General features: G+C 50.2%; 61 protein-coding genes, 6 tRNA genes, 2 rRNA genes and 1 other annotated feature. Of the genes, 2 read left to right on the top strand and 67 right to left on the bottom strand.

Features of this window, described 5'->3' with window-relative positions; all coding sequences use genetic code 11:
* Positions 1-3 precede the first annotated feature (3 nt).
* The 36 genes from ACOBQJ_RS12870 to ACOBQJ_RS12695 all read right to left on the bottom strand — a co-directional run bounded on the left by ACOBQJ_RS12870 (position 4) and on the right by ACOBQJ_RS12695 (position 29,301).
* Positions 4-189, bottom strand: a complete 186-nt coding sequence (locus ACOBQJ_RS12870; RefSeq protein WP_214080838.1) for a type Z 30S ribosomal protein S14 — start codon at positions 187-189, stop codon at positions 4-6.
* A gap of 13 nt (positions 190-202) precedes the next feature.
* Positions 203-745, bottom strand: coding sequence for a 50S ribosomal protein L5 (gene rplE / locus ACOBQJ_RS12865; protein WP_421072159.1), 543 nt, complete (start codon positions 743-745; stop codon positions 203-205).
* A gap of 95 nt (positions 746-840) precedes the next feature.
* A complete protein-coding gene (gene rplX, locus ACOBQJ_RS12860; protein ID WP_421072158.1) occupies positions 841-1,176 on the bottom strand; it encodes a 50S ribosomal protein L24 in 336 nt (111 codons plus the stop codon).
* A 148-nt stretch (positions 1,177-1,324) separates the two neighbouring features.
* Positions 1,325-1,693 (bottom strand): 50S ribosomal protein L14, encoded by a 369-nt coding sequence (gene rplN, locus ACOBQJ_RS12855; protein WP_421072157.1) that lies wholly within the window; start codon positions 1,691-1,693, stop codon positions 1,325-1,327.
* Positions 1,694-1,940: 247 nt separating this feature from the next.
* Positions 1,941-2,204 (bottom strand): 30S ribosomal protein S17, encoded by a 264-nt coding sequence (gene rpsQ, locus ACOBQJ_RS12850; RefSeq protein ID WP_421072156.1) that lies wholly within the window; start codon positions 2,202-2,204, stop codon positions 1,941-1,943.
* Positions 2,205-2,218: 14 nt separating this feature from the next.
* Positions 2,219-2,422, bottom strand: coding sequence for a 50S ribosomal protein L29 (gene rpmC / locus ACOBQJ_RS12845; protein ID WP_421072155.1), 204 nt, complete (start codon positions 2,420-2,422; stop codon positions 2,219-2,221).
* Positions 2,412-2,843, bottom strand: coding sequence for a 50S ribosomal protein L16 (rplP, locus tag ACOBQJ_RS12840; RefSeq protein ID WP_421072154.1), 432 nt, complete (start codon positions 2,841-2,843; stop codon positions 2,412-2,414). Before rplP ends, rpmC begins: the two co-directional genes overlap by 11 nt.
* A gap of 6 nt (positions 2,844-2,849) precedes the next feature.
* Complete coding sequence (gene rpsC, locus ACOBQJ_RS12835) at positions 2,850-3,545, bottom strand: 30S ribosomal protein S3 (RefSeq protein WP_421072153.1); 696 nt, start codon at positions 3,543-3,545, stop codon at positions 2,850-2,852.
* 6 nt (positions 3,546-3,551) lie between these two features.
* On the bottom strand, positions 3,552-3,893 hold the full coding sequence (gene rplV / locus ACOBQJ_RS12830; protein ID WP_421072152.1) for a 50S ribosomal protein L22: 342 nt from the start codon (positions 3,891-3,893) through the stop codon (positions 3,552-3,554).
* Positions 3,894-4,055: 162 nt separating this feature from the next.
* On the bottom strand, positions 4,056-4,340 hold the full coding sequence (gene rpsS / locus ACOBQJ_RS12825; protein ID WP_421072151.1) for a 30S ribosomal protein S19: 285 nt from the start codon (positions 4,338-4,340) through the stop codon (positions 4,056-4,058).
* Between the two features lie 200 nt (positions 4,341-4,540).
* A complete protein-coding gene (gene rplB, locus ACOBQJ_RS12820; protein WP_421072150.1) occupies positions 4,541-5,365 on the bottom strand; it encodes a 50S ribosomal protein L2 in 825 nt (274 codons plus the stop codon).
* Between the two features lie 26 nt (positions 5,366-5,391).
* Entirely contained in the window at positions 5,392-5,679 is a 288-nt protein-coding gene (rplW, locus tag ACOBQJ_RS12815; RefSeq protein WP_421072149.1) for a 50S ribosomal protein L23, read from the bottom strand.
* Complete coding sequence (gene rplD, locus ACOBQJ_RS12810) at positions 5,676-6,299, bottom strand: 50S ribosomal protein L4 (RefSeq protein WP_421072148.1); 624 nt, start codon at positions 6,297-6,299, stop codon at positions 5,676-5,678. Before rplD ends, rplW begins: the two co-directional genes overlap by 4 nt.
* 217 nt (positions 6,300-6,516) lie before the next feature.
* Positions 6,517-7,143, bottom strand: coding sequence for a 50S ribosomal protein L3 (rplC, locus tag ACOBQJ_RS12805; protein ID WP_421072258.1), 627 nt, complete (start codon positions 7,141-7,143; stop codon positions 6,517-6,519).
* Positions 7,144-7,260: 117 nt separating this feature from the next.
* Positions 7,261-7,569, bottom strand: coding sequence for a 30S ribosomal protein S10 (rpsJ, locus tag ACOBQJ_RS12800; RefSeq protein ID WP_134213409.1), 309 nt, complete (start codon positions 7,567-7,569; stop codon positions 7,261-7,263).
* A 210-nt stretch (positions 7,570-7,779) separates the two neighbouring features.
* On the bottom strand, positions 7,780-8,982 hold the full coding sequence (tuf, locus tag ACOBQJ_RS12795) for an elongation factor Tu (RefSeq protein ID WP_421072135.1): 1,203 nt from the start codon (positions 8,980-8,982) through the stop codon (positions 7,780-7,782).
* Positions 8,983-9,058: 76 nt separating this feature from the next.
* On the bottom strand, positions 9,059-11,131 hold the full coding sequence (gene fusA, locus ACOBQJ_RS12790; protein ID WP_421072147.1) for an elongation factor G: 2,073 nt from the start codon (positions 11,129-11,131) through the stop codon (positions 9,059-9,061).
* A gap of 14 nt (positions 11,132-11,145) precedes the next feature.
* Positions 11,146-11,616: a 30S ribosomal protein S7 gene (rpsG, locus tag ACOBQJ_RS12785; RefSeq protein ID WP_421072146.1), complete on the bottom strand. Its 471-nt coding sequence runs from the start codon at positions 11,614-11,616 to the stop codon at positions 11,146-11,148.
* Between the two features lie 205 nt (positions 11,617-11,821).
* Positions 11,822-12,196: a 30S ribosomal protein S12 gene (rpsL, locus tag ACOBQJ_RS12780; protein ID WP_421072145.1), complete on the bottom strand. Its 375-nt coding sequence runs from the start codon at positions 12,194-12,196 to the stop codon at positions 11,822-11,824.
* A 47-nt stretch (positions 12,197-12,243) separates the two neighbouring features.
* A complete protein-coding gene (locus ACOBQJ_RS12775; protein ID WP_421072144.1) occupies positions 12,244-12,492 on the bottom strand; it encodes a ribosomal L7Ae/L30e/S12e/Gadd45 family protein in 249 nt (82 codons plus the stop codon).
* Positions 12,493-12,541: 49 nt separating this feature from the next.
* Entirely contained in the window at positions 12,542-16,060 is a 3,519-nt protein-coding gene (gene rpoC / locus ACOBQJ_RS12770; RefSeq protein ID WP_421072143.1) for a DNA-directed RNA polymerase subunit beta', read from the bottom strand.
* A 275-nt stretch (positions 16,061-16,335) separates the two neighbouring features.
* Positions 16,336-19,758 carry a DNA-directed RNA polymerase subunit beta gene (gene rpoB / locus ACOBQJ_RS12765; RefSeq protein WP_421072142.1) on the bottom strand — a complete coding sequence of 1,141 codons (3,423 nt, stop codon included), beginning with the start codon at positions 19,756-19,758 and terminating at the stop codon, positions 16,336-16,338.
* 527 nt (positions 19,759-20,285) lie between these two features.
* On the bottom strand, positions 20,286-20,666 hold the full coding sequence (gene rplL, locus ACOBQJ_RS12760) for a 50S ribosomal protein L7/L12 (protein WP_421072141.1): 381 nt from the start codon (positions 20,664-20,666) through the stop codon (positions 20,286-20,288).
* A gap of 154 nt (positions 20,667-20,820) precedes the next feature.
* Positions 20,821-21,348 carry a 50S ribosomal protein L10 gene (gene rplJ / locus ACOBQJ_RS12755; protein ID WP_421072140.1) on the bottom strand — a complete coding sequence of 176 codons (528 nt, stop codon included), beginning with the start codon at positions 21,346-21,348 and terminating at the stop codon, positions 20,821-20,823.
* Between the two features lie 256 nt (positions 21,349-21,604).
* Positions 21,605-21,746, bottom strand: a sequence feature (ribosomal protein L10 leader region).
* 105 nt (positions 21,747-21,851) lie between these two features.
* Positions 21,852-22,550, bottom strand: a complete 699-nt coding sequence (gene rplA, locus ACOBQJ_RS12750; RefSeq protein ID WP_421072139.1) for a 50S ribosomal protein L1 — start codon at positions 22,548-22,550, stop codon at positions 21,852-21,854.
* 45 nt (positions 22,551-22,595) lie between these two features.
* Entirely contained in the window at positions 22,596-23,024 is a 429-nt protein-coding gene (gene rplK, locus ACOBQJ_RS12745; RefSeq protein WP_421072138.1) for a 50S ribosomal protein L11, read from the bottom strand.
* A 43-nt stretch (positions 23,025-23,067) separates the two neighbouring features.
* Positions 23,068-23,595 carry a transcription termination/antitermination protein NusG gene (nusG, locus tag ACOBQJ_RS12740; protein ID WP_421072257.1) on the bottom strand — a complete coding sequence of 176 codons (528 nt, stop codon included), beginning with the start codon at positions 23,593-23,595 and terminating at the stop codon, positions 23,068-23,070.
* 51 nt (positions 23,596-23,646) lie between these two features.
* Entirely contained in the window at positions 23,647-24,087 is a 441-nt protein-coding gene (gene secE, locus ACOBQJ_RS12735; protein ID WP_421072137.1) for a preprotein translocase subunit SecE, read from the bottom strand.
* A gap of 112 nt (positions 24,088-24,199) precedes the next feature.
* Positions 24,200-24,349 carry a 50S ribosomal protein L33 gene (gene rpmG / locus ACOBQJ_RS12730; protein WP_421072136.1) on the bottom strand — a complete coding sequence of 50 codons (150 nt, stop codon included), beginning with the start codon at positions 24,347-24,349 and terminating at the stop codon, positions 24,200-24,202.
* 356 nt (positions 24,350-24,705) lie between these two features.
* Positions 24,706-25,908: an elongation factor Tu gene (gene tuf / locus ACOBQJ_RS12725; RefSeq protein ID WP_421072135.1), complete on the bottom strand. Its 1,203-nt coding sequence runs from the start codon at positions 25,906-25,908 to the stop codon at positions 24,706-24,708.
* A gap of 276 nt (positions 25,909-26,184) precedes the next feature.
* Positions 26,185-26,261: transfer RNA gene (locus ACOBQJ_RS12720), tRNA-Met, on the bottom strand.
* A 115-nt stretch (positions 26,262-26,376) separates the two neighbouring features.
* A tRNA-Thr gene (locus ACOBQJ_RS12715) sits at positions 26,377-26,452 on the bottom strand.
* 193 nt (positions 26,453-26,645) lie between these two features.
* Positions 26,646-27,191: a CDP-diacylglycerol--glycerol-3-phosphate 3-phosphatidyltransferase gene (gene pgsA, locus ACOBQJ_RS12710; protein WP_421072134.1), complete on the bottom strand. Its 546-nt coding sequence runs from the start codon at positions 27,189-27,191 to the stop codon at positions 26,646-26,648.
* A gap of 42 nt (positions 27,192-27,233) precedes the next feature.
* Positions 27,234-28,169, bottom strand: a complete 936-nt coding sequence (arsS, locus tag ACOBQJ_RS12705) for an arsenosugar biosynthesis radical SAM (seleno)protein ArsS (RefSeq protein WP_421072256.1) — start codon at positions 28,167-28,169, stop codon at positions 27,234-27,236.
* Between the two features lie 120 nt (positions 28,170-28,289).
* Entirely contained in the window at positions 28,290-28,622 is a 333-nt protein-coding gene (locus tag ACOBQJ_RS12700; protein WP_421072133.1) for an arsenosugar biosynthesis-associated peroxidase-like protein, read from the bottom strand.
* Between the two features lies 1 nt (position 28,623).
* On the bottom strand, positions 28,624-29,301 hold the full coding sequence (locus ACOBQJ_RS12695) for a TIGR04282 family arsenosugar biosynthesis glycosyltransferase (RefSeq protein WP_421072132.1): 678 nt from the start codon (positions 29,299-29,301) through the stop codon (positions 28,624-28,626).
* A 67-nt stretch (positions 29,302-29,368) separates the two neighbouring features.
* Between ACOBQJ_RS12695 and ACOBQJ_RS12690 the strand changes: the two genes are divergently transcribed.
* The gene (locus tag ACOBQJ_RS12690) at positions 29,369-30,064 is read left to right on the top strand and encodes a TIGR04283 family arsenosugar biosynthesis glycosyltransferase (RefSeq protein WP_421072131.1); all 696 of its coding nucleotides are present in this window, start codon (positions 29,369-29,371) and stop codon (positions 30,062-30,064) included.
* Here ACOBQJ_RS12690 and ACOBQJ_RS12685 read toward each other — a convergent pair.
* The 15 genes from ACOBQJ_RS12685 to gltX form a co-directional block, all read right to left on the bottom strand.
* Positions 30,050-30,496, bottom strand: coding sequence for a C-GCAxxG-C-C family protein (locus ACOBQJ_RS12685; protein ID WP_421072130.1), 447 nt, complete (start codon positions 30,494-30,496; stop codon positions 30,050-30,052). The genes ACOBQJ_RS12690 and ACOBQJ_RS12685 overlap by 15 nt on opposite strands.
* A 262-nt stretch (positions 30,497-30,758) precedes the next feature.
* Complete coding sequence (locus tag ACOBQJ_RS12680) at positions 30,759-30,878, bottom strand: TOBE domain-containing protein (RefSeq protein ID WP_421072129.1); 120 nt, start codon at positions 30,876-30,878, stop codon at positions 30,759-30,761.
* Between the two features lie 422 nt (positions 30,879-31,300).
* Positions 31,301-32,134 (bottom strand): sulfurtransferase, encoded by an 834-nt coding sequence (locus ACOBQJ_RS12675; RefSeq protein ID WP_421072128.1) that lies wholly within the window; start codon positions 32,132-32,134, stop codon positions 31,301-31,303.
* Complete coding sequence (locus ACOBQJ_RS12670; RefSeq protein WP_421072127.1) at positions 32,118-32,831, bottom strand: TVP38/TMEM64 family protein; 714 nt, start codon at positions 32,829-32,831, stop codon at positions 32,118-32,120. The genes ACOBQJ_RS12675 and ACOBQJ_RS12670 overlap by 17 nt, the downstream gene beginning before the upstream one ends.
* Before the next feature lie 115 nt (positions 32,832-32,946).
* Positions 32,947-33,906 carry a lysylphosphatidylglycerol synthase transmembrane domain-containing protein gene (locus tag ACOBQJ_RS12665; protein ID WP_421072126.1) on the bottom strand — a complete coding sequence of 320 codons (960 nt, stop codon included), beginning with the start codon at positions 33,904-33,906 and terminating at the stop codon, positions 32,947-32,949.
* Positions 33,907-34,129: 223 nt separating this feature from the next.
* Positions 34,130-34,205: transfer RNA gene (locus ACOBQJ_RS12660), tRNA-Met, on the bottom strand.
* Between the two features lie 70 nt (positions 34,206-34,275).
* A tRNA-Tyr gene (locus ACOBQJ_RS12655) sits at positions 34,276-34,360 on the bottom strand.
* Between the two features lie 82 nt (positions 34,361-34,442).
* Positions 34,443-34,518, bottom strand: a tRNA-Thr gene (locus ACOBQJ_RS12650).
* A gap of 147 nt (positions 34,519-34,665) precedes the next feature.
* Positions 34,666-35,310, bottom strand: coding sequence for an RNA polymerase sporulation sigma factor SigH (gene sigH, locus ACOBQJ_RS12645; protein ID WP_421072125.1), 645 nt, complete (start codon positions 35,308-35,310; stop codon positions 34,666-34,668).
* 202 nt (positions 35,311-35,512) lie between these two features.
* Positions 35,513-36,025: an NYN domain-containing protein gene (locus ACOBQJ_RS12640; RefSeq protein WP_421072124.1), complete on the bottom strand. Its 513-nt coding sequence runs from the start codon at positions 36,023-36,025 to the stop codon at positions 35,513-35,515.
* Positions 36,003-36,764, bottom strand: coding sequence for a 23S rRNA (guanosine(2251)-2'-O)-methyltransferase RlmB (rlmB, locus tag ACOBQJ_RS12635; protein ID WP_421072255.1), 762 nt, complete (start codon positions 36,762-36,764; stop codon positions 36,003-36,005). Before rlmB ends, ACOBQJ_RS12640 begins: the two co-directional genes overlap by 23 nt.
* A 249-nt stretch (positions 36,765-37,013) precedes the next feature.
* Positions 37,014-37,754, bottom strand: a complete 741-nt coding sequence (thyX, locus tag ACOBQJ_RS12630) for an FAD-dependent thymidylate synthase (protein ID WP_421072123.1) — start codon at positions 37,752-37,754, stop codon at positions 37,014-37,016.
* Positions 37,755-37,908: 154 nt separating this feature from the next.
* Positions 37,909-38,319, bottom strand: coding sequence for a Mini-ribonuclease 3 (locus tag ACOBQJ_RS12625; protein ID WP_421072122.1), 411 nt, complete (start codon positions 38,317-38,319; stop codon positions 37,909-37,911).
* 8 nt (positions 38,320-38,327) lie between these two features.
* The gene (gene cysS / locus ACOBQJ_RS12620) at positions 38,328-39,809 is read right to left on the bottom strand and encodes a cysteine--tRNA ligase (RefSeq protein WP_421072121.1); all 1,482 of its coding nucleotides are present in this window, start codon (positions 39,807-39,809) and stop codon (positions 38,328-38,330) included.
* Positions 39,810-40,069: 260 nt separating this feature from the next.
* Entirely contained in the window at positions 40,070-41,524 is a 1,455-nt protein-coding gene (gene gltX, locus ACOBQJ_RS12615) for a glutamate--tRNA ligase (RefSeq protein WP_421072120.1), read from the bottom strand.
* 357 nt (positions 41,525-41,881) lie between these two features.
* Here gltX and ACOBQJ_RS12610 point away from each other — a divergent pair, with 357 nt between their 5' ends.
* The gene (locus ACOBQJ_RS12610) at positions 41,882-42,151 is read left to right on the top strand and encodes a hypothetical protein (protein WP_421072119.1); all 270 of its coding nucleotides are present in this window, start codon (positions 41,882-41,884) and stop codon (positions 42,149-42,151) included.
* A gap of 12 nt (positions 42,152-42,163) precedes the next feature.
* Here ACOBQJ_RS12610 and ispF read toward each other — a convergent pair whose 3' ends face one another.
* The 16 genes from ispF to ACOBQJ_RS12530 form a co-directional block, all read right to left on the bottom strand.
* A complete protein-coding gene (gene ispF / locus ACOBQJ_RS12605; RefSeq protein WP_421072118.1) occupies positions 42,164-42,640 on the bottom strand; it encodes a 2-C-methyl-D-erythritol 2,4-cyclodiphosphate synthase in 477 nt (158 codons plus the stop codon).
* Positions 42,641-42,642: 2 nt separating this feature from the next.
* Entirely contained in the window at positions 42,643-43,350 is a 708-nt protein-coding gene (gene ispD, locus ACOBQJ_RS12600) for a 2-C-methyl-D-erythritol 4-phosphate cytidylyltransferase (protein WP_421072117.1), read from the bottom strand.
* Positions 43,343-44,482 carry a PIN/TRAM domain-containing protein gene (locus ACOBQJ_RS12595; RefSeq protein WP_421072116.1) on the bottom strand — a complete coding sequence of 380 codons (1,140 nt, stop codon included), beginning with the start codon at positions 44,480-44,482 and terminating at the stop codon, positions 43,343-43,345. The genes ispD and ACOBQJ_RS12595 overlap by 8 nt, the downstream gene beginning before the upstream one ends.
* 123 nt (positions 44,483-44,605) lie before the next feature.
* Entirely contained in the window at positions 44,606-45,082 is a 477-nt protein-coding gene (locus ACOBQJ_RS12590; protein ID WP_421072115.1) for a CarD family transcriptional regulator, read from the bottom strand.
* Positions 45,083-45,263: 181 nt separating this feature from the next.
* Positions 45,264-46,325, bottom strand: a complete 1,062-nt coding sequence (disA, locus tag ACOBQJ_RS12585) for a DNA integrity scanning diadenylate cyclase DisA (protein WP_421072254.1) — start codon at positions 46,323-46,325, stop codon at positions 45,264-45,266.
* A 25-nt stretch (positions 46,326-46,350) separates the two neighbouring features.
* Positions 46,351-47,703: a DNA repair protein RadA gene (radA, locus tag ACOBQJ_RS12580; RefSeq protein WP_421072114.1), complete on the bottom strand. Its 1,353-nt coding sequence runs from the start codon at positions 47,701-47,703 to the stop codon at positions 46,351-46,353.
* Positions 47,704-47,872: 169 nt separating this feature from the next.
* Positions 47,873-50,311 carry an ATP-dependent Clp protease ATP-binding subunit gene (locus ACOBQJ_RS12575; RefSeq protein WP_421072113.1) on the bottom strand — a complete coding sequence of 813 codons (2,439 nt, stop codon included), beginning with the start codon at positions 50,309-50,311 and terminating at the stop codon, positions 47,873-47,875.
* Positions 50,312-50,440: 129 nt separating this feature from the next.
* The gene (locus tag ACOBQJ_RS12570; protein WP_421072112.1) at positions 50,441-51,502 is read right to left on the bottom strand and encodes a protein arginine kinase; all 1,062 of its coding nucleotides are present in this window, start codon (positions 51,500-51,502) and stop codon (positions 50,441-50,443) included.
* Positions 51,503-52,027 (bottom strand): UvrB/UvrC motif-containing protein, encoded by a 525-nt coding sequence (locus ACOBQJ_RS12565; RefSeq protein WP_421072111.1) that lies wholly within the window; start codon positions 52,025-52,027, stop codon positions 51,503-51,505.
* A gap of 46 nt (positions 52,028-52,073) precedes the next feature.
* Positions 52,074-52,535 carry a CtsR family transcriptional regulator gene (locus tag ACOBQJ_RS12560; RefSeq protein WP_421072110.1) on the bottom strand — a complete coding sequence of 154 codons (462 nt, stop codon included), beginning with the start codon at positions 52,533-52,535 and terminating at the stop codon, positions 52,074-52,076.
* Between the two features lie 152 nt (positions 52,536-52,687).
* Positions 52,688-52,762, bottom strand: a tRNA-Asn gene (locus tag ACOBQJ_RS12555).
* Positions 52,763-52,920: 158 nt separating this feature from the next.
* Positions 52,921-53,907: a D-alanyl-D-alanine carboxypeptidase family protein gene (locus ACOBQJ_RS12550; protein WP_421072109.1), complete on the bottom strand. Its 987-nt coding sequence runs from the start codon at positions 53,905-53,907 to the stop codon at positions 52,921-52,923.
* Between the two features lie 97 nt (positions 53,908-54,004).
* Entirely contained in the window at positions 54,005-55,147 is a 1,143-nt protein-coding gene (gene vanS / locus ACOBQJ_RS12545; protein WP_421072253.1) for a vancomycin resistance histidine kinase VanS, read from the bottom strand.
* The gene (vanR, locus tag ACOBQJ_RS12540; RefSeq protein WP_421072108.1) at positions 55,125-55,823 is read right to left on the bottom strand and encodes a VanR-ABDEGLN family response regulator transcription factor; all 699 of its coding nucleotides are present in this window, start codon (positions 55,821-55,823) and stop codon (positions 55,125-55,127) included. Before vanR ends, vanS begins: the two co-directional genes overlap by 23 nt.
* Before the next feature lie 160 nt (positions 55,824-55,983).
* Positions 55,984-56,100, bottom strand: a 5S ribosomal RNA gene (rrf, locus tag ACOBQJ_RS12535).
* A 63-nt stretch (positions 56,101-56,163) separates the two neighbouring features.
* A 23S ribosomal RNA gene (locus ACOBQJ_RS12530) occupies positions 56,164-56,289 on the bottom strand; the annotation flags it as partial.

Here is a 56,289-nt window from a genome sequence, read left to right as displayed (position 1 = left end):
GCTTTACCAGCTGGCTTTGCGGATTCCCGGAAGTTCACCCTTATAAGACAGCTCCCGGAAGCAGATCCGGCAGATTCCAAATTTCCTCATATAGGCATGAGGCCTGCCGCAAAGTTTACACCTGTTATATGCCCGTACTTTAAATTTTGGAGGACGTGCCGCTTTTAAGACCAAAGATTTTTTTGCCACAATCTTCCCTCCTTTATGCTGCCTTGAATGGCATGCCCATTAGCCTCAGCAGTTCCCTGGCTTCTTCGTCTGTTTTTGCCGTGGTTACAAAAATTATATCCATACCACGGATTTTGTCGATTTTATCGTAATCTATCTCCGGAAAAATAAGCTGTTCACGGACACCCATGCTGAAATTGCCGCGACCGTCGAATGACTTTACCGAGATGCCGCGAAAGTCCCGCACCCTGGGCAGCGCTATGTTGAACAGCTTATCCACGAACTCGTACATTCTCTCCCCGCGCAGGGTTACCTTTGCGCCGACAGTCATTCCGGCACGCAGTTTGAACGCGGCAATTGATTTCTTCGCCTTGGTGGTAACCGGTTTTTGGCCGGTGATGATCATCAGGTCGTTTACCGCTGCGTCGATAATCTTGGAATTCTGGATGGCTTCACCCAAGCCCATGTTCACGATTACTTTTTCGATTTTAGGAGCCTGCATGATACTTTTATATCCAAACTTCTGCATCAGGGCTGGTAAAACATCGTTCTTGTATTTATCTTTAAGCCTGGACACTTTACTACCTCCCTTCCCGGAAGTTGTTTATCTGCAAGTCGGATTGTATGCTAAATTACGCACAGGCGATTTTCATCAATCTGACTGCTCACTGCTTATAAGGACTCGCCGCACTTCTTGCAAACGCGTGTCTTTTCACCGTTTTCAAGGATTTTCTTGCCGACCCTGGTCGGGCTGTTGCATTTGCTGCAGTAAAGCATAACATTTGAACTGTGAATAGGAGCTTCCTTTTGCATAATGCCTCCCTGCGGCAACTTTTGAGTAGGCCTGGTGTGGCGTTTCACAACGTTGACTCCTTCGACAACAACCTTGCTGCTGTCCGGGATCACCCTGAGCACTTTCCCTTTTTTACCGGCGTTTTTTCCGGCTATCACCAGTGCCGTGTCACCTTTGCGGACGTGGACCTTCTGTTTAGCTTTTTGTTCAGCCATGTGTTGTTCACCTCCATTGAGCCGTGAATCGTGGGACGTTGGGATTCATGTATTCCTTTGTAGGGCGGGATTTATCCCGCCAAAGATGTGCGGCTGAAGCCGCACCTACATTTCTCACGTCTCATTGCACGTCTCATTACTCACATCTTTAGAGTACTTCAGGCGCCAGAGAAACGATTTTCATAAAATCGCGATCTCTCAGCTCCCGCGCGACCGGCCCAAAGATACGGGTACCGCGCGGGCTCTGGTCATCCTTGATGACCACCGCGGCATTTTCATCAAACTTGATATAGGATCCGTCCGGGCGACGAACTTCTTTTTTGGTGCGGACCACCACAGCCCTTACAACGTCACCTTTCTTAACAACACCGCCAGGGTTGGCTTCCTTTACGGAACAAATGATAATATCACCCACACTGGCATAGCGGCGCAGTGCCCCGCCCAGAACACGTATGCATAAAAGCCTGCGTGCTCCGGTGTTATCCGCTACGGTAAGCATAGTTTGGACTTGGATCACAACTACTACCTCCTTACTGACAAAGTGGGAGGTGGAACATTTTGGTCGTGGGTAGTGGGTCGTGGGTCGTGAGATATTTGAGTCGTGGGTCGTGAGTCGCGGGATTCATGCATTCCTATCGGGGCCTTTTAAGACCCTTAAGGCTTGTCATTCATTCTCACGTCTCATTTCTCACGTCTAACGTCTCTTTTTCATTCTCACGTCTCACGTCTCATTCAGCACGTCTCATCTGTCGCACTTCTCACTCTTATATTTGTTCCGCTCTTTCCAGAATTTCGATAATACGCCACCGCTTTTCTTTGGAGAGGGGCCTGGTTTCCATCATCTTTACCTTGTCGCCGATACGGCAGGAATTTTCTTCATCGTGCGCTTTAAACTTCTTGGTGCGGCGAATGGTGCGCTGGTACAGGGGGTGCCTGACCAGGGATTCAACGGCCACAACCACGGTCTTGTCCATTTTGTCGCTTACTATTTTACCGGTAAGCACCTTGCGCATTCCACGCTTTTCCATTTCATTACCCCCCTTTACGCCCGCTGGATCCCCAACTCGCGCTCACGAATTATTGTTTTGACCCGCGCGATCTTGCGCCGGACTTCTTGCAACTTAATAGGATTATCCAGCTGTCCCGTAGCCATCTGGAATCTCAGCTTAAAGAGCTCGTCTTTGGAGTCGGTCAGCTTTTTGCCAAGCTCGGCATCGGTCAATTCCCTCAGCTCTTTAACCTTCATTGACCTCACCCACTTCCCCGCGTTTAACAAACTTGGTTTTGATCGGCAGCTTGTGAGAAGCCAACCGCATGGCTTCACGCGCTATATCTTCAGTAATGCCTGCCAGTTCAAACATAATGCGGCCCGGTTTCACCACGGCCACCCAGTATTCCGGGGTGCCTTTACCTGAACCCATGCGGGTTTCAGCCGGCTTAGCGGTTACCGGTTTGTCCGGGAAAATCCTGATCCAGACTTTACCGCCTCTCTTAATATAACGGGTCATGGCAATACGGGCCGCTTCAATCTGCCTGTTGGTGATCCAGGCCGGCTCGAGTGCCTGGAGCCCGTACTCGCCAAAACTGATTTCCCTGCCGCCCTTGGCCTTTCCTGTCATCCGGCCGCGGTGCTGTTTACGGTATTTTACCCTTTTCGGTATAAGCATGTTTGCTTATTCGCCTCCTTCACCGGGAGCTGGTTTCCCTCCCCTGACCGGGGTTTTTGCGGGAACCTTGGCTGCCGGCAAAACTTCTCCTTTATAAATCCATACTTTAATTCCTATTTTCCCGTAAGTCGTGTTTGCCTCAGCAACCCCATAATCAATATCTGCACGCAGGGTATGGAGGGGAACCTTGCCTTCGCTGTACCACTCACTGCGGGCAATTTCCGCCCCGGCCAGCCGGCCGCCGCAGGAGATCTTGATACCCTTGGCGCCCATTTTCATGGAACGCGATACAACCTGTTTCATGGCGCGCCTGAAAGCAATCCTCTTTTCCAGCTGGGCGGCCACGTTTTCGGCTACAAGTTGGGCGTCAAGTTCAGGAACCTTGATTTCAACAATGTTCACGTTGACCTGCTTGCCGGCAAGGCTTTCCAGCTGCTTGCGCAGGTTTTCCACTTCCGCTCCTCCCCGGCCGATTACTATGCCGGGCTTGGCGGTATGGATCGACACTTTCACACGGTTGGCCGCCCGCTCGATCTGAACCCGGGAAATACCCGCCGCGAAAAGCTTTTTCTTGATGTACCTGCGAATTTTTATATCCTCGTGCAAGAGGCCGGCGTAGTTCCTTTTCTCAGCAAACCACTTGCCTTCCCAATCCTTTATGATCCCGATCCGGAGGCCTATAGGATTAACTTTTTGCCCCACTTAGATTTATCCCTCCTTTTTATCGCCCACCATTACGGTTATATGACTGGTGCGCTTTCGCAGTATATCCGCCCTGCCCTGGGCCCGTGGCTGGTATCGTTTAAAAGTGGGGCCCTGGTCTACATAGCATGAGGTTACGAATAACTCGTCCCGGTCCATCTGCATATTGTTTTCAGCATTTGCCGCCGCAGATTTGACCACCTTGGTAACTACCTCCGAGGCCCTTTTGGGTGTAAATCTTAAAATAGCCAGGGCCTCATTTACTTTTTTACCCCGGATAAGGTCCACCACCTGGCGGACTTTACGCGGGGATATCCTTACATATTTGACTATGGCCTTAGCTTCCACCGGTATTACCTCCCAATTTAGTCGTGGGTCGTTTTAGTCGTGAGTCGTGGGATTCTAGCATTTCTCTCGGGTTTTTTAGACCCTTAAGGCCTGTCAATTATTCTCACGTCTCAAGTCTCATTTCTCACGTCTCATTGCACGTCTCACGTCTCATTACTAAGTCTATTTAAGCGCAGTAGATCTTTCAGTATGGTGTCCGTGACCCCTGAAAAGCCTGGTGGGCGCGAATTCACCCAGTTTATGTCCAACCATATCCTCGGTGACATAAACAGGAATATGCTTTCTGCCTTCATGCACCGCGATCGTATGGCCTACCATCTGTGGAAAGATTGTTGAAGCCCTAGACCAGGTCTTAATTACCCTCTTTTCTCCGGTTTCATTCATCTTTTCTATTTTTTCGAGAAGCCTTTGTTCACAGAACGGCCCCTTTTTTAATGAACGGCCCAAAACGGAACCTCCCCTCTGAGTCGTGAGTCGTGAGTCGTGGGACGTGGGATTTTATAATGTGCAGGTACTTATGTCCGATAAAAAGCACCTTCATTCCCTTAACCACTAACCTCTAGACCTACGAACTAAATTTTTTAATGTTTTATGGCCTTGAGAATTTCCTAATCACACGTCTCACGTCTCAAGTCTCAAGTCCCATTTTACTTGGTCCTTCTCTTAACGATCATCTTGTCGCTTGGCTTTTTCTTCCTGGTACGGGCGCCCAAAGCCGGTTTGCCCCATGGTGTCACAGGGTTGCGGCCGATTGGTGAACGGCCTTCGCCGCCGCCGTGCGGGTGATCAACCGGGTTCATCACTACGCCTCTGACAGTGGGGCGAATACCCATCCAGCGCTTGCGGCCGGCTTTACCTACGGTTATGTTTTCGTGCTCAACGTTCCCGACCTGGCCGATGGTGGCGCGGCAGTCCTGCAGCACCAGGCGCATTTCGCCTGACGGCATCCTGATATTCGCGTATTTTCCTTCCTTGGCCATTAACTGGGCCGAGCCGCCAGCCGAGCGGACCAATTTAGCGCCGCCCTTCGGATATAGCTCTATGTTATGGATCATTGTGCCCAGCGGAATATTTCTAAGCGGCAGGCAGTTGCCCACCTTAATGTCGGATCCGGGGCCGGATACCACCGTTTGGCCAACTGTCAGGCCAACCGGAGCTATGATGTACCGTTTTTCGCCGTCCGCGTAATTAAGCAGCGCGATGCGGGATGAGCGGTTGGGGTCGTACTCGATGCTGGCAACCTTTGCCTGTATGCCGTCTTTATCACGTTTAAAATCGATTACCCTGTACATCCTTTTGTGTCCGCCACCGCGGTGTCTTACCGTCAGCCTGCCCTGGGTGTTTCTGCCACCGGTCTTTTTCAAAGGCTCGACCAGTGATTTTTCAGGCTCTGTTTTGGTTATTTCTTCAAAATCCGAGACGGTCACAAAACGACGGCCAGGTGAAGTTGGCTTAAATTTTTTAATAGCCACTAAGGTGCACCTCCTTCATCTCCGGCTTATACTCCCTCAAAGATTTCTATCTTATCACCTTTTTTCAAAGTGACTATAGCTTTTTTAGTATCAGGTGTCCTGCCGGGAATATTGCGGACTCTTTTCATTCTGCCCTTCACATTCATGGTGTTGACCTTTTCCACTTTGACTTTGAATATGCTTTCCACGGCCTGCTTGATCTCAGTCTTGTTGGCCTTGGGATCCACCTGGAAGGTGTATTTGTTATCCTCTATCAGGGATGTGCTTTTTTCGGTTATTAGCGGTTTCCTCAGGACATCGCGCGGGTCTTTCACTGTGCAAACACCTCCTCGACCTTGGCAACAGCGTCCCTGGTCATAACCAGCTTGTCGTAAGCCAGTATGTCATAAACGTTAAGGCCGGTCGCTATCAATGGTTTGATATTGGGGATGTTCCGGGCGGATTTTTCCACGCTTTCATCCTTTTCCGCCGTCACCAGCAGGGCATCATCCACTTTAAGATTGTTCAGTATCCTGGCCATATCTTTGGTTTTGGGCTTTTCAAGCCTAAGCTCATCCAGAACAAGGATGTCACCCGCGTTAACTTTTGAAGAGAGGGCCGATTTCAGCGCCAGTCTCCTTACTTTCTTCGGCAGGCTGTATCCGTAGTCTCTGGGGTGAGGACCAAAAACAATCCCGCCGCCGCGCCAGATGGGTGAGCGAATGGTGCCGTGGCGGGCCCTGCCGGTTCCTTTTTGGCGCCAGGGCTTGCGGCCACCGCCGCTGACCTCAGACCTGGTTTTAGTATCATGTGTGCCTAGGCGGCGGCCGGCCAACTGCATCACAACAGCGTCGTGCAAAACCGACTCATGTACTTCGACGCCAAAAATCTCATCCTTCAGCGTCAATTCGCCGACCTGCTCGCCGCTGATATTGTACAACGCTACTGTTGGCATGCTATATCCTCCTTCGATGGGACGTGAGAGCTGGAACATGGGACCTGTCAGGTACCCTCCGGGTCATCTTAGACCCCGGAATTTTAATTTCAACGTCACACTGTCACATCACGTATTGATTTCTTAGTCTCCAGCAAATCGTGGCGTGAGGTTTCCAACTTCATAATTTACAGGTTTTTAGGGCTTTAGCTGTTCTCTTAGTCTCACGTCTCACGACTTAAGACTTGGTTGACGGTTTGACCATTACCAGGCCGCCTTTGGGGCCCGGTATCGCGCCTCTTACAGCAATCAGGTTCCGGGCGGCGTCAACCTTGACAACTTCCAGGTTCTGCACCGTAACCCTTTCAGTTCCCAGGTGGCCGGGCAGCTTCCTGCCTTTGAACACTCTGGCCGGACCTTTCGCTCCCAGCGAACCGGGGCGGCGGTGGTACTTGGAACCGTGAGCCATAGGGCCGCGGTGAAAACCGTGGCGCTTAATGCCGCCCGCGAAACCTTTACCTTTTGTTGTACCTACCACGTCGACCTTTTCGCCCTGGGCAAAGATGTCGGCCTTGATTTCCTGGCCAACCTGGTAAGCTTCCGGGTCTTCAACGGTTAGCTCCCGCAAAAAGCGAAGCGGCCGGACTCCGGCTTTAGAAAAATGCCCAGCCAGAGGCTTGGTGAAAAGGCGCTCTCTCTTTTCGCCAAAACCAATCTGGATGGCGCTGTAACCATCTTTTTGGGGAGTTTTTTTCTGCACAATTGTGCACGGGCCGGCTTCAATAATAGTGCACGGTATAGCCAAACCCTTTTCGGTAAAAATCTGAGTCATACCAATTTTTTTCCCAAGAATCCCTTTGGGCATGCTTTTCACCTCAATTTTCTGTGATAAGAGGTTGAAGAGTTACCCCTCCAACATTACCTCTACATCAGTCGCCTGACGTCAGACGCCAGATTTTAGTGTGATATTTCTTTTAATTCTTTAGAGCTTAATTTCGATATCCACGCCTGCCGGCAGATCCAGTCGCATCAGCGCGTCAACAGTTTTCGGGGTTGGTTCTAAAATATCGATCAGCCGCTTGTGCGTCCTCATTTCAAACTGTTCCCGCGAATCTTTATTCACGTGCGGGCTGCGCAGGATTGTATAAATATTTTTTTCCGTGGGCAGCGGTATCGGTCCGGCCACGGAAGCGCCGGTCCTTTTAGCCGTGTCCACAATTTTCTGGGCGGACTGATCAAGCATATGGTGATCGAAAGCCTTGAGCCTGATCCTGATTTTTTGGCTTTTCATACTTTTTAAGGTCCTCCTTAATCGCCCGATTAGCGGACTTACTCGGTGAAAATTCCCCATCTCGGTAGTCGGTCGTGTGTTGTCGGTAGTCGGATTGCTTGTTGGAATTCGCTTTAGCGAATTCCTTTTAAAAATCTGACTACTGACTACTCACTACTGACAACTGAACTGGCAACCTTTCACCTCATCGCATTATAAGTCTGTATCTGTTTATTCCTTGATCCCGGTTACAACGCCGGCGCCCACAGTGCGGCCGCCTTCACGAATGGCAAAGCGCAGGCCCTCTTCTATGGCGATCGGGGTAATCAGGGCGATATCAATCGCGACATGGTCCCCGGGCATTACCATCTCCACTCCCTCAGGCAGGGTGGTTACTCCGGTCACGTCGGTGGTCCGGAAATAAAACTGCGGACGGTATCCGTTGAAAAACGGGGTGTGCCTGCCGCCTTCTTCTTTGGTCAGCACGTACACGTTCGCTACGAAGTTCTTGAGCGGCTTGATGCTGCCGGGCTTGGCCAATACCTGGCCCCGCTCGACTTCTTTCCGGTCTACACCGCGCAGAAGACATCCCACGTTGTCTCCGGCCTGCCCGCTGTCGAGGATCTTCCTGAACATTTCTACCCCGGTTACCACGGTCTTGCGGGGCTTGTCGTTCAGTCCCACTATTTCTACTTCTTCCTGTACTTTGATCTGGCCCCGCTCTACCCGGCCGGTGGCTACGGTCCCGCGCCCGGTGATCGTGAATACGTCTTCTACCGGCATCAGGAACGGCTTGTCTATCGCCCGCTGCGGGGTCGGAATGTATTCGTCAACGGCGTCCATCAGATCCCAGATCGACTTGCACCATTCACAGTCCCGCTTGCCGCAGGCGCATTCCATTGCTTTTAATGCCGAACCGGTGATAATGGGAATGTCGTCTCCGGGAAATTCGTAAATGGACAACAGCTCGCGCACTTCCATGTCTACCAGCTCCAACAGCTCGGGGTCGTCTACCATGTCGGCCTTGTTCAGGTACACGACTATGTAGGGCACCCCTACCTGGCGGGCCAGCAGGATGTGTTCCCTGGTCTGCGGCATCGGCCCGTCCGCCGCTGACACTACCAGTATTGAACCGTCCATCTGGGCGGCCCCGGTAATCATGTTCTTGATATAGTCGGCGTGACCCGGGCAGTCCACGTGGGCATAGTGCCTCTTCCCGGTCTCGTACTCAACGTGTGCTGTGTTAATCGTGATGCCGCGCTCGCGTTCTTCCGGCGCGTTGTCAATTTCGTCGTACTTCTTTACGGTCGCCCCGCCTACTGTATTCAGGACCAGGGTGATCGCCGCCGTCAGTGTCGTCTTGCCGTGGTCTACGTGGCCGATGGTCCCAATGTTAACGTGTGGTTTGGTCCGCTCAAATTTCTGTTTTGCCATTTGGTTCTTCCTCCTTAGATTCTGATTAATGAGTGGTTTGCTTATTAATGCTTTTTAGGTTTTTACGTTCCATATTTTACCCGTGTCTTCTGGCTATAATTCCTTCCGCTATATTATCCGGGATCTGGGCATACTGGCCAAACTGCATCGTGTAAGTACCCCGCCCCTGTGTGCGGGAACGCAGGTCGGTGGCATAGCCGAACATCTCTGAAAGCGGAACGCTGGCGTTGATTACCTGGCTCCCGTAGCGCGGGCCCATTTCTTCAATCCGGCCGCGCTTGGCATTCAGGTCCCCGATCACATCGCCCATGTATTCATCATTTACGACCACTTCCACTTTCATGATCGGCTCCAGCAGCACCGGGCCAGCCTTTAAAGCAGCGTTCTTGAAGCCCATCGAACCGGCAATTTTAAAAGCCATTTCGGAAGAGTCCACCTCGTGGTAGGACCCGTCAATAAGGGTGACGGCTATATCGATAACGGGAAAACCAGCCAGGACGCCGTTATCCATGGCCTCTTTTACCCCTGCTTCAACAGCGGGTATATATTCTCTGGGGATCGTGCCGCCGATAATTTTATTGGCAAACTGCAAGCCGGCGCCAGGCTGGCCGGGTTCGATCTCCAGCACCACGTGGCCATATTGGCCCCGGCCGCCGGACTGGCGTATAAACTTGCCCTCAGCCTTGGTCTTTTTCCGGATGGTTTCCTTGTAAGCCACTTGCGGCCGCCCTACATTAGCTTCAACTTTGAACTCCCGCAACATCCTGTCGACGATGATTTCCAAATGCAGTTCACCCATACCGGAGATCAGGGTCTGGCCGGTTTCAGGGTCAGTGTTGATCCTGAAGGTGGGGTCCTCCTCGGCTAATTTCTGCAGGGCAACCCCCATTTTTTCCTGGTCAACCTTGGTTTTGGGCTCAATAGCCACCTGGATAACCGGCTCCGGAAATACCATCGACTCCAGTATTACCGGCGCGTTTTCATCGCAGAGCGTATCTCCGGTAGAAGTCATTTTCAAACCAACCGCGGCCACGATGTCTCCCGTGGAGACTTCCTGAATATCCTCCCGGTGGTTGGCATGCATCCGAAGTATCCGCCCGATCCTTTCCTTGCGCTTTTTGGCGGGGTTGAATATATAAGAACCGGATTTTAACTGCCCGGAGTAGACCCTGAAAAAAGTCAGCTTACCCACATAAGGGTCCGTCATAATTTTAAAGGCCAGGGCTGAAAACGGCTCTTTGTCCGTGGGCAGGCGCATTTCTTCCTCGCCGGTATCGGGACTTATCCCCTTTACCCCGGGCAGGTCTGTAGGAGCAGGCAGGTAATCCACTATGGCGTCAAGCAGAGGCTGCACACCTTTGTTTCTGAAAGATGACCCGCACAGCACCGGCACAATTCTTACCGCCAGGGTAGCTTTGCGCAGTCCTGTTTTGATGTCCTCTTCAGACAGGTCTTCGCTTTCAAGGTACTTCAGCATCAAGTCTTCGTCCGCCTCGGCCACCGCTTCTATCAAACGGTTCCGCATGTTTTCAGCCTCTTCGGCTAATTCAGGCGGAATTTCTGTCTCCTGGATGCTTGCGCCCAGGTCGTCATTATGAATAATTGCCTTTTGCCGGACCAGGTCAATAACTCCGGTAAAGCTGTCTTCCATCCCTATCGGCATTTGTATGGCCACAGGGTTGGACCCGAGGCGCTCCCTGATCATTTTAACGCCTTCATAAAAATCAGCGCCGACCCGGTCCATCTTATTAATATAAGCTATACGCGGCACTCCATACTTGTCGGCCTGCCGCCAGACAGTTTCCGACTGAGGTTCAACACCTCCAACTGAACAAAATACCGCAACCGCTCCGTCCAATACGCGCAGGGAGCGCTCCACTTCAACTGTGAAGTCCACGTGGCCTGGCGTGTCGATGATATTAATCACGCTGTCCCGCCACAGGCAGCTGGTAGCAGCGGACGTTATTGTTATGCCGCGCTCCTGCTCCTGGGCCATCCAGTCCATCGTGGCAGTCCCATCGTGAACTTCCCCGATTTTATGGACCCTGCCGGTATAATACAGGATCCTTTCGGTGGTAGTTGTCTTGCCGGCGTCAATGTGGGCCATTATTCCTATGTTTCGAGTTTTATCCAGTGGTAGCTGACGCATTCAAGATCACTCCTTTACCACCTGTAGTGCGCAAATGCCTTATTGGCTTCAGCCATCTTATGTGTGTCTTCTCTTTTTTTCGCGGAAGCTCCGGTACCGGCGGCAGCGTCCATAATTTCGTTGGCCAGTTTCTCTTCCATGGTCCGACCGGCGCGATCCCTGGAATACTTGGTCAGCCAGCGGATGGCCAGGGTTTGCCTGCGGTCGTGCCGCACTTCTATCGGAACCTGGTAGTTGGCGCCGCCTACCCTGCGAGCCTTGACTTCGAGGACCGGCATTATGTTTTTCATTGCCGCCTCAAATACCTCCAGGGGATTTTTTCCTGACTTCTCTTTGATAATGTCCATAGCTCCATATACTACAGTTTCAGCCAGGCTCTTTTTGCCGTCCAGCATCACCTGGTTGATCAATTTGGTTAAAACCTTGCTCCGGTAAATGGGGTCAGGTAAAACTTCACGTTTGGGAACAGCCCCTCTTCTTGGCATATCTTTCCCCCCTTTGCTGTAGAAATAAAGAGTTTACAGGATTATTTAAATTACTTCATATATAACTGTATACATTGCTGGCGGTCATTTTGTGATTTCAAGTCTTAAATAAATTAATATCTTTATTTATCTTTTAATCTTGTAAATCTTATTAATCTTGTAAATCTTGTTAAATTCAATCTTTTGTAAATCTCGTGAAAAAAGTTTATTTCTTCGGCCGCTTGGAGCCGTACTTGGAACGTCCCCTGTTCCTGTTCTGCACACCGGCGGAATCAAGGGCGCCGCGCACTATATGGTATCTTACGCCCGGCAGGTCTTTTACCCTCCCGCCGCGGACCAGGACAACCGAGTGTTCCTGCAGGTTGTGTCCGATACCCGGAATATAGGAGGTTACCTCGATGCCGTTGATAAGCCTTACTCGGGCTACTTTACGCAAGGCTGAGTTAGGCTTCTTGGGAGTGGTGGTATATACCCTGGTGCAGACACCGCGCTTTTGCGGGCATTCTTTAAGGGCCGGGGCAGTTGATTTCCTGGTCATCTCTTCTCTGCCCTTGCGGATAAGTTGGCTGATAGTTGGCATGTCTTTAAATACACCTCCTTCCGGTAAATAAAAGTGCAAAATATTATCTACTCAACAATGGCAGCAACGGCACAGCCCACTTCAATACGGCAGGCTTTGCCGAGCGACTGCATGGTATCAACCTGAATAATAGGGACGCCTTTTACAGAACACAGCTGAATAATGGGCTCAACTACAAAACGGTCGGCGTCTTTTGCCACATATACGGTTTTGGCCTGGCCGCGCTCCAGGGCTTTCAAGGTTTGTTTGGCGCCTACGGTTTTTTTTCGGGAAGACAGCAGACGCTCATCCGCCATGGCAGTATCAACACCCCCAAAATTCAGACACTTAGATATCGTATCACTACTAGAGTACGTTGTCAATTACCTGGCTGACCATTTCTTCTTCTATTATGTCTTCTTCTGCCGGCTCATCTTCTTCAGCGCTTATTTCTATGTTCCGGTAGCGGGACATGCCGGTGCCGGCCGGGACCAGCTTGCCGATGATAACATTTTCTTTCAGTCCCAGCAGCGGATCCAGCTTGCCTTTAATTGCGGCATCCGTCAACACCCTGGTGGTCTCCTGGAAGGAGGCGGCCGAGAGGAAGGAGTCGGTGGCCAGGGAAGCCTTGGTAATGCCCATCAGCAGCGCCTTGGCCGTAGCGGGCTCGCCGCCGTTCATTGTTACCCGGTTGTTTTCGTCCTCGAACTCAAATATATCGATCAGCCCGCCGGGCAGGAGTTCGGTGTCACCCGGGTCCTCCACCTTGACCCGGCGCAGCATCTGGCGGATCATCACTTCGATGTGCTTATCGTTAATATCCACGCCCTGCAGGCGGTAGACCCGCTGGACTTCCTGCAGGAGATACACCTGCACACCCTGGATGCCTTTAATTTTCAGCAGGTCGTGCGGGTTCACCGAGCCTTCGGTCAGCTCGTCACCGGCGTATATCCTGTCGCCGTCCTTAATTTTTAAACGGGCCCCGTAAGGCACCTGGTAGACAGTCTTTTCGCCGTCTTCGGTGGTCACTTCAATTTCCCGGCGCGCCTTTACCTCGCGCACTTCTACAGAACCGTCGGCTTCGGCAACGATGGCCTGGCCTTTTGGCCTCCTGGCCTCGAAAAGCTCTTCGACCCGCGGCAGACCCTGGGTGATGTCGTCTCCCGCGACGCCGCCGGTGTGGAAGGTGCGCATGGTCAACTGGGTGCCGGGCTCACCGATGCTCTGGGCGGCTATAATGCCGACCGCCTCACCGATGTCGACCTTGCGCCCGGTCGCCAGGTTGCGGCCATAGCACTTGACGCAGACTCCGTAACGGGTCCTGCAGGTTAAAACCGAACGGATTTTCACCCTGGTGATGCCGGATGCAATTATGGCCTCGGCTTCCTCTTCGGTAATCTCGTTGTCGGCTTTAACCATCACCTCGCCTGTCTGCGGGTGTATGATATCCTCAAGGGCGACCCGCCCGTTGATACGGTCTTCAATTTTCTCAATTACTTCAGTACCGTCTTTTATCTCAATGACTTCAATCCCCTGGGTGGTGCCGCAGTCAACTTCCCGCACAATTACGTCCTGGGCGACATCCACCAGACGGCGGGTAAGGTAACCAGAATCAGCCGTCCTCAGCGCGGTGTCAGCCAGACCTTTCCTGGCGCCGTGGGTCGAAATAAAATATTCAAGCACAGTCAGGCCTTCCCGGAAATTGGCCTTAATCGGCAGGTCGATAATCCGTCCGGAGGGGTCGGCCATAAGGCCGCGCATGCCAGCCAGCTGGCGGATCTGCTGGATATTACCGCGGGCGCCGGAGTTGGCCATCATATAGACCGGGTTGAACCGGTCAAGGTCTTCGATTAACGCGTCAGTCACCGCCCTGGTGGCGTCGTTCCAGATCCCTATCACTGTCTGGTAGCGTTCTTCTTCAGTAATCAGGCCGCGGCGAAACTGCGTCTCAACCTTTTCAACCTGAGTTTCAGCCTCTTTCAGAAGGCCGGTTTTCTCCTTGGGAATAGTGATATCCTGGATCCCAATGGTGACACCAGCCCTGGTGGCGTAAGTAAAACCGAGCTTCTTTACCCCGTCCAGCAGCATTGTGGTCGCTGAAAAGCCGAGCTTGCGGTAACACTTGTCCACAATTACGCTCAGGGCTTTTTTGTCCGCGACGTTATTATAGAACCCGCCCCACTCCATATTTTTCAATTCATGGGGTATTACCTCATTAAATATAATTCTGCCGACAGTGGTTTCCACCAGGCCCAGTTGAGGAATGCGGACCTTAATTCTGGCGTGCAGGCTTACTGCGTCGTTGTTGTAGGCCATAACGGCCTCGTCCGGGTCTTTAAACGCTCTGCCGGCGCCGAAAGCTTCCTGTTTTTCCGTGGTCAGGTAGTAGCAGCCCAGCACCATGTCCTGGGTAGGGATGGCGACCGGACGGCCGTCCTTGGGGTTCAATATGTTATTGGAAGACATCATTAAAAGCCTGGCCTCAGCTTGCGCCTCAGCGGAAAGAGGCACGTGCACGGCCATCTGGTCTCCGTCAAAGTCAGCGTTATAGGCGGTGCAGACCATGGGGTGGATCTGGATGGCCTTGCCGCTTACCAGCACCGGCTCAAAAGCCTGGATGCCCAGGCGGTGCAGCGTGGGAGCGCGGTTTAACAGCACCGGGTGTTCGCTGATCACTTCTTCCAGGACGTCCCATACCTCGGGGCGCACCCGCTCGACCATCCGTTTCGCGCTCTTGATGTTATGGGCATGGCCGTCGTTGACCAGGCGTTTCATCACGAAAGGCTTAAACAGTTCCAGCGCCATCTCTTTGGGCAGGCCGCACTGGTGGATCTGCAGGTCCGGGCCCACGACAATAACCGAGCGGCCGGAATAATCGACCCTTTTCCCGAGCAGGTTCTGGCGGAAGCGGCCCTGCTTTCCCTTCAGCATATCCGACAGCGATTTAAGCGGGCGGTTGCCAGGCCCTGTAACCGGGCGGCCGCGGCGCCCGTTATCTATTAAAGCGTCGACGGCTTCCTGGAGCATCCTCTTTTCGTTCCGGACAATAATGTCCGGGGCGCCGAGGTCCAAGAGCCTCTTCAGGCGGTTGTTGCGGTTAATAACACGGCGGTAGAGGTCATTTAAATCCGATGTGGCGAAACGGCCGCCGTCAAGCTGCACCATCGGCCTCAGTTCGGGAGGAATTACCGGTACCACATCCAGGACCATGCAGTCAGGCATGTTCCCGGACTTGCGGAAGGCTTCCACCACCTCCAGGCGGCGAATAGCCCTGATCTTGCGCTGGCCGGTCACTTCCTTAAGTTCCTGGCGGAGTTCCCTGGTGAGCTCCTCCAGATCAATTTCTTCGAGGAGCTTCTTGATGGCCTCCGCGCCCATGCTGGCCTTAAAGGCCCCTTCGTACTTTTCCCGGTTTTCGCGGTACTCAGTCTCGCTCAGGAGCTGTTTTTTAATCAAGCCGGTTTCACCGGGATCGGTTACTATATAGGAAACAAAATACAGTACTTTTTCCAGCGCCCGGGGAGACATGTCAAGAAGGAGCCCCATGCGGCTGGGAATGCCCTTAAAATACCATATGTGAGAAACCGGCGCAGCCAGTTCGATATGGCCCAGCCTTTCCCGGCGCACCTTGGAACGGGTGACTTCGACGCCGCACCTGTCGCATATGACTCCCTTATAGCGCACGCGCTTGTATTTGCCGCAGTGACACTCCCAGTCGCGGGTAGGGCCAAAAATGCGCTCGCAAAAAAGACCGTCCCTTTCCGGTTTCAAGGTGCGGTAATTGATAGTTTCAGGTTTCTTGACCTCGCCGCTTGACCAGGCGCGAATCTGCCCTGGCGGCGCCAAACCGATCCGGATGCGATCAAAGTTATTTAAATCCAGCAAAAGAACGCCCCCCTTAATATTCGTGGGTCCGCGGGCCGCGGCACCGGGCTTTCCGCTCTTTAATCAATATTTATCGGAACCGGAAATACCGTTACAGCCCGCCATCTGATCTTTCCTGTACTTATATCTTAACCTGGCAAATTAGCAATTGAATTATCCGCAAGACAAGTGGGTCGTGAGTCGTTTGAACGCAGGTTTTTTCTCAAGAGTCTTTTTGACTCTTATGACCATCCCTTTAGCCTCACTTCTCACGTCTCAAATCTCACGTCTCAATGCTATTCCTCGTCAAGTTCAAAATCATCCTCAAACAGATCTTCCGCCAAAGCATCCTCTTCCTCAACATCGCCGTCGGCTTCGTAGTCTTCCTCGTCTTCCGGAACAGGCGCTTCCTCTTCCTGGATATCGATGCCAAGTTCTTTGGCAGTTTCGGTTATATCCTCCTCAGCTTCTTTTATTTCTATTTCCCGGTCGTCTTCGGAGAGGACCTTTACGTCCAGGCCGAGGCTCTGCAGTTCCTTGATCAGGACCTTAAACGACTCGGGCACGCCCGGCTCAGGCACGTTCTCTCCTTTGACGATGGCCTCGTATGTCTTAACCCGGCCGACTACGTCATCGGATTTGACAGTTAGTATTTCCTGTAATGTATACGCGGCGCCGTAGGCCTCCAGGGCCCAGACCTCCATTTCCCCGAAGCGCTGGCCGCCAAACTGGGCTTTGCCTCCGAGGGGCTGCTGGGTCACCAACGAGTAAGGGCCGGTGGAGCGGGCGTGGATCTTGTCATCGACCAGGTGGGCCAGCTTGAGCATATACACGTAACCCACTGTAATCTTATTGTCGAACGGCTGGCCGGTACGCCCGTCGTACAGGGTTATCTTGCCACCCTCGGGAATCCCAGCTTCTCCCAGTTTGTCCAGAATGTCGCTTTCCAGCGCGCCGTTGAAAACCGGGGTGGCGACACAGTACCCAAGTGTTTTTGCCGCCCACCCGAGGTGCGCTTCCAATACCTGTCCCAAATTCATCCGGGAAGGAACGCCAAGGGGGTTCAGCACAATTTCAATAGGCGTTCCATCAGGCAAAAACGGCATGTCTTCCTCGGGCAGAATGCGGGCGATAACACCCTTGTTGCCGTGGCGGCCGGCCATTTTATCCCCTTCGGATATCTTGCGCTTCTGGGCGATATATACCCGCACCAGCTGGTTGACGCCGGGCGGCAGCTCGTCGCCGGCCTCCCTGGAAAAAACTTTGACATCAACTATTTTACCCGACTCACCGTGGGGCACCCGCAGGGAAGTATCCCTGACCTCCCTGGCCTTTTCGCCGAAAATGGCCCTCAGCAGGCGCTCCTCCGCGGTCAGCTCGGTCTCTCCCTTTGGAGTGACTTTACCGACCAGGATGTCTCCGGGCCGGACCTCGGCCCCAGTCCGGATTATACCCCTGTCATCAAGGTCCTTTAAAATTTCCTCGCCGACATTTGGGATATCCCTGGTGATTTCTTCGGGGCCCAGTTTGGTGTCCCGGGCGTCGCATTCATATTCCTCTATATGAATAGAAGTGAAAAATTCTTCTTTGACAGCTTTTTCACTGACTAATATGGCGTCTTCGTAGTTATAGCCCTCCCAGGGCATAAAAGCGACCAGGACGTTGCGCCCCAGGGCAAGTTCTCCCATGTCGGTCGACGGGCCGTCGGCAATAATCTGGCCCTTTTCAACCCGGTCACCCTTTCTGACCACGGGCTTCTGGTTGATACAGGTACCCTGGTTTGAGCGGGTGAACTTTAACAGTTTCCGCTTATCAAGAACGCCCTCTTCGTTTCTTATTTCAATATCATTCGCCGTTACTCTCTCTACGGTGCCTGAATTCTTAGCCAGCACGACCACTCCTGAGTCACGGGCGGCCTTGAATTCGACACCGGTCCCCACCAGCGGGGCCTGCGCTTTTAACAGGGGCACCGCCTGGCGCTGCATGTTCGCTCCCATCAGGGCGCGGTTGGCGTCATTGTGTTCCAGGAACGGGATTAAAGCCGTGGCTATACTGAACACCTGCTTGGGAGACACGTCCATATAGTCGACCCTTTCCGCGGGGACCACCACAATATCCGGTGAGCGCGCGTTGATCCTGTTTTCCGTGAACCGCCCCTCCTCATCCAGGGGGGCGTTGGCCTGCGCGATCACGAAATCCTCTTCTTCGTCAGCGGTAAGGTAAACAATTTCCGCGGTTACCCGCCTGTTTTCCTTATCCACTTTACGGTAAGGGGTTTCAATAAAACCGAATTCATTGATCCTGGCGTACGTGCTCAGCGAGCCGATCAGCCCGATGTTGGGACCTTCAGGGGTCTCAATGGGACACATCCTGCCGTAGTGCGAATGGTGGACGTCCCGGACCTCAAAGCCGGCCCTTTCTCTGGAAAGGCCTCCCGGGCCAAGCGCCGAAAGCCTCCTTTTGTGAGTGAGTTCAGCCAGGGGGTTTGTCTGATCCATAAACTGCGAAAGCTGGCTTGAGCCGAAGAACTCTTTAATGGAGGCCACTACCGGGCGGATATTTATTAAAACCTGGGGCGTTATTACATCAACGTCCTGGATGGTCATCCTCTCCCGGACGACTCTCTCCATCCTGGACAGTCCGATCCGAAACTGGTTCTGCAGGAGTTCGCCTACAGAGCGCAGCCTGCGGTTGCCCAGGTGGTCGATATCATCCACCTGTCCCTCGCCGTTCATCAGCCTCAGCAGGTAACGGACGGTTTCAAATATATCTTCCCTTGTCAGTTCCCTTATAAACTCGCGCTCTCTTTGCACATTACTCTTCAGGTAGGGATCCGCTTCAGCCTCACCCTCGAGGCTCCGGGCCGGGCGGTAGAGGATACCGTGTTTTAGTTTTTTCTGTATTTTATAACGTCCTACATTGGCCAGGTCATAGCGCTTGGGATCAAAAAACAGCGCTTCCAAAAGGGAGCGGGCACTGTCAACCGTAGGCGGCTCCCCTGGCCGCAAACGCTTATAAATCTCGACCAGCGCTTCCTCTTCACTTTCCGTATTGTCGCGGCTCAGAGTTTCCTGGATGTTTTTATCCTCATTAAACAGCTCTACTATCTTTACGTTGGAACCGCAGCCTAAAGCCCGCACCAGAACTGTGGCGGGTATCTTCCTTGTACGGTCTATGCGCACAAATATATGGTCGTTAATATCAGTCTCGAATTCCAACCAGGCTCCGCGATTGGGAATGATTGTGGCGGTAAAAAGGTCTTTTCCGGTGGGGTCGATGGTTTTAGCAAAATAGACACCGGGAGAGCGGACAAGCTGGCTGACAATAACCCGCTCGGCGCCGTTAATGATAAAAGTGCCTTTTTCAGTCATCAAGGGGAAATCACCCATGAAGACTTCCTGTTCCTTGACCTCTCCGGTTTCTTTATTAATCAGCCTTACTTTGACCCGCAGAGGCGCCGCATAAGTAAAATCCCTCTCCTTGCATTCTTCCACTGAATATTTGGTTTCTCCCAGGGTGTAGTCAAGGAATTCCAATACAAGGTTACCGGTAAAGTCCTGAATTGGGGAAATGTCGTGAAATACTTCCTTCAAACCCTCTCTTAAAAACCAGTCGTAAGAATTACGCTGAACCTCAATCAGGTTGGGCAGTTCCAGCACTTCTTTTAGTTTTCCAAAGTCATAACGGTTCCTGGTCCCTACCCTTTCAGGATAAGACATCTAGTGCATCACACCCCCGTCATAATAATGAAAATAAAAATTGGTCTTGTTTATGTTAGAAGGTATTCCTATAGAATATAGACATTAGAAAATTGCAAACTTAAAAGGTGTACGGAGTTACCTCTTTCATGATAAACAAGGGAAAAGCAAGGATTGTTCTTTACAATACCTCGCTTTTTTTTAAAAATGTTGACTATCTAAAATATTATTGCCACTTATCAGGAATAAGATACATATTATGCCATGAAAAAAAGAATAATAAACCACTGTAAGTGGGGACATTCTAAAATTTTAGCATAACAGAACTGCTCTGTCAAGGCATTTCAAGGAAGAACAGCCTTATAATTTCTATAAATTTAAGTTAATGCAAAAAATACAAAAAAGGGCTTACAGCCCTTTTTGTGACAACACATAGAATTTTCATGGTTCTTGTTACCTCTAGTGTTGAACAATACCCAGACAGAGGAATGGGGACACACCTCTCTAACATGTATTCCTATAATGCGAGGAATGTCCCCGATCGGAATTTATTTAATATCTACGGTCGCGCCTACTTCGGTCAGCTTGGCTTTAATTGCCTCAGCCTCTTCCTTGGTGACTTTCTCTTTAATCGGTTTGGGAGCGCTGTCAACCAGGTCTTTTGCTTCTTTTAAGCCGAGAGCGGTGATTTCCCTGACAACCTTAATCACGTTGACTTTCTTTTCGCCGATGGCAGACAGGATAACATCAAATTCTGTCTGTTCCTCAACTTCCGCCGGAGCAGCGGCTGCCGCGCCGGGAGCGGCTGCAACAGCCATCGGGGCAGCCGCGCTGACGCCAAACTCGGTCTCAAACGCCTTAACCAGCTCAGATAATTCTAATACGGTCATTCCTTTTACAGCTTCAAGTATTTCCTGGACTTTAGACATTTAATTCAAACCTCCTAAATGTTTATGGATTTTTTGGATTGAAATTCAACCGTGGTATTTTGTGCGACTTAACTCGCACCCTCAATTTTAGCATTCGGGTCGCCAGACGTATGTAGTATTCTCACGTCCCACGTCTCACGTCCCACTTCTCACTTTAGGCTTCCCCTGCGCGGACTTTGCGCACCGCCTCCAGGGTATAGACCAAACTGCGCAGAGTACCCTGCAGCACGCCCGCGAAACCGTACATCGGGGCCTGCATTCCACCCAGGACTTTAGCCAGAAGCACCTCCCGCGGAGGCAGATCAGCCAGGCTCTTCACTCCCCTGGCGTCGATCACCTTGCCTTCCAGTACGCCAGCTTTGATTTCCATCTTTTTTATCTCGCGGATAAATTCAGAAAGGATTTTCGCCGGCGCCACCGGGTCCGTGCCAAAAGCGATGGCCACCTGCCCTTCCAAAAAGGGTTTCAGATCTTCCAGGCCAACTTGGCCGGCAGCCAGGCTGGCAAGAGTGTTTTTAGCGATTTTAAACTCGCAGCCCGCTTCACGCAGCCGCCGGCGAAGTTTCGTCGATTCAGCAACGTTAAGCCCCCGGTAATCGGCAAGGACTGCAGCCTTTGAAGTTTCAAATTTCTCTTTGATCTCCAGGACAACGCTTTCTTTTTCGGATTTATTCTTAGGCATTCTTCTTCAAACACCTCCCTTCTGAGTCGTGGGCCGTGAGACGTGAGACGTGAGATTTAAGTATTCCTAACTGCTATAAATCTTACCTATCTCAGTTCTAACGTATCACGTCACTTAAATTAATTAAAATAAAACATAATACATTCTCAAGCGATTTGGTCACGGGCAATGAGCCTACTTTATGCGGGATTTAACTGTTCCCACTGAATTTTTTAGGCCTGTCAGTCAACCATTCATTCCCACGTCCGATTTCCCGCGTCCAATAAATAAGGCCTCCGCGGAAATGCTGCAGAGGCCCGTACGTTAACTTAAAAACGCAAGGAATAATCAGCCTCGGCTGGCGGCTAACAGCCATTATGCAAAGCACCAGCGGTCTACAGCAAATGTATTAAGGTTTCAACAAACACCTGTTTTTAACCGTTACTCTGACAGAGGAATGGCGACACACCTCTATCATAAGTATTTCTGCATGCCGAGGAATGTCCCCGACGTTTTCGAATATCTTAGGTGGTCACTTTTTGAGTATTGACCTTGATGCCGGGACCCATTGTCGAGCTTAAAGAGATGCCCTTCATATATTGTCCTTTAGCCGCGGCCGGTTTCGCCCGGACCAGGGCGTCAATCAAAGTGCGCAGGTTTTCCAGCAGCTTTTCGTTATCGAAGGAAACCCTGCCGATCGGAGCGTGGATATTACCAGCCTTATCTACCCGGTATTCAATCTTGCCGGCTTTTACTTCCTTTACCGCTTTGCCCACATCAAAGGTGACGGTGCCGGTCTTGGGGTTGGGCATCAGGCCGCGCGGGCCCAGGATGCGTCCCAGCTTGCCGACTGTACCCATCATATCGGGAGTGGCTATAGCCACATCGAACGCCAGCCAGCCTTCCTTCTGGATCTTTTCCACCATATCTTCCGCCCCGACAAAATCAGCTCCCGCTTCCTCCGCTTCTTTTACCTTATCGCCTTTGGCGAAAACCAGGACTGTGCGGGTTTTGCCGGTGCCGTACGGCAGCACCACCGCTCCGCGGACCTGCTGGTCAGCGTGGCGCGGGTCCACACCCAAACGGACGGCTACTTCTATTGTTTCATCAAACTTGGCCGGAGCTACCTTCTTGATCAGTTCAAAAGCTTCAACCGGCTCATATAGGACATTCCGGCTGATCTGTTTTGCAGCGTCTGTAAACTTTTTACCATGCTTAGGCATGTTTTCGACCTCCCTGTGGTATTAACGGAAATACTCCTCCCACTGCTATCCTTCTACGATATCAATCCCCATGCTCCGGGCAGTGCCTTCAACCATTTTCATGGCTGCTTCCACACTGGCCGCGTTTAAATCAGGCATTTTTAACTCTGCGATCTCCCGCACCTTGGAGCGGGGGAGTTTTGCGACTTTCTTTATATTTGGCTCCCCGGAAGCCTTTTCGAGACCCGCCGCTTTCTTTAACAGAACAGCCGCGGGCGGAGTCTTGGTTATAAAAGTAAAGGAACGGTCTTCAAAAACAGTAATCTCAACCGGGATAATCAGCCCGGCTTGAGCGGCTGTCCTTTCGTTGTATTCCTTTACAAAGGACATAATGTTAACCCCATGCTGGCCTAACGCCGGTCCTACAGGAGGAGCCGGGGTCGCTTTACCCGCCGGAACCTGCAATTTAACTATTGCTGATACTCTCTTTGCCACTTGCACTTACACCTCCTTCTCGGATCGTTAGACTAAGAGGACCTTAAGAAATCTTTTCAACCTGTATAAAATCAAGTTCTATGGGAGTCTCTCTCCCGAACATGGAGATCACAACTCGCACTTTACCTTTTTCAAGATTAATTTCTTCAATTTGGCCTATGAAATTCTCAAACGGCCCGGCTATCACCCGGACATTTTCACCGGTGGAAAAATCAATCCGCGCCCGCGGTTCTTCCACACCCATCTGCCTGATAATCTGTTTGGCCTCAGCCTCATTCAGCGGGATCGGCTTCGAACCCGAGCCCACAAAGCCTGTCACTCCGGGTGTATTCCGTACCACGTACCAGGAATCATCAGTCATAAACATCTCAACCAGCACATATCCCGGAAACACCTTGCGCTTCGATATCTTTTTTTTGCCGTCTTTAATCTCGACTTCGTCTTCCATAGGCACAAGAATACGAAAGATTTTTTCCTCCATATTCATTGACTCTATGCGTTTTTCAAGGTTTGCTTTAACTTTGTTTTCGTAACCGGAATAGGTATGTACAACATACCAGTTCTTTTCCATAAAATACAAGGGACCCCTCCTGCAAGTAAGGTCCCTCACCTCCTCAGGAATTTATCTGTTAATAACATACCTCAGGACAGTGCTCAGAGCTGAATCAAAGAGCCAGATCAAGGACCCGACAAACAATACCGCCACCACCACAACGGCGGTGTAGATAATTAATTCCCTGCGTCCGGGCCAGTTAACCTTTTTAAGCTCGCTGTATGCTCCCTTGACAAATTTCTGGACGAGTTCTATATAATTAACTTTTTCTTTCTTTGCCGGCTGATCTTTTTTAGGGTCTTTTTTGGCGACTTCTTTTTTATCTTTAACTAAAGCGATATCTTTCTTGACAGCTTCTTTTTTCTCGGGTTTCTGCCCGGGAATATTTTTGCCGTCTTTTTTATCTTTGTTCAGGACAAAGCTTTTACCGGTGTTTCCTTTTTGACCGGCTTCCTTTTTGCCCTGTTCTTTCTTATTGTTTCCATCATCCTGCTTTCTGGTAACTGCCATTAAACGCCACATCCTTAAATTTAATAAAGTATTTGCGCCCAACAAGATATTTTACCTTCATTTTATCTATCACTGGCAGATGCGGCTGATCTTCTATGAGGACACACCCGTGTTATCTGGTTTCTTTGTGCAGGGTATGAGTATGACAGAATCTGCAGTACTTTTTCATTTCAATCCTGTTGGAATCATTTTTCTTATTTTTCTCAGTGGTATAGTTCCGCCTTTTGCATTCGGTGCAAGCCAACGTAACTCCTACTCTCACCAGAGCCACCTCCCCTAAAGCCAAAAAAAAATTAGGTCCATCGACTTTATGAAAATTTTACTTATCAAATTTATCACAATTAAAAAGGGATGTCAATAGTTTCCCTTTCTAACGGCCCAAACTGTTTCTCGTCAGTTCTATTTTATACATTATGGATACCTTTTTATACTACTGGCCCAATGTTCAGGTAAAAAAATGAAAAAATCAGGATATTTTTGCCTTGTGGGCTGATTCAATTCAGCGTTGGGAACCAGGCGCTTTATCCAAAACTGCAGCCCGGCGCTTAATCCTGTGCCGGGCTGCCTGAAGAACGAGAATTTAACAAATATAATAAATGGATACGCAGTTTTATGCGTTTATTCCTTGATCCCGGTTACAACGCCGGCGCCCACAGTGCGGCCGCCTTCACGAATGGCAAAGCGCAGGCCCTCTTCTATGGCGATCGGGGTAATCAGGGCGATATCAATCGCGACATGGTCCCCGGGCATTACCATCTCCACTCCCTCAGGCAGGGTGGTTACTCCGGTCACGTCGGTGGTCCGGAAATAAAACTGCGGACGGTATCCGTTGAAAAACGGGGTGTGCCTGCCGCCTTCTTCTTTGGTCAGCACGTACACGTTCGCTACGAAGTTCTTGAGCGGCTTGATGCTGCCGGGCTTGGCCAATACCTGGCCCCGCTCGACTTCTTTCCGGTCTACACCGCGCAGAAGACATCCCACGTTGTCTCCGGCCTGCCCGCTGTCGAGGATCTTCCTGAACATTTCTACCCCGGTTACCACGGTCTTGCGGGGCTTGTCGTTCAGTCCCACTATTTCTACTTCTTCCTGTACTTTGATCTGGCCCCGCTCTACCCGGCCGGTGGCTACGGTCCCGCGCCCGGTGATCGTGAATACGTCTTCTACCGGCATCAGGAACGGCTTGTCTATCGCCCGCTGCGGGGTCGGAATGTATTCGTCAACGGCGTCCATCAGATCCCAGATCGACTTGCACCATTCACAGTCCCGCTTGCCGCAGGCGCATTCCATTGCTTTTAATGCCGAACCGGTGATAATGGGAATGTCGTCTCCGGGAAATTCGTAAATGGACAACAGCTCGCGCACTTCCATGTCTACCAGCTCCAACAGCTCGGGGTCGTCTACCATGTCGGCCTTGTTCAGGTACACGACTATGTAGGGCACCCCTACCTGGCGGGCCAGCAGGATGTGTTCCCTGGTCTGCGGCATCGGCCCGTCCGCCGCTGACACTACCAGTATTGAACCGTCCATCTGGGCGGCCCCGGTAATCATGTTCTTGATATAGTCGGCGTGACCCGGGCAGTCCACGTGGGCATAGTGCCTCTTCCCGGTCTCGTACTCAACGTGTGCTGTGTTAATCGTGATGCCGCGCTCGCGTTCTTCCGGCGCGTTGTCAATTTCGTCGTACTTCTTTACGGTCGCCCCGCCTACTGTATTCAGGACCAGGGTGATCGCCGCCGTCAGTGTCGTCTTGCCGTGGTCTACGTGGCCGATGGTCCCAATGTTAACGTGTGGTTTGGTCCGCTCAAATTTCTGTTTTGCCATTTGGTCCTTCCTCCTTAAATGGTAAGCCTTGATGTGCAACCATTTTTATATTCAAAATTATTTCCACATTTCGTCAAATGATACAAAACAGTGGAAAGTGATGAAATAATTCTATATACCCGGTTAAAATCCTTCTCGACAGATAAAAAAATAGGTGGGCAACCTGTTAAAAACAGGCAATTTATTATTACAGACGAAAATATGGCGGCGGGCTTTCTATAAAAAGAGGGTTAAAATAATAAAACCGGCGAAAATACTCACCGGTTTTCGACTGCCTGGTAGCGGCGCAGGGACTTGAACCCCGGACACCACGGGTATGAACCGTGTGCTCTAACCAGCTGAGCTACGCCGCCATTTCGGTTATCTGATGTCGGATGCCTGAAGCCGGACTGATTGCAGGAAAACGTCTTTTACGATTTCCTTCCTTAAAAATCTGACTTCCGATATCTGACTTCTGACTTCTGAGTTTGGAGCCGCTAACCGGGGTTGAACCGGTGACCTCATCCTTACCAAGGATGCGCTCTACCTCCTGAGCTATAGCGGCAAATTAACTTAAATTTTACACAAGGCGAATAAAGCCTCGTTGTATAGTTTAGCACAGGTTAATTTGCCTTGTCAACTTGGGTTTTAATAACACTGGCAGTATTAAATTCAACCGGCGGGCGGGGCGGAAGAGGCTTAAATAAAGGCGCCCGAAGCAAAGTACGGTTTGCTGCAAACGCGATCCGGCTTTTTTATCACAGATGTTTTTTATCGGCAGGGGACCTGAATTTCACAAAGTAATCCAGGCCGGACCAGACAGTAAGGATCAAGGTAAAAGCCACCGCGATATGGGTAAAGGGAACATTAATAATATTGAAGGAAAAGTCCCTCAAAAAAAGTGCTGCTACAGCGACAACTTGTGATACCGTTTTGGTCCTGCCAAGGCGGCTGGGGTAAATTACTATCCCCTCCGCCGCCGCCAGGGCTCTCAAACCGGTCACGGCAATTTCCCTGCTTATAATTATTATGGCTATCCAGCCAGCCAGCCGGCCCAGTTCCACCAGGCTGATCAGAGCAGCGGTGATGAGAATTTTATCAGCCACAGGGTCCAGGAAATTGCCCAGCCGGGTTACCTCATTTTTTTTCCTGGCAAAATACCCGTCCAGGCCGTCGGTCAGCGCGGCTAATAAAAATATGCCGGCGGCCGCGTAATCAGCATATAGAAACTTCATCGAAGCTGTCAGTAAAAACACCGGAATAAGTATTAATCTGGCTATAGTGAGGCTGTTGGGCAAATTCATACGGCATCTCCAGTTGACAATAAGAAAACGGTTTTTTGCACTCTACGACACTACGGCGCCGCCGCAGCTCGAACCCGCGCCCGCCGTACAGGCGTAACAGTGGTTTTCCGTAATTATCCTGCGGCCTATCAAAGCCTCCATATTAAAATCATCTATATGCCGGGATGATTCCGGGGCACAGGGCAGGTCCAGCATCTGGTTAAAATCACAGTCATACAGGCGTCCGTCCCATCCCACTGAGATCTGGCTGGTGCACATGACCTGCCCGGCGGCGGCGGGATTAAAGGCTCCTGACAGCCGTGCCATATATTCTTCCATGTTGCCGCTTTCGGTTAAAAAGTTTAAAAACCTTCCCACCGGCACGTTGGTAAGGGTAAAAAGCCTGGTGAAAGCTATCCCGTAGCGGCACATCAATTCACGTTCGAAATCAGCTTCCACGGCATGTTGGGCAGGCGGCAAAAATGCCCCGCCCGGATTATAAACCAGGTTAAGCGCCAGCCTGCTTTGCTCCAGGCCATAACCCAGTTTATTCAAACGCCTCAGCACGCGAATAGAAGTGTCAAAAACACCCTCCCCCCGCTGCCGGTCGGTATTCCTGCCCATATAGTACGGCAGCGAGGCGTTGACCTCCACATTATGACCGGCGTAGAATTCAGGCAGATGGGCATAGTCCTTCTGGTCCAGCACAGTAAGATTGGTGCGCACCATAACTTTTCTGCCCATCCTGGCAGTCTCTTCTATCAACCAGGTCAGGTGGGGATTCAATTCCGGCGCGCCGCCGGTGATATCCAGCGTGGGAATACCAGAGTTGTCCAGCGCGTTTAAACAACTGGCCGCAGTTTCCCTGCTCATCGACTCGGTCCTGGCAGGGCCGGCTTCCACGTGGCAGTGTTTGCAGGATAGGTTGCAGACCTTGCCCACGTTAACCTGCAGCACAGAAATACTCCTGCTGACCAGCGGCAGCAGTCCGGTTTCCATAAGTTTATCTTTAAAAGGAACCTTTGCGGCAATCCTCAGGCACTGCAGCTGCCTTTCATTATCGTTGTACCGCTTTAATGTGTTTACACTTAAACTCAATTCTTAATTTTCTCCTATCATTTAAAATCCAAGTTTGGCTGTTATATTTTTCATCTGCACACCGTGCACCAGGGCCGCCCCACCCCTGATGGCCGCGGCCACATGGACGGCTTCGGTCATCTGCTCCTCGTTGGAGCCATTTTCAAGGGATTCCCTGGTGTAGGCCTCAATACAGTAAGGGCACTGCAGGGCGTGGGCCACCGCCAGGGCGATCAGCGCTTTTTCCCTGGTGCTGAGCGCCCCCTCCTGGAATACCGCGCTGTAGTAAGACATGAACTTTTCCCAGAGCTCCGGCGCCGCCTCCCCCATGGTGGGGAATTTAGCCAGGTCGGCGGTTTTATAATAGCTGCTCAAGTTACTTCATCCTCCCAATAGATTTTAAGAACTGTATGGTCCGAACGGGGACCGGGTCCAGTTTAGTTTGTCCTTGTCTAAGCTGTTCCGCCAGGGCCAGGAGGTCATCCGGGCGGTCAACGTCCATAAGGCCGTCCAGCAGGCTGTATGTCAAATTGCTGCTCCTACACACAGACAGGGTCTTTTCTAAAACCATTTCCGTGCCCCAGTCAATATTGTCAAAAACCCTTCTTTCTAAGCAACCCATGCCGATAAGGTAATAACCTCCGTCATACGCCGGGCCAAATACCAAATCACTGTGATTAAGCAAACAAAGCGAATTCTGTAGTGATGAGGGAGGCAGGACCGGTGTGTCCGTGCCAATCAGGACGACCGGGGAGTGACCGCGGGCAAACAGCTTGCGGGCGACGCCAAACATACGCTGTCCAAGGTCTCCCCCCGGCTGATTGATTACTTCTTCGCCCGGCCCCAAGACCCCGGACAGTTTATTTATTTCAGCCGCCGGAGTTGCGGCGATATAGCTTTTAAATTCAGTCAGCCGCCTTACTTTGGCCAAAGTGTCCTCAAGAAAGGCCCACTGCAGGGCTTCCCGCTGAGCCGGTGAAAGCACACCGCCCAGGCGGCTCTTGCCCCCAATTGACGGCACCCTGGACATAATCGCCACTGCTGGTTTAACCATTTTCCACCTGATTTTTGGATCTTTTAATTTAAAGGATTAGTTCCAAACGATCAAGAAGCATTTTAATATGAACAAGAACAAGCATCCTTTAATCACTGTTGTAATTCCAACCTATAATGAGTCAGAAACCATCAAGGAGACTGTTGAGCACCTGCGCGCCTGGAGCGATATCCTGGAGATCATCGTAGCGGACGGGGGCAGCAGCGACGGCACCGTCCAACTGGTCGGACCGGGAGTCAGGCTAATCCAGGCCCCCAGGGGCAGGGCCAGCCAAATGAATGAAGGAGCACGGCTGGCCTCAGGTGAGATCTTGCTGTTTTTACACAGCGACACCCGCCTGCCGGGTAACTTTCTGAAACAGCTTGAGCACGCGCTGTCAGACAGCGGCGTGGTCGGCGGGGCGTTCAAAGTAAAAATTGACCACCCGGGACTGTTTTTTTACCTGGCATCACTGGGTTCAAACCTGCGGGCCGCCGCGACAGGCATTTATTTCGGCGACCAGGCCATTTTCGCGCGCAGGGATGCATTTCATAAAATTAACGGCTTCCCGCTTATAGAATTAATGGAAGACTGGGAGTTTTCACTGAGCATGCGCCGGGTTGGGAAAACACAGCTCCTGCCCGGCCCGGTTACAACTTCCGCCAGGCGCTGGCTCATCCACGGCAAGTGGCGCACCGCCTGGCTGATGCACAAAATTAAGACGCTTTACCTTCTGGGCGCCAGCCCGGCAGATTTGAAAAAAATGTACTCAGACCGCCGCTGAGGGGGCTTTCCTGGCCAATAGCAAATCCAGGGTAATAGCGGCTGTCTTAGAGGTGATTTCCCGGCACCGGCTGTTTTTGTAAGGAGAAAATTTTTTTCTCAGTCCCCTGCAGCAAGCCTGGCCAAACTCACTGACAAACTTTTTATGCAACTCTGCGGACGCCGCCGCTATCTCTCTGTCGAAGCCCTTTGTGTCAGGGCCTGCCAGAAGAAGACTGATTGCCATCACGCCTCCGGCGAGAGCACCGCAGGTGCAGCCGGCATTCATGCCATGGCCGAAGCCCGCGGCCACCTGCTTTATACCTTCTGTTTTAACGTTCAGCAGTTCCGTACAGCTCAACGCTACCGCCTGAGCGCAGTTATAATCTTGTGCAAAGTAGTTTTCAGCCCTTATGCGCACTTCTTTACGCAAATCCTGATATGCGTTATCCAATTCAACCATCCACTACTTTCTTTATGCCAATTTAATTCCGGAATGAAGCGCGCTAGACCGGCGTGTTCCATGCTTGTGTTACTCTAATGAAAACTAGTATAATATATACTTACTTTTATAACAAAAACATCCTTATCAGTCCAATATAATTATTTTATATTATTGGGATTATGTATTCACAAAATTTATTGATAAAAAAAGACACATCCTCCATACAGCCGGAGGATATATCTTTATAGTGCGATTATCTTCATTATTATTCCTACTTTACAAAAACCACATTAATCGCTTTGATTAAAGCTGTTACCGGCTGGCCTTCGGAAAAGCCCGCTTCATCAAAAGATTCTCGCGTCATCACGGACGTGAGTTCAGTGTCGCCCATTCACATGGATACCTGGGCCATGACACCGTCTGCCTTGACTCTTCAAATGCTGCCCCTCAGCTTATTTCTTACCCCGGCTTCCAACATGTTTCACCTCCCATAAAATTTTTGTTTATTCTAACCTGAACTAACGGGACTTATACGGTTTTATTATTAATCCATGGGGACAACTGCCGCCAGGACTTAGCTTTTCCCCGGAAGCCGGGAGGTGGTTTGAAATTAAAGAAAGACCTGAAGAAAACGCTTCAGGTCTCATGGTCACTGTATTACTGATCGTAATTGAACGTTCTGCCAACCTATTTCTCCATGGGCATATTCGGGTCCCCGCTCCACTCATAGATGGAGCCTTCGTAGTTTCTTACCTTCTCAAAGCCGACGGCCCTGAGGATCATGGATGCATATCCAGATCTGATGCCCATAGTTCAGTAAACTATAAAATCATCGGTCGGTTTGATATTATAAGAAGCCATGAGAGTTTTTATCTCATCGGGGGTTTTTATTGTACCGTCCTTGTTCAATAATTGCAGCCACAGCAGGTTCACAGCACCCTGTATGTGTCCTCCCCGCGGCTCTCCCGCGTTCTGTGAGCCTTTAAATTCGCCTTCTGACCTGACGTCAACAACCACCTGTTGGCCCAAGTTGTTGAAAACGTGGTCCTTTGTCGCAATATAACCCTGGTCGTAATCTTTCAGGACAACCCCGTTCACAGGCTTGGGCTGCGCCGCTTCTTTGGTCACTTCGTAACCCAGCTGCTTCCAGTAGGACAGGCCCCCTACCAGCATTTTTACGTTATCCATCCCGGCCAGCTTTAACTGCCAGACAGCCCTGCCGTCGGCGCCCGGTCCTTTAAAGACATCCGAATAAAATACAACAGTCTTTTTATTGTCTATTCCCAGGGACTCCAGCTTCTTCTGCAAATCTTCCTTGTTTTTTATAGTCCCCCATCCCGGGTCACCGGGTTTGCCAACCGCGTCCGAAAATGCCTGGATCCCAATACCAATGGCACCGGGAATATGTTCTGAAGCATAGATATCCGGCTTGTTGCAATCCAGCAGGACCAGGTTTTCGCTTCCCAACAGCCCCTTCAATTGCTGAGCGGTAATGAGGAAATCATTGTTAGGATAAGCGGTGATATCGAATTCCTTTTGGGCCTGCGGGTCCACAGGCGCCGGTTTTCCGCAGCCGTTGATGGCCAGAATAATCGCCAGGGATAAAATTACTACCAATAACTGCTTATGCTTAAACTTCTTCCACAAATTCGTTCCCCTCCTTTTTTTGTTTATTTTTCCAAATGTCCTTAAAGAGTACCAGCAATGTACTCAGGGCAAAAAGGATCAAAAGGCCAAAAACCATGGTCCTGACTCCACCCGTAAGCATTCCGCCAATATAGGAATAAACAATCGTTGCCGGCAATTGGCCAATGCCGGTTGCGATAAAGAACGGCCAAAATCCCATGGAAGTCAAACCGGCGGCATAGCTTACCACGTCAAAAGATATAAAAGGCAGGAGTCGCGCAATCAGAACAGCGTATTTACCGTAATGCTTAAAAAAATTGTCTATGCTGTTAAGCGCTCTGTAGGAAGTAAATCTTTCCACAGTGGCCCTCCCCAGGTACCTGGCTATAAAAAAACAGAGGGCGGCCCCGGCCATGGCGCTTGACCATGAAAGGATTGCGCCGTAAACCCAGCCAAAGAGACCGGCATTCGCAAAAGTGATAATAAATGCCGGGAGGGGTGCGGCGACGGACTGAAAAACCATCAGGAGAAAGGATACTATGGGCGCCCAGATCCCAAAACCCAGAATATAGTCCCGGGCCATCCCCACGTCCACATTGCTTAAAATAAAGAAGGCCTGGTTGACATTTACCCTGATCAAAGGGACGAAATAGTATAAACAGCCGACAACCGCCAGCATCAATAATTTTCCCCTGTACCCGCGCAATATGTTCCTCATAACATACTCACCTCCTTCAGTGATTCATGTCCCCTGTATCCAGGAACCACGGCCTCCAAATGCTGTTGCTTTTAAATTATTATCAATAAATTAAAAGCCATCCCCTCATATTCGGCTATTCCGGCAGTATTTCCGCACAGTATTCCCTGCCCGCTGACTTCTCCCGGCTGTATAACCACAGCATCCCGCCATAAAGGCTGCAGAAGCTGACGAGTACCGCGAAAAGCAGGGAGGCGCCCAGAGCAGCGCTGCCTGCCACCCCGCAGGAGGCGAACAGAAACACATAAGCCCCTTCCCGTATACCGTACCCGTTAATCCCGATGGGCACCATGGCTATGGCGGAGACGGCAGGTATGATATAAACCAGGTCCCACCAGCCCAATAAATCAACATGGAGGCTGCGAAAAACAGCATAGTTTACAGCCACCACAGATAGTTGGAATAATACGGACAGGCACCCCACCGTTATAACCATCTTCCCCCGGCCGCGCAAAGCCTGGCCATGGGAGAGGAAACCACGGACAAAGCCGCTCACTTTGCCATCTCTCTTAGCAATCCAGGCGGGGACCTTCCCCAGCATTAAAAAGAAGAGCAGCCCCATTGAAGCAAATATAAGAATAATAAAAATCCAATCCACATGCAGATTAGGATTTGTTAACAGGCCGGCCAGCAAACCGGTCAGGGCTAAACCCGCGGTTGCCAACAAGCGCTCAATGACGACAGAGGAAGCCGCACCCGCCATATTGGAAATGCTGCGGCCAACGTGGAGGATCCTGATCCCGTCTCCTCCGATACTGGAAGGGAGAAAGTTGTTGAAGAAGATCCCAATCCAGTATGCTTTCCACAGTTGGAGCCACGGAAGATTTATTCCCTCCGCTTTTAAAACCAGCGACCACTTGCACACACTCACGACCATGGAGATCACAATGAAAAATCCGGCCATGATAAGCCAGCCGGGATCTGCCGTGCCAAATACATCCAGCAGGGCAATCCAATCAAAACTGTAAATTAACCAGCTTAATAGCAGACCGGATACTATAACTTTTATAAGATGAATAACACTTTTCTTCGACACTATAATCACTTCGTATTTTAATAATTTTTAAATGCCCCAAAAGGTACATGTTAAGTATATCAATATAGTGTTTATTCATCCAATTCAACTTATTTATGATGCTTTTTAACGCTATAATAATATTTTATAAAAACAATTGGTTTCAGGCGGCAATGCCAGGGTAACTTTTAAATACCAGGTTAAAATATGAAAAGCGCCTCATTCCTGAGGCGCCTCTTTGGCTTGGTTGCGGGGAGGGGATTTGAACCCCTGACCTTCGGGTTATGAGCCCGACGAGCTACCAGCTGCTCTACCCCGCGATGTCGGTACTACCTATTATATCATAGAAGGAGTCCGTTATCAAATATCACGGGCATCCTTTTATTGGCCTGGTGGAGGGGGCTGGATTCGAACCAGCGAAGTCGTCGACGGCAGATTTACAGTCTGCTCCCTTTAGCCACTCGGGAACCCCTCCATATCTGATGTCGGTCGTCGGAAGTCGGAGGTCTTTTCTTAAATTGCTCTGACTTCTTACCTCTGATATCTGAACTCTGAGTTGGAGCCGGCGATGGGACTCGAACCCGCAACCTGCTGATTACAAGTCAGCTGCTCTGCCAATTGAGCTACGCCGGCAGTGACACAATAAAGATTATACGTGAAAACATAATACATGTCAAGCGTCAAAAAAGACCTTTAACCTATATAAATGATGGTTAAAAGTCCTTTTAGATCCTATCGTGCCGCTGATTTATAAATTTATCCAGCCAGTCAACTGACCAGTCAGGCTTCCCTTTTTTCCAGGTACCTTTCCAGCTTCCGCTTTACCCTCTGCAGGGCGTTGTCAATGGACTTGACGTGGCGCTTCAGGTCTTCGGCTATCTCCTGGTATGACTTCCCTTCCAGGTAAGACATCAACACTTTCCATTCCAACGAGCTCAGGATTTCACCCATTTTTTCTTCTATGTCGTCAAATTCTTCTCTCGAAATAATTAATTCTTCGGGATCAGTAATCTTTGAGCCTGAAATAACGTCCAGCAGGGTCCGGTCTGAATCCTCGTCATAAATCGGCTTATTAAGGGAGACATAGGAATTGAGAGGAATGTGTTTTTGCCTGGTAGCTGTTTTGATGGCGGTAATAATCTGCCTGGTGATACATAATTCGGCAAACGCCCTGAACGAGGACAGCTTGTCCATCCGGAAATCACGAATAGCCTTGTATAAGCCGATCATGCCTTCCTGGATAATATCTTCCCTGTCAGCTCCGATTAAGAAGTAGGAGCGGGCTTTAGCCCGGACAAAGTTCCTGTATTTATTTATCAGATACTCTAGAGCGCCGTCATCGCCTTCACGTGCAAATTCCACCACTTCTTCGTCAACTAACACCCGATACCCTATAGGAACTTCCCTTTGGGCTTGAAGACTCACGTTATCCCCTCGCTCTTTACATTTTCCCTTCAGGAAAAACAAAAAACCTTTCCCTTTTCCGATTCTAAGTCCTGGTATAATCCACGTAACTTTTTCTTTCTAAGGTAAGGCATGTATCAAGGTTGCCGGTAAGTTTCCAAACTTATTATAACGAAGGGGTGATAGCTCGTCAAGGTAAAATTGAGTGGAGTCCTTACATAGCCTATTTTTTTTGTCGACGCAGTCTTTCTAATTTTGACCTTACCTTTTCCAGAAGAAAATTCTCCAGGTAGCTGTCAGAAGGGACACTTTTTACATAGTGCCGCTCGCTTTCCTGCCTGGTCCTTTTTACCTCTAGCAGCAGCTCTCCCGGCGTCAGGCGGTACGCGCCCCTGCCAAAAACAATATTTTGTTCGGCCCAGTCGGAAGTGGCCACGTAAACAGTTCCTTCATTTAACAACTTTCCAACCAGGCTTTCGATCAAGGCGTCAGCGGTCACACCATGCTGGGTATATATAACCTCGACAGTATCGATTGTTTCTATTCTTTCAAGCGAGTTTTTTACCTGGTGAGCGTCAAAAACCAAGTATATTTTTTTGCCGGACAGGTGAGAGTAGTTGGCCAGTATTGAGACCATCTTGAACCTGGCATGTTCTAAGCCGGACTCCTTGAACTTTTCAAACTCCGGCCAGGCGAAAATAATGTTATAGCCGTCAACTACGAGAAACTCCTTCATTAACAAAAGCCTTTCTTCTCTGCCGAAGTACTTCATAAACCAGCAGGGCAGCGGCAACCGAGGCGTTAAGGGAGTTTACCCGCCCGGCCATGGGCAGGCGCACCAGGCTGTCGCAGCGTTCTTTAACCAGACGCCCGAGGCCTTTGCCTTCTCCGCCGATAACCAGCGCCAGCGGGCCGTCCAACCTGGCGTCCCAAAAGACGTCTTCTCCGTCCGCTTCAGCGCCAACGATCCAGAGGCCCTTTTTTTTGAGTTCCTCTATGGTCTGGGGCAGGTTTGCCACCCTTGCCACATTTACGTATTCTATAGCACCCGCGGATGATTTGGCCACGGTAGGGGTCAGCGGAGCCGAGCGCCGGCGGGGTATAACCACCCCGTGCGCCCCGGCGGCGTCGGCAGTGCGCAGAATAGCGCCCAGGTTATGCGGGTCGCTGATTTCATCCAGGATAATCAGGAAAGGTTCCTCGCCCGCGCTGACGCCTGCCAGGATATCGTCAACTTCCACATACTCCTTGGCGGCCAGAAAAGCCACGACACCCTGGTGGGCGGTGCCGGAAGCGAACTTATCCAGGCGCTGGCGGTCCACTTTCTGTACTGGAATCTTTCTGTCTCTGGCTGTGGTAAATATTTCCTGCAGGGGTCCGGTTAAAACACCCTCCGCAATCATGATCTTGTTGATCGGCCGGCCCGACCTCAGGGCCTCTTTGACAGGATTGCGGCCGGCAATAATGTCGTCCAGTTTGGCACTCTCCTTTGAATTGCTATTTAAACACTATTATCACAAAATTTACAACAAATAAATCATCACAGGATTTACAAGATTTTAAGGATTAACAAGATTAAAAATTACTAATAAACTTAATCTTTTAATTTCTTAGCAATCCTAAATTTTTTGAGGAAAAGATATATTTAAATGTATATTTTTATAAAAAATCATTTAAATAATCCTGTTAATCTTGCCAATCTTGTTAATCATGTGAAATATCTTTTATATGTTCTTAAATTTCTCCCTGACTTCATTAATTTTGCCGCAGCTCATTTTCCCTTCCGGGCAGGGGCCTTTCAGGCATCCCGGCCCTGCTTCCCTGAACAGCACCGGGGCTTCCTTTCTAACCAGCCGCAGCATCTCCGCTGCCAGGGCCCGGATCTCCCACTGGGCCCGGTTGCAGCAGCGCAGGTTGAAGAAATGGAGCAGTTCCCGGGCGTTCATGGTAACTATCATCTTTGTTTCAGCGGCGTTGGGCAGGACAAACCGGGCGTCCTCATTGGTGGATTCCCCGCTGTTCCCGAGCTTTTCCACCCAGCCGTCGTACCAGCTCTGGATCTGGCTCATCTGAGATTCGAATTCATTTACTGCTTCAGGTCCCAATGCTTCAATACGCGGCGGGATGATATAGCCGAATACGCTGTCTTCTTTTGCCGCGCTGGCTTCGGAAACGTAGCGCTGGGACTTGACGCTGAAACTGGCGATGCGGTGCCTGGTTATCTGGGCCAGCAGGCTGCGGGAGACCCCCTCTATGCCGAAGGTAAAACTGGCATGCTCGATGGGGGAAAGGTGGCCAAATTCCATCAGCCGCTCCAGGAAGGCGTCCTGGCTTCTGGCTTCAATACCCTGCTTTAGTTCTTCAATACCAGCCACTGAATAACAGAGCTTGGCCCCCATGGCGACAGCTTCCTGGGGATCCGGGGTATACCTAAACAGTTCAACCCTCAATTTCTTGGCACCCATGTATAACACCTCAAAAGATTAATATCACAAGAGTTACAAGATACACGATAGCTGGCGATAATTAAATGATGGCAAAATAATGTTTTTAAATCATAAATAAAAATCTAATTAATCATGTAAATCAATTAAATCCTGTTAATCTTGTGAAAACGTTTTATTCGTTTTCTTCTTTTATCGCTTCCAGGGCGGCTGTCATAATCTCGCCAAGCCGCGCGGCATCGCCCTTTAAATAAAGGTAGCCGATCAGGCACTCCAGAGCTGTGCTGCGCCTGTACTCGATCATGCCGGCGCTCCGCGGCGTGTGGGGCGACCTGGCGTTGCGGCCCCGTCTCACTATCGACGCCTCATCTCCGGTAAACATCCCTTCCAGCGCGTGCAATGCCCTGGCCTGGGCGCCGGCGTTAACATATTTTACTGTCTCGCTGTGAAGCTGGTTTACTTTTACCAGCCCGGAGCCGATCAAGCGCTCCCGTACCGCCAGCTCGTACACGGCGTCTCCGACGTAGGCCAGCGCCAGCACAGGCAGGTCTTCCGGGCGTTCAATAACACTGCTTTTAAAATTCAAGTGCAATCCTACCCCTGCTTTTTCCAACGGACTCCCTGAGGTGTATCCTCCAGGACAATGCCCAGTTCCTTCAGCCCGTCCCTGATCCGGTCAGCGGTCCCCCAGTCCTTTTTCTTACGGGATTCCTGCCGCACTTCTATGATCAGGCCGACCAGCCCCTCGACCAGGTCAGAGCTGTCCCCGGCTGCGCCTTCAAGAAGTATGACGCCTTTATCGTCAACCTTAAAAATGCCCAGCACCTCATTAAATATTTTAAACAAATCCATTGCTTTTTGAAGAACGGCCCTGTCAGCTCCCGATACTGTCTCAGCAAGCCGCTGCACCGCCGAGTTGACATCCCTGGCCAGGTCAAAATTAATGCCGATGGCCAGGGCCGTGTTGAAATCATCGTCCATGGCGGCTTCAAATGAGTCTTTTAGTTCATCAAGGCGCATTTCAAATGACTGGTCCTTATTTATAACAGAACCGGCAATTAAAGTTTTTGCATTTTCCTGGACGGGTTTTGCCAGGGCTTCTGAAAGGAGGCGGATGCTGGTCTTGATCCTTTCCAGCCCGCGGCCCGCGGCGGCCAGTTTTTCGTCGTCAAAATCCAGAGGGCTGCGGTAATGGGTGGAAAGGAGGAAGAACCGCACTGTCTCCGGGGGAAACTTGGCCAGGATATCTCTCACCAGGAAAAAATTGCCCAGTGATTTAGACATTTTTTCCTCGTTCACGGTGATAAAACCATTATGCACCCAGTAGCGTACAAATTGTTCACCGGTGGTAGCCTCGCTCTGGGCGATCTCATTTTCATGGTGCGGGAAAATCAGGTCAAACCCCCCGCCGTGGATATCAAAGTTTGGGCCAAGGTATTTCAGCGACATAGCCGAACATTCAATATGCCAGCCCGGACGGCCGGGGCCCCACGGGCTTTCCCAGCTTGGTTCACCTGGCTTTGCCGCCTTCCAGAGGACAAAGTCGAGGGGATCGCGCTTCCTGGCGTCCACCTCCACCCGGGCGCCGGCCTGCATGTCGTCGAGGGTGCGCCCGGAAAGCTTTCCGTAGCCGGCAAACTTCCTTACTTCAAAATAAACGTCTCCATCTACAACATAAGCGGAGCCGTTTCCGACAAGTTTTTCCACCATGCCGATAATCTCTTCAATATGTTCCGTAACCACGGGATGCATATCAGCGCGGCGTACGTTCAGGGCGTCCGCGTCTTTGAAGTACTCCTTGATGTAGATACGGGCCAGCTCAAGGGGGTCCAGATTCTCTTCAGCAGCCCGGTTGATAATCTTATCATCTACATCTGTGAAGTTCTGAATATAAAGGACATTATACCCCTTCCAGGCTAAATAGCGCCGTACCGTGTCAAAAAACACCAGCGGACGCGCGTTGCCCAGGTGTATGTAATTATAAGTGGTCGGGCCGCACACATATACGTAAACATTTCCGGGCTCCCGCGGCTGAAAAGTCTCTTTTCGCCTGGTAAGAGTATTATAGATTTCCATGATTTAATACAACCTCCCATTCCGGACATCGGAATATAAGTAAGAAAACAATATCACAGGATTAACAAGATTAAACATGATTAACAGGATTAATATAATGGTTAATATTTAAATTATTCTCATGCTTAAAAAATTAAAGTTATAATAGTTGTTTAAAATCTAGTTAATCTTTAAAATCCTGTAAATCATGTGATAATAATTATTAAAAGCCGAAGAGAAATGCAGGATTTTCTCACATTTCTCACGTCCCACGTCCCAATTTACGCCCACTTTGACAGGCGGCGGGCTATCCCCTCGCGCCCCAGGATGGCCATAACCTGGTTCAGGTCTGGACCCTGCGTGCTGCCGGTGAGGGCCACCCGGACCGGCATAAAGACCTGCTTACCTTTGAGCCCGAGGTCCTTGCCGACTTCCTTCAAAAGCTGCCTGGCTTCGTCCTCTTTAATTTCATCTGTAAGAGCAACGTTTACTTTCTTGATTAAGTCCTGCAGCACAGCCCCGACTTGTTCGCCGGCCATGATCTCACGCGCTTCTTCATCCGCAATTTGAACATTATCGTCAAAATATATCTTTACGTGCCCGGCTATTTCCTGCATATAGCTGAGATGGTTCCGGACCGAGGCAACCACCTTTTTTACCCACTCGTATTTATCCGCTGACAGGGGAGTGCTTATGTAACCCGCTTGCTCCAAGTGCGGCACGGCCATTTCGGTAAGCCGCTCCAGGTCGGTTTCCCTGATATAGTGCCCGTTCAGCCAGTTTAGCTTGTCAAGATCAAAAACCGCCGGGCTCTTTGCCACCCTCTCCAGGGTAAACTGCTGTTTCAGCTCGCCCAGGGAAAAAACTTCTTCCTCGCTCCCGGGAGACCAGCCCAGCAGGGCCAGAAAATTTGCCAGGGCTTCCGGCAGGTAGCCCCGCTCCTGGTACTGCTCAATAGCGGTGGCCCCGTGGCGTTTGCTCATCTTGCTGCGATCCTTGCCCAGGATTAGCGAAACGTGGGCGAACTCCGGGGTTTCCCAGCCCAGGGCATCATATAATAGTATCTGGCGCGGGGTATTGGACAGGTGCTCTTCAGCCCTGATCACATGGCTGATGGCCATGACATGGTCGTCGACCACCACCGCGAAATTGTAGGTGGGAATGCCGTCCGACTTGATTATTATATAGTCGCCTATCTCGGAGCACTCGAATGAAACGTCCCCCCGCACCAGGTCTTTGACCAGGACCACCTTGTCTTCAGGCACGCGAAAGCGCACCACCGGCCGTCGGCCTTCCGCTTCCAGGCTGGCGCGTTCTCCGGCCGAAAGATTCCGGCAGCGCCCCAGGTACCGGGGCAGCTCGCCTTTGGCCATGAGGGCCTCTCTTTCTGCCGCGAGTTCTTCTTCACTGCAATAGCAGAGGTAGGCTGCTCCGCTTTCGAGCAGGCAGTCGGCATATTTTGTGTATAATTCCAGCCTTTCCATCTGCCGGTAAGGCCCGTATGGCCCGCCGACATCGACTCCCTCATCCCAATCGAGGCCAAGCCAGCGCAGCGCGTCCAGGATGTTCTCCTCGGACTGGCGGGATGACCTTTCCAAATCCGTATCTTCAATGCGCACTATAAACGTACCGCCGTAATGGCGGGCAAAGAGCCAATTAAAAAGCGCCGACCTGGCTCCCCCAATATGTAAAGGGCCTGTGGGGCTTGGCGCAAATCTTACCCTGACTGGTGACAAATCGTTATCCTCCCTTATCCTGATGATAACCCCGGATTATTATTTTTCGATATTCAAAAAATACCAGGGTTAGTGCTAATTAATGCCTTTTTTAACGAGCTTATTATAACATCTCCTTTAAAGGACAGGCAACTTATAAGTGCCCTGACGGCTATTGCTGATTATTCCGGAAGAGGCAGGCTAGGTCTGACTTTAAATATTCTGCCATGTTTAAACTGCTTGTAACCAAAGGCTGTATCTTATATAATTAATATAGAAGTTTCAGGCAATCCATAATTGTAAAAAACTACAAGCGCACAAGGCCGATGATGCCCTTGACTATCCAAGGTCATTTTTTATTTAAAGTGGTGATAACAGATGATGGACCGGGACGATTTTGATGAAATCAACCGGCTTCTGGAAAAATGCTGCGACTCCTGCCTGCTTACCCGCGCGCATTGCGCGAGCTGCCGCATTGAAAAATTAAGGGATATATTAAGCCGGTTAAGCAAATCGTCAGCCTATGAGCTGATCAGCCTGGAGGAATTAAATATCCTGATAAAAAACGCTGTCATCACTGAGCAAGCTTGTGAAAAAGAGCTGGAAGTGATTGAAAAGTGGAGGCATTTTCTGAAGGACCCAACCTAAAGTGATAAGGAACTAACGTACAGATCTCAGCATTGTCACGGCATAAGCGGCGATACCATCCCCAGCGCCGGTGAAACCCAATCCCTCGGTAGTGGTGGCCTTGACATTGACAAGGCCGGCACTGATTCCCAGTGTTTCCGCTATATTGTCAGCCATCTCCTTCTTATATGGAGCCAGTTTTGGCTCCTGGGCCACTATTACCGAGTCTATGTTGAGGATTTCAAAACCCCTGGCGGCGAGCAGTTCTTTTGCCTTTGCCAGTAGAATTAAACTGCTGATCCCCTTGTATCTCATATCGCTGTCAGGGAAATGTTTTCCTATGTCACCCTCGCCGGCGGCGCCAAGGAGAGCGTCTATGACAGCGTGCGCCAGCACATCGGCGTCTGAATGGCCCAGCAGCCCTTTTTCATAAGGAATCTTTACCCCGCCCAGGACAAGGGCCCTTCCTTCAACCATTTTATGCACATCATAACCGATGCCGACTCTCAATATTAAACCTCCTTCAAACCGGAAGCCGCCCTTATTATGGCCATAGCCACATCTAAATCCTCGGGTGTGGTTATTTTAATGTTTTCATAAGAACCCATTACGATCTTTACCTGCCCACCGAGAAACTCCACCAGGGCAGCGTCATCAGTCGCCAGCAGGTTATCGGCCCTTGCCCTGCGGTGGGCTTCCACAATTAATTCGTAGCGAAAAGCCTGCGGTGTTTGCACCAGCCAGGTGCGATCCCTGGGAAGTGTCCCTGATACAAAATTGTTTTCATCAACCAGCTTAACTGTATCTTTGGCCGGCACCGCGCATGTGGCCGCGCCGTGAGTTTGCGCGGCTGCAATGACCGATTCCAGAATTTCGATACTGAAAAGAGGGCGGACCCCGTCATGGACCACCACAATATCATACATAGGAGAAAGCGCCAGGAGGCCGTTATACACGGAGTCCTGGCGCTCTTTTCCTCCCGGTACAATTGCTGCAATCTTATTTAATCCCAGTTTTTCAACCACTGCAGTGCGGCAGTAGTCTTCCTCTCCGGGACTGGTTACAATAACTATGTCCTTTACTGCAGGGCTTGCCTCCATGGTTTTTAAAGCATAACCCAACAGCGGGGTGCCGTCCAGGGCAAGGAACTGCTTTTTTGTTTTTATCCCCATCCGGGTCCCGCTGCCCGCGGCAGGAACTATCGCCGCTACTTTAACCAATAACGTTCACCTCAGCATAGCCTGCCTGTCCATCAACCCGCCGGTCGTATTTTGGTTTGGCAAATATCATTCTCCCGGCTGCCGTTTGCAGAACGCTGGTAACCAGCACTGGTATGGTCTGGTTAATATAACGCTTTCCGCCGTCCACAACGATCATCGTCCCGTCATCGAGGTAGGCTACGCCCTGGCCTGTCTCTTTTCCATCTTTGACGACCTGGACCACCATCTCCTCACCCGGCAGCACCACCGGCTTAACCGCGTTGGCCAGTTCATTGATGTTGAGGACCCTGACGCCATGCAATTCGGCTACTTTGTTCAGATTAAAGTCGTTGGTAATGATTTTGGCGCCGAGTTTTTGAGCCAGCTTGACCAGCTTGGTATCTACCTCGGCCGATTCCTCCAAACCGCGGTTATTGTCATATATCTGGATCTTGATGTCCTGGTCCTTACGCATCTTGTTCAGTATATCAAGGCCCCGCCGGCCCCTGTTGCGTTTCAGGAGATCAGGGGAGTCGGCGATGTGGCGCAGTTCCTCCAGCACAAAAGCAGGAACAAGGAGGACGCCTTCGATAAAACCGCTCTCACAAAGTTCGGATATCCGCCCGTCGATAATAACGCTGGTGTCGAGAATTTTGAACTGCCCCCCGCGGGACTCGGCCTTCGAGGCGCGTTCCTTGCCGAACTTGGGTATGCTTGCGAAAAGCGATAAAAGCTCTTCCCGCTTTTTAATGAATACACTCAGTCCGAGATATGACAGGAACAGGGTTAATAAAATAGATAAAACTATACCCGGCCAACCAATTGAAGAAATGGCCGGCCTTATTAAATTAGCAATTATAAGTGCAATAACCAGGCCTACCGAGCCCATTAACAGATCCTGAGACGGTATTCTCTGCAAATACTGCTCAAGAAAATCCATCAGCCGTACAACCCAGCGAATAAGCAGCGGTGTAAGCAAAATGCCGGCCACCAGGAAAAACAGTGTGGAAAGCCCGATAAAACCGAATTTAAACTGCTGGGGCAGGTTGACAAAAAAAGCAATCAAGTCGCTGTTAACCAAAAAATACCCTGTGGCAAATCCACCGGCGGTAAAAGCAGTTATCAGAGCAATATATACGATCCTCTTTACCACTTTAATTTTCACCTCCTTTACAAGGTATTTTTTAACTTATAACTATATTATATGATTTTCATAAATATACCATCAATATTAATTTTGGGCATAAATTAAAAAACGCCAGTTTTCTGACGCTTTTTAAGCAAAGGCGCCATCTAGTAGTGACTGGGCCTTTTCTTCCTCCAGTTCCGTGGCCAGAACCAGTTCGCTGATTAAGATTTGTCTCGCATTCTCCAGCATTTTTCTTTCGCCGGAAGAAAGCCCCTTTTCACGGTCTCTTTTAATTAGGTTGCGTACAACTTCAGCTACTTCGTAAATGTTGCCGCTTTTAATCTTCTCCAAATTGGCACGGTACCTGCGGTTCCAGTTCGGCGACATCGCGGAGCACTGCTGGCGAAGGATGTGCAGCACCCTTTCTACCCCTTCCCAGTCGATTACCTCTCTTAAGCCCACACCTTCACCGTTGTTAATGGGGATCATCACTTTCATATCGCCAACAGGAAGCTGCAGGATGTAATACTGCCTTTTTTCACCCAGTACTTCCTTCTCTTCGATGGATTCAATTACGCCTGCTCCGTGCATCGGGTACACCACTTTGTCTCCAATTTTAAACATGCCGTACCCCCTCATGTTTTTTACAACAAAAAATTTACCACGTATAAAATATAACATAAAAACGTTGCTTTGTCAAATAAACTATAATTCTAGCACAGCTGTAATGCAGTGTCAACATTAAATTATAAGATAATTTATATAAATTTTTTATTAGTGGTCAGGACATCCGCCCGCTGCTTTTCTACCTGGGCCATTCCTGTAAAACCTGCTCGCGGAACCGGTTGAGTCCATCTTTAATGGAGCGGGCGCGGACCTCTCCGATGCCTTCCACGCCGTCGAGATCTTCTATTGTGGCTACAAGGATCCTGCTCAATGTCCCAAATGTCTTAACCAGGTTGTCAATAACGGGCAGGGGCAGCCTGGGTATCTTCTCCAGTATCCTGTAGCCCCTGGGCAGGACGTGCTGGTCTAAGATGCTGGCGCTGCCGGGATAACCAAGCGCCCTCGAAATCAGGGCCAGGTCAAGGATATCCTCCGCCGGCCAGCTTCTGATTATATTGAGAATATTTGATGGCGTTTTCTCCCCCGCGGCCATTGCATAATCCTGGATTACCAGCAGGCCTTCGTCTTCCGTGCTGGCCACAAGTTCTTCCATCTGCATGGTAATCAGGCGGCCCTCGACTCCAAGCTCGCTGATATACCTTTCTATTTCCTTGACCACTCTTAAAACCATTTCAACTCTTTGTATGGCCTTGGCCACATCGAACAACGTTACGGCATCGGCGAACTCAAGGGCGCTCAGCCCCATCAGCACCTTGTCCTGCACAGAACGGTATTTTTCAAGAGTCTGGATGGCCTGGTTGGCTTTTGACAGCAGCACGCTGATATCCTTGAGGACATATTTTAAGGACCCTTTATATATTGTTATTACTCCGCGCCGCTGGGATATAGAAATAACCAGGGTATCGGTTTGCTTGGCGACCCTTTCCGCGCTGCGGTGGCGGATACCTGTCTCACTGGACGGAATACCCTGGTCCGGCACCAGCTGGGTGTTGGCTGCCAGAATTTTTCTGGCGTCCTTGCTTAATATGATCGCCCCGTCCATTTTGGCCAGCTCGTAAAGACCGGCGGGGGTAAACTCGGCATTAATGGCAAAGCCGCCTTCAATAATTTTCATTACCTCCGGTGTATCGCCAATTACTATCAGCCCGCCGGTCTTGGCTCTGAGTATGTTTTCAAGGCCGTCCCGCAGCGGAGTGCCCGGCGCTACAGTGCGCAAAACCTTTAATAATTTACCCGCCATTTTTTCTTCCTTCAAATGAAACACCTCACACCCTTAAAGCCAGTTCCAGCGCCCCCGCAAGCGTATCAGCTGTCAATATGCCCGTTTCCGCGTTATGGTCCAAAGCGCTTTGGCCGGATAATAAAAAGCTGCTGAAGCCAAGTTTAAAGGCTTCTTTTACCCTTTTCTCCACTCCGTTAACCGGACGGAGTTCGCCGGTAAGCCCTATTTCCCCGGCAAAAGCCATACCGTTATCGACAGGGATATCCCTGAAACTTGAGGTTAACGCACACGCGATAGCCAGGTCTACCGCAGGCTCATCAAGCTTTACCCCGCCGACGGCATTAACGTAAATGTCATGGCTGCCCAGGTTTAAACCAACTCTCTTTTCAAGGACAGCGGTGATGAGAGCAACCCGGTTATAGTCCACTCCCGCGGTCATCCGCCGCGGCACACCGTAACCAGTCGGCGATACCAGTGCCTGTATCTCCACTAACAGAGGCCTGGTGCCTTCCAGGGCGGCGGCCACAGCCGAACCGGGAACGCCTCCCTGAGGGCGCTGAACCAGAAACAGGGCGGAGGGATTGGTTACCTCAATCAGGCCGCTCCCGCTCATTTCAAAAATGCCAATTTCATTTGTTGACCCAAACCTGTTTTTAACGCAGCGCAGGATACGGAAAAACTGGTGCCGGTCACCTTCCAGGTAGAGGACTGTGTCGACCATGTGCTCCAGCACCCGCGGGCCTGCAATTACACCTTCTTTAGTCACGTGCCCGACCAAAAAAATCGAAATCCCTGTAGTCTTCGCCAGGCGCATAAGCTGGGCCGCGCATTCGCGGACCTGCCCCACGCTCCCGGGAGCGGAACCCAGGTCGCTCTTATACATTGTCTGTATGGAATCAACCACCGCTACCGGCGGCCCCAGCTCTCTCAGGTGGCGTTCAATTATATCTATATCAGTTTCAGATAACAGCAATAAACCCGGTGAAAGCTCTCCCAGCCGATCAGCCCTGAGCCGCACCTGGCGCATCGATTCTTCCCCGGATATATAAAGCGCCTGCATCCTGCGGCTGAGTAGTTGAGAGACCTGCAGCAGCAGTGTGGACTTACCGATCCCGGGGTCGCCTCCAAGTAAAACCAGCGAACCCGGGACCAGGCCCCCGCCAAGGACACGGTCAATTTCACCAAGTTCGGTGGAAAAACGTTCTTCCTCCTGCACTGGTACTTCCGTAACGGGACGCGGCACGTCACCTGAGACGGAAGAGGAACCGGGTGCCGTGCGGAGGTTGACGGGCTCTTCGACCAGGCTGTTCCAACTGCCGCAGCCGGGGCAGCGCCCCAGCCAGCGCGCTGACTGCTGCCCGCATTCCTGGCATAGGTATTTGGTCTTTACTCGCATCGACAAAAAGTCTCCAAGTTTTGGTTATTTCTAAATTATAACATTTGATACGACATACTACAAGTAACCGGTTTTTCCAACCAACTCCGGGTAAATTATTAGGGCGCCCGGTCCAAACAAGGCGCCCTAAACAATGAACCTGACATAATTTGTATCCGCAAATATACCTCTACAATTTTACAACTTTTGTTCCATTGCCGGTTTCGTCCAGATCCAGCAGCACCCGGTCACCGCGGCGGAATGTTCCCCTCAGCAGTTCCTCGGACAGGCGGTCTTCCACGAGGCGCAATATAGCCCGCCGCAACGGCCTGGCGCCGTATGCCTCGTCGAACCCCTCCCTGACCAGAAGGTCCTTTACCGCATCAGTAACTTCAACTTCTACCTCGTTTTCTTTCATCCTTTCGGCAACTACATTCAGCATCAGGCTTACTATATCTTTAATGTGTTCTTGAGTAAGGGCATGGAAGACTATAGTTTCATCGATCCGGTTGAGGAATTCGGGCCGGAAGGTCCGGCGCAGCTCATCGGTTATTTTTCTCTTCATATCGTCGTAATTGGACTTTTCCTGTTCACCCGTCCGGAAACCCATCACAGCTTCCTTCTTAATAGTGTGCAGGCCCACGTTTGATGTCATAATCAACACGGTGTTTCTGAAATCTACTGTGCGCCCCTTGGAGTCTGTCAGTCTGCCGTCCTCCATTACCTGCAGCAGGATATTGAAGACATCCGGGTGGGCTTTTTCAATCTCGTCCAGCAGGACCACCGTGTAAGGCCTGCGCCGCACTGCCTCGGTCAGCTGTCCCCCTTCGTCGTAACCCACGTAACCGGGAGGGGCGCCAACGAGCCGGGAGACTGCGAATTTTTCCATGTACTCGGACATGTCGATCCTGACCATGGCTTCCTCACTGCCAAAAAGGACCTCGGCCACGGTCCTCGCCAGCTCAGTCTTACCGACGCCGGTCGGGCCCAGAAAGATAAAGGAACCGATAGGCCGTTTCGGATCTTTCAAGCCGGCCCGTGCCCTGCGGATAGCCCTCGATATGGCCTGGATCGCTTCGTCCTGACCAACCACGCGCTGGTGCAGCACTTCTTCCATTTTCAAAAGCCTTTCTGATTCTCCTTCAGCCAGCTTCTTCACCGGAACCCCGGTCCAGGTCGAAACAATATGGGCTATTACATCCTCGTCAACCACCAGTTCCGCGCCGCTTGTTCTCTGTTTTTTCCAGGATTCCCTGCGCTCGTCCAGCTCTGACCGCAATTTTGCTTCCTGGTCCCTGAGTTCGGCGGCCTTTTCAAACTCCTGTCCGTCTACCGCGGCCTCTTTTTCCTTTTGCAGTTCTTCCAGTTTCTTTTCCAGTTCTTTTAATTCGGGCGGCGCCACAAAAGCCTGCAGCCTCACTCTGGAGCCTGCCTCGTCCATCAGGTCAATAGCTTTGTCCGGCAGGAACCGGTCGGTGATATAGCGGCTGGACAGCCTCGCGGCCGCATCGAGAGCGGCGTCCGTAATCCTGACCCTGTGGTGCGCCTCGTACCTGTCCCTCAGCCCTCTCAAAATCTGGATAGTCTCTTCCACCGTCGGCTCAGCCACGGTAATCGGCTGGAAGCGCCGCTCAAGGGCGGCGTCCTTTTCTATATGTTTGCGGTACTCATCAAGGGTAGTGGCGCCGATACACTGAAGTTCACCCCTGGCCAGGGCCGGTTTCAGGATATTGGCGGCGTCTATGGCCCCTTCCGCCGCACCTGCTCCCACCAGCGTGTGGAGTTCATCGATAAACATGATAATATTCCCGGCCTGGCGGATCTCTTCAATGATCTTTTTCAAGCGCTCCTCAAATTCCCCCCGGTACTTGGTACCGGCCACCAGGGTACCCATGTCCAGCGTAACCACCTTTTTATTAAGCAGGATTTCAGGGACGTTGCCTGTTGTAATCCGCTGGGCCAACCCCTCGGCTACGGCGGTCTTCCCTACACCGGGCTCCCCGATCAGGACGGGGTTGTTCTTGGTGCGCCTGCTGAGTACCTGGATAACTCTTTCTATTTCTTTTTCCCTGCCCACCACGGGGTCCAGCTTATCTTCTTTAGCCATAGCGGTAAGGTCCCGCCCGAACTGGTCGAGGGTTTGGGTAGGGCTGGCTTTGGCCTGGCCCGGCGCCTGGCTCTCAGGCGGAGGAGTCTGGCCCCCCTGTAAGTGGGCGACCATGGTCCGCAGCCTGCGGTAATCGGCGCCTGTGGCGCTTAATATACTGGCCGCGACACCTTCGCCTTCCCGGATTAATCCCAGCAGCAGGTGTTCAGGCCCGACATAATTGTTACCCATCCGGCGGGCTTCATCCATAGATAATTCCAGCACTTTTTTCGCCCTGGCGGTAAGGGCGGGTTCAGGCGGGACCGGCTCGCTGCTCATTTCAACCATTTGTGAAACTACCTCTTTTACCTTATCAGCATCTATTCCCAATGTAAAAAGGACTTTAGCCGCAGCGCTTTCTCCTTCCCGGATCAGCCCCAGGAGCAGGTGTTCAGTCCCGATATTAGGATAATTAGCGGCTTTTGCTTCTTCCCGGGCATACATCAATACTTTTTGCGCCCTTTCCGTAAATCTGCCAAACATATATAACACCTCCAAATTAGTCGTGAGTCGTGGGTCGTGGGACGTGAGTATCCGGGTATTCCTCTTAAGTCTTTTAAAACCTTGGACTATCCTCTTATTTCTCACGTCTCAAGTCTCATATCTCACGTCTCAATTTCCAAACTCTTTTCTTATCAGATCGGCCCTGGCGGCATCCAACTGGCTCTTTAACAACTCCCGCCCGGCGGTTTTAAATAAAAAAGCCGGCCTGATCTTTACCATCAACTCATTTAAAAGTTTGTCCTGTACCCCGGAAATTATTTTTAACTCGCCCCCCAGCCTCAGGTCGGATAACATCCGCATCGTCTCCTCCAAGGTCAGGATCCGGGCATGGCTTAAAATGCCGTAGGCCCGGTAAACACGATCTTCGATAACCCCGCGCCTCTCCCTGTATAAAACCTGGCGGGACGCTTGTTCCTGGGCTAAAATCTGCCTGGTGATGGAAATAAGGTTGTTTATTATTTCCTCCTCCGACTGTCCTAAAGTGATCTGGTTTGATATTTGAAATAGATCCCCCATAGCTTCCGTACCCTCTCCGTAAAGACCGCGCACCGTCAGCCCCAGCTTGCTGATGGCGTTAAAAACACCGCCCAGCTGGTTTGTTATTTTCAACCCGGTCAGGTGGAGCATGACTGAAGCGCGCAAGCCGGTCCCGGCATTGGTAGGACATGAGGTAAGATAACCGATTTTTTCGGAGAAGGCGTAGTCAAGCGTCCTTTCCAGCCCGTCGTCTACCTTGTCGGCAATCGCCCAGGCTTCTTTCAGCCGCAGGCCGGAAAGAAGGCACTGGATGCGCAGGTGGTCCTCCTCGTTTATCATTACGCTGACAGCTTCATCGTCCCTTATTGCCACCGCTTTAAACTGAAAGTTGTTTAAAAGATCGGGGCTGATCAGGTGTTTATCCACCAGTATCTGTCTTTCGAGCGGCGGTATATCATTGAGCAGGCTTAATTCCAGGTTGCCAATTAGGTCTGAGGCATCCTTGTTTTCCAACGCTGCCTTAACCTCATTAACAACTTCCATCGACTTTTCCGGATCTAAAAGGTGGGGGAAGGGTATGCCTGCAAGGTTCCTTGCCACTCTTACCCGGCTGCTGATGACAATGCTCGCGTCCGGCCCGTCGGAGTCCATCCAGCGGCTGTTGGCGCTGCTGGCTTTATCGTTAACCGGCATCTATCCCTCACCCCCTTCTTCAAGATTTTTCTCCAGCTTGCGGATGGTATCGCGAAGCTGAGCCGCGTGTTCAAATTCTTCGCGGCCAACAGCTTCCTTGAGCTGTCTCTTCATAACCTCGATTTCTTTAACCAACCTGGCCCGGCCGCCCTTGCGTTCCGGGACCTTGCCGATATGGCGCGTGTTGCCGTGAATCCTGCGCAAGAGCGGCATTATCTTTTCCTCGTAGTTAGGGTAGCAGTCGCCGCAGCCCAAAAGGCCCTTCTTGGCGAACTCTTCCTCGCTAACTCCGCATTTTTCACAAATAACACTGGCAGCTTCGCTTTGATTATAGCTGCTGTTAAAATCGTAATTTAAGAGACCGGCTAAAAAATTATTCAAATTCATCTGCGGGAAAAACCCAAATCCATGTATTTGAATTTCCTTGGCGCATATTTCACACAGGTGGGTTTCCTGTTTCTGACCATTTATAATCTCAGCCACATGCACCGTCGCAGGCCGTTGGCTGCATTTTTCGCACAACATAAAAATTAATCTCCTTTCAAAAAAACTCTTGGTAACCGGCAGTTTTTTAACCGCGCAGGATGGATGTTATCATGGCCTTCAGCAGGAGTGCCCTCAACCTGTCCCGCACGGGCATGCTAAGCCTTAATATGTTTCCGTCTACCGCGGCAGACATGAGCCTGGCCTCACGCAGTGATATATACTTTTCTTCAAGCAGGCGGCCGATTACACCGTCAGCATCAGCCTGTGAAATTGAGTCGCCTATTATATCGCACAGGTCAAGGACCAAATCAGCTTTTTGGTCAAGAGGCACCTTGACTATCCTGATATACCCGCCGCTTCCCCTCCTGCTTTCCACAACATAACCATGGCCCGCGGAAAACCGTGTGGTCAGCACATAATTAATCTGGGAAGGGACACAGCTAAACCGCATGGCCAGGTCACTGCGCTGGACTTCAACAAATTCACGGCTGCTTTCAGACAGTAGCTGCTTTAAATAACTCTCAATTAAATCCGAAATGTTGTTCATAAAATCAAATCCTTTGACTTTTACTGACTTTAACTATATTATAATGGAAACACAAATATTTTCAATACTTTTTTATCTATTCTTCCCTGTGCGGGCTGTTCAAAAACAACAAAAACAAAAACCGCGCAGCAGCGCGGTTTTTTTAAAAATAATGGCTCCCCGAGTAGGATTCGAACCTACAACCTACCGGTTAACAGCCGGTTGCTCTACCGTTGAGCTATCGAGGAACATCGGTATTGTAACGTATACAAATATACTACGGCTGACAGTTCAAGTCAAGGGATAAAGAAATATTGGAGACCTATTTATTATTCCCTAAATTGACAAGTTAAACGCAACCGCTGTTTGATTTGATGGTTTACACTTAATATGGCAAAGCAGTAAGTTAATGCCTCCCCTCTTTACCCAGGCTGTTGTACACTGCTAATGCGTCGGTAATATTGTATTGCTCTGATTTGTGGTTTCCTTTCGCGCCGGCTGTAACCAGAACATATTCTTCCCCGCCTTCTTTAGCGAGACTTGCAAGACACAAACCAGCCTTATCGGTATATCCGGTTTTTCCTCCTAAAATTTTGCCGCCGCTAATCCTCGGGTCGTTGAGATTTTCGAACATAGTACTGTAAAAGGTTATCCCGTCTGGGTGCTTATTCGTGGGCTGAGTGGTATGGCAAAAAGATGTGAAAATTTGACGGAATGCATCATTCTGCAGTGCGTAAATAAGGAGTACAGCCATATCTTTAACTGTTGAGTAATGGTTTTCATCGTGAAGTCCGGTGGTATTGTCAAAAAAAGTGCTATTCATACCAAGATCTGCTGCCTTTTGATTCATTAGTTTTACAAAGTTTTGCTCTGAACCAGCAATCTGTACGGCGAGCCCAACACAGCATTCCGCGCCGCTTGGCAGCATTGCCCCGTATAGCAAATCAATTGCCCTGACCTTCTCATCCGGGTGAAAACCGGCCATTGTAGCATCTGTTCTGTACAGCTCCTGAAACATAGCACTGGGAAGTGTCACTCTCTCCTGCAAATTTGGCAGATGCTCTATGGCAACAATTGCTGTCATCAATTTGGTCAAAGAGGCAGGATAAATTATTTCTTCGCTCTTTTTCTGCATTAGGATGGTGTGATCATTTAAACGGATTAGAATTGCATGGGGACTGTACAAACGGGTGGAAGATATAGGAGCGGAGGATTCGGGTGTTATCATTAACGGGGGCGCCGCCGCGCTTTTACCGTCACTGTTATTGACAAATAAATACCGGCCTCCGGGTATAATAAAGGCTTTGTAAGCGATGACAGTAATAACAGTCATCAACAGGTATACCAATAACATTCGTACTTTTGGTTTTATCTTTTTTGTTTGTTGTCCCATAATAAACAGCTCCTTATTCTGTAGTGAATTTATTCAACCACAGAACAAAGAGCTATGTTGGAATTCCAGCTTATGAAATTCTTAAGTTTTTCTTATTTTAGGCATCTGAACTTGGAAGGGTCACAGTAAACACGGTATGTTCCCTGGTGCTTTGTACTTTGATCGTACCGCTGTGCGCTGTGACGATTTCTTTAGCGATGGCCAGGCCTAATCCTGCACCGCCTGTATCGCTGGAACGGGAGTAATCCAAACGGTAAAATTTTTCAAAGATTGTATTTAGCTTTTGCAGCGGGATGGGGTTGCCCTGGTTGGTAAAAGTAATAACGACATTTCCCTCCTGCTGTACTGCAGAAATGTCGATGACGCTGTTTTGATAGCTATAGGTTATGGCATTTTTCAGGATGTTATTAAACACACGGGCCAGCTTGTCCGCATCTCCCCACAAGGAGAGGTCATCCGGGGCATTGACAGCCACTTGTTTTTCTTGCGGCGTCAGCATTGGATAGAATTCGTCTGCCATCTGCTGAAGCATGAACAGTAAATTGATCTTTTCCTTATTCAAAACGATAGTCTGCAGATTGAATCTTGTGATTTCAAAAAATTCATTAATAAGCTGCTCCAACCGGTAGGCCTTTTCTAGAGTTATTCCGACATACTTTGCTTTTTGCTCTTGAGGCATATCCGGCGCTTCATCCAAGAGGCTCAGATAGCCGATCACGGAAGTCAGCGGCGTTTTGATATCATGGGCCAGATAAACGACCAAATCGTTTTTTCTCTGTTCCGCTTCCTTGGCGTCCCTTTCCCGTTTTTGCAAAATGCTTTTTATCTTATTCAACTTCGCCGCCATAAAGTCCATTTCCGGGGATAATATAACCTCGCCGTTGGATTCTTCAACAAGCAGTTCCAGGCCCGTACTAACTTCATTAAAGTATTTCGTCATCCGTGAAAGCGCAAAGTAAAAAATCAGCAACAGCAAGAGGAATAAGCCACCGGCCAGCCACCAGGATTTATTGTTGCGGAACAACTGCTGATATATATTCAACGCTTCGTAATACGACATGTTAAATGTATTTTGAAAAAACTGAACGATACTTTCTGCAAAGGAAGCCTGAAAAAGACCATCAATCAGAAGACGTTGAATGATCACGCCAAGCAGGGGTGCTGCTATAGCGATTAGTACCACCTGTAAAAATATCTTTCTTTTTAATTTAGAAAAATCATCGTTCAATTTTATAGCCAACTCCCCACACAGTCTTGATATATTTTGGATGTTCAGCTGAATCATGCATTTTTTCACGTAAATGCCGGATATGGACCATTACCGTATTGTTGCTGTTGCTAAAGTATTTATCGCCCCAAACTTCTTGAAATAACTCTTCGGAGCTGACTACCCGTCCCCGATTTGAACACAAGACCCAAAGAATTGAAAACTCTGTAGGAGTAAGCGATATTTTCTTCTCATTCAACATACATTCATGTGTGTCCATGTCCAGGACCAGACCGGAAAAGGCAATCAGCCGTTCTTCTTTGGCCGGCTCCATAGAATTGTATTTGGTAAACCGCCGAAGCTGCGCCTTTACCCTGGCAACCAGCTCTAACGGCCGAAAAGGCTTTGTAATATAGTCGTCGGCACCTAATGTAAGCCCTGTGATCTTATCTATTTCTTCCTCCTTGGCTGTTAGCATGATTACCGGAAAATTATGTTTTTCCCGGATACTCTGACAGATTGAAAAACCATTTATATCGGGAAGCATTACATCCAAAACAGCGAGATCTATCCTTTCATTATTTATGCAATTAAGAGCGTCCCGGCCATTATAGAACTTAAAAACCTTGTAATTCTCATTTATAAGATAAACCTCCACCAGGTCCGCAATAGCTTGTTCATCATCAACTATCATAATATTTGCAGCCATAGGCATTCCTTCCTTTTATTAAGCATAATAACTCATAAATATTATACTGCTAATAAAAAATCATTTCGTGCCTTTTTCCTTATCAGAACCTTAAGATTTTATTAAACGACCGATGTAAAAACCCTCCGGTTGTTGTCAACCGGAGGGTTTTTTAAAATTTCTCTAGCGGCGTCCTACTCTCCCAGGGACCAACGTCCCAAGTACCATCGGCGCTGAAGAGCTTAACTGCCGTGTTCGGGATGGGAACGGGTGTACCCTCTTCGCTATCACCACTAGAAAACTTATTATCTTTTTTATTCTCTCAAAACTGGACAGCATATTTGAACAAGATATTTGAATTTAGGTCAAGCCCTCGACCTATTAGTACCGGTCAGCTGAACTCATTGCTAAGCTTACACTCCCGGCCTATCTACCTGGTAGTCTTCCAGGGGTCTTACTAGCTTATGCTATGGGAAACCTCATCTCG

This window comes from Pelotomaculum propionicicum (assembly GCF_048984525.1).
GTDB classification, from domain to species: domain Bacteria; phylum Bacillota; class Desulfotomaculia; order Desulfotomaculales; family Pelotomaculaceae; genus Syntrophopropionicum; species Syntrophopropionicum propionicicum_A.
The sequence above is the reverse complement of the archived record's forward strand: the minus strand, read 5'-3'. Positions and strand labels throughout refer to the sequence as shown.

What these genes read in the sequence shown, in the direction of transcription:
- rplX (WP_421072158.1), bottom strand. Translation starts at nt 1,176, where the DNA reads ATGGCTGAACAAAAAGCTAAACAGAAGGTCCACGTCCGCAAAGGTGAC.
- rpsQ (WP_421072156.1), bottom strand. Translation starts at nt 2,204, where the DNA reads ATGGAAAAGCGTGGAATGCGCAAGGTGCTTACCGGTAAAATAGTAAGC.
- rpmC (WP_421072155.1), bottom strand. Translation starts at nt 2,422, where the DNA reads ATGAAGGTTAAAGAGCTGAGGGAATTGACCGATGCCGAGCTTGGCAAA.
- rplP (WP_421072154.1), bottom strand. Translation starts at nt 2,843, where the DNA reads ATGCTTATACCGAAAAGGGTAAAATACCGTAAACAGCACCGCGGCCGG.
- rplD (WP_421072148.1), bottom strand. Translation starts at nt 6,299, where the DNA reads ATGCCAACAGTAGCGTTGTACAATATCAGCGGCGAGCAGGTCGGCGAA.
- rplC (WP_421072258.1), bottom strand. Translation starts at nt 7,143, where the DNA reads ATGCCCAAAGGGATTCTTGGGAAAAAAATTGGTATGACTCAGATTTTT.
- rpsJ (WP_134213409.1), bottom strand. Translation starts at nt 7,569, where the DNA reads ATGAAAAGCCAAAAAATCAGGATCAGGCTCAAGGCTTTCGATCACCAT.
- tuf (WP_421072135.1), bottom strand. Translation starts at nt 8,982, where the DNA reads ATGGCAAAACAGAAATTTGAGCGGACCAAACCACACGTTAACATTGGG.
- fusA (WP_421072147.1), bottom strand. Translation starts at nt 11,131, where the DNA reads ATGCGTCAGCTACCACTGGATAAAACTCGAAACATAGGAATAATGGCC.
- rpsG (WP_421072146.1), bottom strand. Translation starts at nt 11,616, where the DNA reads ATGCCAAGAAGAGGGGCTGTTCCCAAACGTGAAGTTTTACCTGACCCC.
- rpsL (WP_421072145.1), bottom strand. Translation starts at nt 12,196, where the DNA reads ATGCCAACTATCAGCCAACTTATCCGCAAGGGCAGAGAAGAGATGACC.
- ACOBQJ_RS12775 (WP_421072144.1), bottom strand. Translation starts at nt 12,492, where the DNA reads ATGGCGGATGAGCGTCTGCTGTCTTCCCGAAAAAAAACCGTAGGCGCC.
- rpoB (WP_421072142.1), bottom strand. Translation starts at nt 19,758, where the DNA reads ATGTCTTATCCTGAAAGGGTAGGGACCAGGAACCGTTATGACTTTGGA.
- rplL (WP_421072141.1), bottom strand. Translation starts at nt 20,666, where the DNA reads ATGTCTAAAGTCCAGGAAATACTTGAAGCTGTAAAAGGAATGACCGTA.
- rplJ (WP_421072140.1), bottom strand. Translation starts at nt 21,348, where the DNA reads ATGCCTAAGAATAAATCCGAAAAAGAAAGCGTTGTCCTGGAGATCAAA.
- rplA (WP_421072139.1), bottom strand. Translation starts at nt 22,550, where the DNA reads ATGCCTAAGCATGGTAAAAAGTTTACAGACGCTGCAAAACAGATCAGC.
- nusG (WP_421072257.1), bottom strand. Translation starts at nt 23,595, where the DNA reads ATGGAAAAGAACTGGTATGTTGTACATACCTATTCCGGTTACGAAAAC.
- secE (WP_421072137.1), bottom strand. Translation starts at nt 24,087, where the DNA reads ATGGCAGTTACCAGAAAGCAGGATGATGGAAACAATAAGAAAGAACAG.
- tuf (WP_421072135.1), bottom strand. Translation starts at nt 25,908, where the DNA reads ATGGCAAAACAGAAATTTGAGCGGACCAAACCACACGTTAACATTGGG.
- pgsA (WP_421072134.1), bottom strand. Translation starts at nt 27,191, where the DNA reads ATGAATTTGCCCAACAGCCTCACTATAGCCAGATTAATACTTATTCCG.
- arsS (WP_421072256.1), bottom strand. Translation starts at nt 28,169, where the DNA reads ATGGAAACCGGACTGCTGCCGCTGGTCAGCAGGAGTATTTCTGTGCTG.
- ACOBQJ_RS12695 (WP_421072132.1), bottom strand. Translation starts at nt 29,301, where the DNA reads ATGGTTAAACCAGCAGTGGCGATTATGTCCAGGGTGCCGTCAATTGGG.
- ACOBQJ_RS12690 (WP_421072131.1), top strand. Translation starts at nt 29,369, where the DNA reads ATGAACAAGAACAAGCATCCTTTAATCACTGTTGTAATTCCAACCTAT.
- ACOBQJ_RS12680 (WP_421072129.1), bottom strand. Translation starts at nt 30,878, where the DNA reads ATGGGCGACACTGAACTCACGTCCGTGATGACGCGAGAATCTTTTGAT.
- ACOBQJ_RS12670 (WP_421072127.1), bottom strand. Translation starts at nt 32,831, where the DNA reads ATGAGGAACATATTGCGCGGGTACAGGGGAAAATTATTGATGCTGGCG.
- ACOBQJ_RS12640 (WP_421072124.1), bottom strand. Translation starts at nt 36,025, where the DNA reads ATGAAGGAGTTTCTCGTAGTTGACGGCTATAACATTATTTTCGCCTGG.
- thyX (WP_421072123.1), bottom strand. Translation starts at nt 37,754, where the DNA reads ATGGGTGCCAAGAAATTGAGGGTTGAACTGTTTAGGTATACCCCGGAT.
- cysS (WP_421072121.1), bottom strand. Translation starts at nt 39,809, where the DNA reads ATGGAAATCTATAATACTCTTACCAGGCGAAAAGAGACTTTTCAGCCG.
- ACOBQJ_RS12610 (WP_421072119.1), top strand. Translation starts at nt 41,882, where the DNA reads ATGATGGACCGGGACGATTTTGATGAAATCAACCGGCTTCTGGAAAAA.
- ACOBQJ_RS12590 (WP_421072115.1), bottom strand. Translation starts at nt 45,082, where the DNA reads ATGTTTAAAATTGGAGACAAAGTGGTGTACCCGATGCACGGAGCAGGC.
- disA (WP_421072254.1), bottom strand. Translation starts at nt 46,325, where the DNA reads ATGGCGGGTAAATTATTAAAGGTTTTGCGCACTGTAGCGCCGGGCACT.
- radA (WP_421072114.1), bottom strand. Translation starts at nt 47,703, where the DNA reads ATGCGAGTAAAGACCAAATACCTATGCCAGGAATGCGGGCAGCAGTCA.
- ACOBQJ_RS12575 (WP_421072113.1), bottom strand. Translation starts at nt 50,311, where the DNA reads ATGTTTGGCAGATTTACGGAAAGGGCGCAAAAAGTATTGATGTATGCC.
- ACOBQJ_RS12570 (WP_421072112.1), bottom strand. Translation starts at nt 51,502, where the DNA reads ATGCCGGTTAACGATAAAGCCAGCAGCGCCAACAGCCGCTGGATGGAC.
- ACOBQJ_RS12565 (WP_421072111.1), bottom strand. Translation starts at nt 52,027, where the DNA reads ATGTTGTGCGAAAAATGCAGCCAACGGCCTGCGACGGTGCATGTGGCT.
- ACOBQJ_RS12560 (WP_421072110.1), bottom strand. Translation starts at nt 52,535, where the DNA reads ATGAACAACATTTCGGATTTAATTGAGAGTTATTTAAAGCAGCTACTG.
- ACOBQJ_RS12550 (WP_421072109.1), bottom strand. Translation starts at nt 53,907, where the DNA reads ATGGGACAACAAACAAAAAAGATAAAACCAAAAGTACGAATGTTATTG.
- vanR (WP_421072108.1), bottom strand. Translation starts at nt 55,823, where the DNA reads ATGGCTGCAAATATTATGATAGTTGATGATGAACAAGCTATTGCGGAC.